54 protein-coding genes (1 of these 54 only partly in view) are annotated in these 55459 nt (G+C 69.6%); 22 read left to right on the top strand and 32 right to left on the bottom strand.

All coding sequences use genetic code 11. From position 1 onward, the window contains the following. The first annotated feature begins 490 nt into the window (after positions 1-490). Positions 491-1351, top strand: a complete 861-nt coding sequence (locus tag ACFFR3_RS49715) for a serine hydrolase (protein WP_379485480.1) — start codon at positions 491-493, stop codon at positions 1349-1351. A gap of 136 nt (positions 1352-1487) precedes the next feature. Here ACFFR3_RS49715 and ACFFR3_RS49710 read toward each other — a convergent pair whose 3' ends face one another. Genes ACFFR3_RS49710 through pstS form a run of 5 tightly spaced genes read right to left on the bottom strand, consistent with a single transcriptional unit; the run spans position 1488 to position 5977 of the window. Further along, the gene (locus ACFFR3_RS49710) at positions 1488-2213 is read right to left on the bottom strand and encodes a response regulator transcription factor (RefSeq protein WP_345389664.1); all 726 of its coding nucleotides are present in this window, start codon (positions 2211-2213) and stop codon (positions 1488-1490) included. Then, positions 2213-2989, bottom strand: coding sequence for a phosphate ABC transporter ATP-binding protein PstB (gene pstB, locus ACFFR3_RS49705; protein ID WP_364376825.1), 777 nt, complete (start codon positions 2987-2989; stop codon positions 2213-2215). The genes ACFFR3_RS49710 and pstB overlap by 1 nt, the downstream gene beginning before the upstream one ends. Positions 2990-3004: 15 nt before the next feature. Further along, positions 3005-3880: a phosphate ABC transporter permease PstA gene (pstA, locus tag ACFFR3_RS49700; RefSeq protein ID WP_345389661.1), complete on the bottom strand. Its 876-nt coding sequence runs from the start codon at positions 3878-3880 to the stop codon at positions 3005-3007. After that, positions 3877-4857 (bottom strand): phosphate ABC transporter permease subunit PstC, encoded by a 981-nt coding sequence (pstC, locus tag ACFFR3_RS49695; RefSeq protein ID WP_345389658.1) that lies wholly within the window; start codon positions 4855-4857, stop codon positions 3877-3879. The genes pstA and pstC overlap by 4 nt, the downstream gene beginning before the upstream one ends. Before the next feature lie 7 nt (positions 4858-4864). Next, a complete protein-coding gene (gene pstS, locus ACFFR3_RS49690) occupies positions 4865-5977 on the bottom strand; it encodes a phosphate ABC transporter substrate-binding protein PstS (RefSeq protein ID WP_345389655.1) in 1113 nt (370 codons plus the stop codon). A gap of 176 nt (positions 5978-6153) precedes the next feature. On the opposite strand from pstS, the gene ACFFR3_RS49685 reads away from it, so the two are divergent. Then, positions 6154-6627 carry a low molecular weight protein-tyrosine-phosphatase gene (locus ACFFR3_RS49685; RefSeq protein ID WP_345389652.1) on the top strand — a complete coding sequence of 158 codons (474 nt, stop codon included), beginning with the start codon at positions 6154-6156 and terminating at the stop codon, positions 6625-6627. Beyond that, complete coding sequence (locus ACFFR3_RS49680) at positions 6614-7399, top strand: fructosamine kinase family protein (RefSeq protein WP_379485479.1); 786 nt, start codon at positions 6614-6616, stop codon at positions 7397-7399. Before ACFFR3_RS49685 ends, ACFFR3_RS49680 begins: the two co-directional genes overlap by 14 nt. Here the strand turns inward: ACFFR3_RS49680 and ACFFR3_RS49675 are convergent. Next, positions 7396-8247 (bottom strand): TetR/AcrR family transcriptional regulator, encoded by an 852-nt coding sequence (locus ACFFR3_RS49675; protein ID WP_379485478.1) that lies wholly within the window; start codon positions 8245-8247, stop codon positions 7396-7398. The genes ACFFR3_RS49680 and ACFFR3_RS49675 overlap by 4 nt on opposite strands. Positions 8248-8305: 58 nt before the next feature. Here ACFFR3_RS49675 and ACFFR3_RS49670 point away from each other — a divergent pair, with 58 nt between their 5' ends. Continuing rightward, a complete protein-coding gene (locus ACFFR3_RS49670; protein ID WP_364376813.1) occupies positions 8306-10006 on the top strand; it encodes a right-handed parallel beta-helix repeat-containing protein in 1701 nt (566 codons plus the stop codon). Here the strand turns inward: ACFFR3_RS49670 and hisN are convergent. Further along, a complete protein-coding gene (gene hisN / locus ACFFR3_RS49665) occupies positions 9996-10793 on the bottom strand; it encodes a histidinol-phosphatase (RefSeq protein WP_364376846.1) in 798 nt (265 codons plus the stop codon). The genes ACFFR3_RS49670 and hisN overlap by 11 nt on opposite strands. Positions 10794-10882: 89 nt before the next feature. Between hisN and ACFFR3_RS49660 the strand changes: the two genes are divergently transcribed. Further along, entirely contained in the window at positions 10883-11338 is a 456-nt protein-coding gene (locus tag ACFFR3_RS49660; protein ID WP_364376810.1) for a DUF4442 domain-containing protein, read from the top strand. Positions 11339-11516: 178 nt separating this feature from the next. Here ACFFR3_RS49660 and rsgA read toward each other — a convergent pair whose 3' ends face one another. Both rsgA and aroA read right to left on the bottom strand, forming a co-directional pair. After that, complete coding sequence (gene rsgA, locus ACFFR3_RS49655) at positions 11517-12584, bottom strand: ribosome small subunit-dependent GTPase A (protein ID WP_345409387.1); 1068 nt, start codon at positions 12582-12584, stop codon at positions 11517-11519. Positions 12585-12967: 383 nt separating this feature from the next. Further along, positions 12968-14266: a 3-phosphoshikimate 1-carboxyvinyltransferase gene (gene aroA, locus ACFFR3_RS49650; RefSeq protein WP_379485477.1), complete on the bottom strand. Its 1299-nt coding sequence runs from the start codon at positions 14264-14266 to the stop codon at positions 12968-12970. Positions 14267-14375: 109 nt separating this feature from the next. Here aroA and ACFFR3_RS49645 point away from each other — a divergent pair, with 109 nt between their 5' ends. Together ACFFR3_RS49645 and ACFFR3_RS49640 are read left to right on the top strand one after the other, a co-directional pair. Next, positions 14376-15122: an SOS response-associated peptidase gene (locus ACFFR3_RS49645; RefSeq protein ID WP_345389634.1), complete on the top strand. Its 747-nt coding sequence runs from the start codon at positions 14376-14378 to the stop codon at positions 15120-15122. Between the two features lie 156 nt (positions 15123-15278). Continuing rightward, entirely contained in the window at positions 15279-15611 is a 333-nt protein-coding gene (locus ACFFR3_RS49640; protein WP_345389631.1) for a TraR/DksA family transcriptional regulator, read from the top strand. Between the two features lie 48 nt (positions 15612-15659). Here ACFFR3_RS49640 and ACFFR3_RS49635 read toward each other — a convergent pair whose 3' ends face one another. Next, on the bottom strand, positions 15660-16400 hold the full coding sequence (locus ACFFR3_RS49635; RefSeq protein ID WP_345389628.1) for a class I SAM-dependent methyltransferase: 741 nt from the start codon (positions 16398-16400) through the stop codon (positions 15660-15662). Between the two features lie 233 nt (positions 16401-16633). Between ACFFR3_RS49635 and ACFFR3_RS49630 the strand changes: the two genes are divergently transcribed. From ACFFR3_RS49630 to ACFFR3_RS49600, 7 genes are all read left to right on the top strand, one after another. After that, positions 16634-17239: a sigma-70 family RNA polymerase sigma factor gene (locus tag ACFFR3_RS49630; RefSeq protein WP_345389625.1), complete on the top strand. Its 606-nt coding sequence runs from the start codon at positions 16634-16636 to the stop codon at positions 17237-17239. Continuing rightward, positions 17236-17502, top strand: coding sequence for a mycothiol system anti-sigma-R factor (gene rsrA / locus ACFFR3_RS49625; protein ID WP_345389622.1), 267 nt, complete (start codon positions 17236-17238; stop codon positions 17500-17502). The genes ACFFR3_RS49630 and rsrA overlap by 4 nt, the downstream gene beginning before the upstream one ends. A 10-nt stretch (positions 17503-17512) precedes the next feature. Beyond that, positions 17513-18454, top strand: coding sequence for an NAD-dependent epimerase/dehydratase family protein (locus tag ACFFR3_RS49620; protein ID WP_345389619.1), 942 nt, complete (start codon positions 17513-17515; stop codon positions 18452-18454). Between the two features lie 224 nt (positions 18455-18678). Further along, a complete protein-coding gene (locus ACFFR3_RS49615; protein WP_355414767.1) occupies positions 18679-20034 on the top strand; it encodes an HD-GYP domain-containing protein in 1356 nt (451 codons plus the stop codon). Continuing rightward, positions 20031-21323 carry an HD-GYP domain-containing protein gene (locus ACFFR3_RS49610; protein ID WP_345389610.1) on the top strand — a complete coding sequence of 431 codons (1293 nt, stop codon included), beginning with the start codon at positions 20031-20033 and terminating at the stop codon, positions 21321-21323. The genes ACFFR3_RS49615 and ACFFR3_RS49610 overlap by 4 nt, the downstream gene beginning before the upstream one ends. Positions 21324-21455: 132 nt before the next feature. Next, on the top strand, positions 21456-22811 hold the full coding sequence (locus tag ACFFR3_RS49605; protein WP_345389607.1) for an acetyl-CoA carboxylase biotin carboxylase subunit: 1356 nt from the start codon (positions 21456-21458) through the stop codon (positions 22809-22811). A gap of 41 nt (positions 22812-22852) precedes the next feature. Next, positions 22853-23065 (top strand): biotin/lipoyl-binding carrier protein, encoded by a 213-nt coding sequence (locus ACFFR3_RS49600; protein ID WP_345389604.1) that lies wholly within the window; start codon positions 22853-22855, stop codon positions 23063-23065. On the opposite strand, the gene ACFFR3_RS49595 is transcribed toward ACFFR3_RS49600, so the two are convergent. Then, positions 23055-23438, bottom strand: coding sequence for a thioesterase family protein (locus tag ACFFR3_RS49595; protein WP_345389600.1), 384 nt, complete (start codon positions 23436-23438; stop codon positions 23055-23057). The genes ACFFR3_RS49600 and ACFFR3_RS49595 overlap by 11 nt on opposite strands. A gap of 244 nt (positions 23439-23682) precedes the next feature. Between ACFFR3_RS49595 and ACFFR3_RS49590 the strand changes: the two genes are divergently transcribed. Then, positions 23683-25338, top strand: a complete 1656-nt coding sequence (locus ACFFR3_RS49590) for a serine/threonine-protein kinase (protein ID WP_379485476.1) — start codon at positions 23683-23685, stop codon at positions 25336-25338. Positions 25339-25342: 4 nt separating this feature from the next. On the opposite strand, the gene ACFFR3_RS49585 is transcribed toward ACFFR3_RS49590, so the two are convergent. The 6 genes from ACFFR3_RS49585 to ACFFR3_RS49560 form a co-directional block, all read right to left on the bottom strand. Further along, complete coding sequence (locus ACFFR3_RS49585) at positions 25343-26989, bottom strand: acetolactate synthase (protein ID WP_379485475.1); 1647 nt, start codon at positions 26987-26989, stop codon at positions 25343-25345. Between the two features lie 59 nt (positions 26990-27048). Next, positions 27049-27840, bottom strand: coding sequence for a DUF4097 family beta strand repeat-containing protein (locus ACFFR3_RS49580; protein WP_379485474.1), 792 nt, complete (start codon positions 27838-27840; stop codon positions 27049-27051). Beyond that, entirely contained in the window at positions 27837-28493 is a 657-nt protein-coding gene (locus ACFFR3_RS49575; protein ID WP_345389588.1) for a response regulator, read from the bottom strand. The genes ACFFR3_RS49580 and ACFFR3_RS49575 overlap by 4 nt, the downstream gene beginning before the upstream one ends. Next, complete coding sequence (locus tag ACFFR3_RS49570) at positions 28484-29644, bottom strand: sensor histidine kinase (protein ID WP_345389585.1); 1161 nt, start codon at positions 29642-29644, stop codon at positions 28484-28486. The genes ACFFR3_RS49575 and ACFFR3_RS49570 overlap by 10 nt, the downstream gene beginning before the upstream one ends. A gap of 79 nt (positions 29645-29723) precedes the next feature. Beyond that, positions 29724-30437, bottom strand: a complete 714-nt coding sequence (gene bioD, locus ACFFR3_RS49565; protein ID WP_364376791.1) for a dethiobiotin synthase — start codon at positions 30435-30437, stop codon at positions 29724-29726. 24 nt (positions 30438-30461) lie between these two features. After that, positions 30462-31181, bottom strand: coding sequence for a GntR family transcriptional regulator (locus ACFFR3_RS49560; protein WP_364376788.1), 720 nt, complete (start codon positions 31179-31181; stop codon positions 30462-30464). Between the two features lie 450 nt (positions 31182-31631). Between ACFFR3_RS49560 and ACFFR3_RS49555 the strand changes: the two genes are divergently transcribed. Continuing rightward, a complete protein-coding gene (locus ACFFR3_RS49555) occupies positions 31632-33101 on the top strand; it encodes a histidine kinase N-terminal domain-containing protein (protein WP_355414746.1) in 1470 nt (489 codons plus the stop codon). A gap of 36 nt (positions 33102-33137) precedes the next feature. Here ACFFR3_RS49555 and ACFFR3_RS49550 read toward each other — a convergent pair whose 3' ends face one another. Together ACFFR3_RS49550 and ACFFR3_RS49545 are read right to left on the bottom strand one after the other, a co-directional pair. Next, a complete protein-coding gene (locus ACFFR3_RS49550) occupies positions 33138-33392 on the bottom strand; it encodes a WhiB family transcriptional regulator (protein WP_345389576.1) in 255 nt (84 codons plus the stop codon). A 269-nt stretch (positions 33393-33661) separates the two neighbouring features. Beyond that, entirely contained in the window at positions 33662-34627 is a 966-nt protein-coding gene (locus tag ACFFR3_RS49545; protein ID WP_364376782.1) for a diacylglycerol/lipid kinase family protein, read from the bottom strand. 90 nt (positions 34628-34717) lie between these two features. Here ACFFR3_RS49545 and ACFFR3_RS49540 point away from each other — a divergent pair, with 90 nt between their 5' ends. Continuing rightward, complete coding sequence (locus tag ACFFR3_RS49540) at positions 34718-35101, top strand: hypothetical protein (protein WP_345389566.1); 384 nt, start codon at positions 34718-34720, stop codon at positions 35099-35101. A 44-nt stretch (positions 35102-35145) separates the two neighbouring features. Here the strand turns inward: ACFFR3_RS49540 and ACFFR3_RS49535 are convergent, their stop codons facing one another. From ACFFR3_RS49535 to sodN, 3 genes are all read right to left on the bottom strand, one after another. Beyond that, complete coding sequence (locus ACFFR3_RS49535) at positions 35146-35925, bottom strand: RNA polymerase sigma factor SigF (RefSeq protein WP_186404427.1); 780 nt, start codon at positions 35923-35925, stop codon at positions 35146-35148. A gap of 17 nt (positions 35926-35942) precedes the next feature. Further along, positions 35943-36380, bottom strand: a complete 438-nt coding sequence (locus ACFFR3_RS49530) for an ATP-binding protein (protein ID WP_355414740.1) — start codon at positions 36378-36380, stop codon at positions 35943-35945. A gap of 128 nt (positions 36381-36508) precedes the next feature. Beyond that, positions 36509-36910, bottom strand: a complete 402-nt coding sequence (sodN, locus tag ACFFR3_RS49525) for a superoxide dismutase, Ni (RefSeq protein ID WP_148442130.1) — start codon at positions 36908-36910, stop codon at positions 36509-36511. Positions 36911-36976: 66 nt separating this feature from the next. Between sodN and ACFFR3_RS49520 the strand changes: the two genes are divergently transcribed. Further along, positions 36977-37330: a S24 family peptidase gene (locus ACFFR3_RS49520; RefSeq protein WP_379485482.1), complete on the top strand. Its 354-nt coding sequence runs from the start codon at positions 36977-36979 to the stop codon at positions 37328-37330. On the opposite strand, the gene ACFFR3_RS49515 is transcribed toward ACFFR3_RS49520, so the two are convergent. The 4 genes from ACFFR3_RS49515 to ACFFR3_RS49500 all read right to left on the bottom strand — a co-directional run bounded on the left by ACFFR3_RS49515 (position 37267) and on the right by ACFFR3_RS49500 (position 40224). Beyond that, positions 37267-37725, bottom strand: a complete 459-nt coding sequence (locus ACFFR3_RS49515) for a CGNR zinc finger domain-containing protein (RefSeq protein WP_345389556.1) — start codon at positions 37723-37725, stop codon at positions 37267-37269. The two genes, ACFFR3_RS49520 and ACFFR3_RS49515, sit on opposite strands and share 64 nt — an antisense overlap. 67 nt (positions 37726-37792) lie before the next feature. Beyond that, positions 37793-38536 carry an amino acid ABC transporter ATP-binding protein gene (locus tag ACFFR3_RS49510; protein WP_345389553.1) on the bottom strand — a complete coding sequence of 248 codons (744 nt, stop codon included), beginning with the start codon at positions 38534-38536 and terminating at the stop codon, positions 37793-37795. Beyond that, positions 38533-39360: an amino acid ABC transporter permease gene (locus ACFFR3_RS49505; RefSeq protein ID WP_345389550.1), complete on the bottom strand. Its 828-nt coding sequence runs from the start codon at positions 39358-39360 to the stop codon at positions 38533-38535. Before ACFFR3_RS49505 ends, ACFFR3_RS49510 begins: the two co-directional genes overlap by 4 nt. Positions 39361-39363: 3 nt before the next feature. Continuing rightward, positions 39364-40224 carry an ABC transporter substrate-binding protein gene (locus ACFFR3_RS49500; RefSeq protein ID WP_345389547.1) on the bottom strand — a complete coding sequence of 287 codons (861 nt, stop codon included), beginning with the start codon at positions 40222-40224 and terminating at the stop codon, positions 39364-39366. Between the two features lie 559 nt (positions 40225-40783). Between ACFFR3_RS49500 and ACFFR3_RS49495 the strand changes: the two genes are divergently transcribed. From ACFFR3_RS49495 to ACFFR3_RS49485, 3 genes are all read left to right on the top strand, one after another. After that, on the top strand, positions 40784-41968 hold the full coding sequence (locus ACFFR3_RS49495; protein ID WP_345389541.1) for an RNA-guided endonuclease InsQ/TnpB family protein: 1185 nt from the start codon (positions 40784-40786) through the stop codon (positions 41966-41968). A 184-nt stretch (positions 41969-42152) separates the two neighbouring features. After that, positions 42153-43340 carry an NAD(P)-dependent malic enzyme gene (locus ACFFR3_RS49490; protein ID WP_364376774.1) on the top strand — a complete coding sequence of 396 codons (1188 nt, stop codon included), beginning with the start codon at positions 42153-42155 and terminating at the stop codon, positions 43338-43340. 265 nt (positions 43341-43605) lie between these two features. Then, positions 43606-44964, top strand: coding sequence for an NsdA family TPR-like regulatory protein (locus ACFFR3_RS49485; RefSeq protein WP_379485473.1), 1359 nt, complete (start codon positions 43606-43608; stop codon positions 44962-44964). A 72-nt stretch (positions 44965-45036) separates the two neighbouring features. On the opposite strand, the gene ACFFR3_RS49480 is transcribed toward ACFFR3_RS49485, so the two are convergent. The 6 genes from ACFFR3_RS49480 to ACFFR3_RS49455 form a co-directional block, all read right to left on the bottom strand. Next, positions 45037-46521: a trypsin-like serine peptidase gene (locus ACFFR3_RS49480; RefSeq protein WP_379485472.1), complete on the bottom strand. Its 1485-nt coding sequence runs from the start codon at positions 46519-46521 to the stop codon at positions 45037-45039. 176 nt (positions 46522-46697) lie between these two features. Continuing rightward, complete coding sequence (locus ACFFR3_RS49475) at positions 46698-48200, bottom strand: trypsin-like serine peptidase (protein ID WP_345389529.1); 1503 nt, start codon at positions 48198-48200, stop codon at positions 46698-46700. Between the two features lie 435 nt (positions 48201-48635). Next, positions 48636-50168 (bottom strand): trypsin-like serine peptidase, encoded by a 1533-nt coding sequence (locus tag ACFFR3_RS49470; RefSeq protein WP_345389526.1) that lies wholly within the window; start codon positions 50166-50168, stop codon positions 48636-48638. Between the two features lie 550 nt (positions 50169-50718). Next, the gene (locus tag ACFFR3_RS49465; RefSeq protein WP_364562567.1) at positions 50719-51879 is read right to left on the bottom strand and encodes a trypsin-like serine peptidase; all 1161 of its coding nucleotides are present in this window, start codon (positions 51877-51879) and stop codon (positions 50719-50721) included. A 198-nt stretch (positions 51880-52077) separates the two neighbouring features. Then, complete coding sequence (locus ACFFR3_RS49460; protein ID WP_364376757.1) at positions 52078-53124, bottom strand: trypsin-like serine peptidase; 1047 nt, start codon at positions 53122-53124, stop codon at positions 52078-52080. A 345-nt stretch (positions 53125-53469) separates the two neighbouring features. After that, positions 53470-54618: a trypsin-like serine peptidase gene (locus ACFFR3_RS49455; protein ID WP_379485471.1), complete on the bottom strand. Its 1149-nt coding sequence runs from the start codon at positions 54616-54618 to the stop codon at positions 53470-53472. A gap of 294 nt (positions 54619-54912) precedes the next feature. Between ACFFR3_RS49455 and ACFFR3_RS49450 the strand changes: the two genes are divergently transcribed. Further along, positions 54913-55459, top strand: the start of a protein-coding gene (locus tag ACFFR3_RS49450) for a TLP1 C-terminal extension domain-containing protein (protein WP_379485470.1). The gene runs 893 nt beyond the window's last position; only the first 547 of its 1440 coding nucleotides appear in the window; the start codon lies at positions 54913-54915; the stop codon falls past the right edge of the window.

Below are 55459 nucleotides of genomic sequence, written 5' to 3'. Positions count from 1 at the left end.
CTTTCAAGGAAAGGGCTCCGACACCAGGTTCTGGTGTTGGGGCCCTTTCCGCATGTCCGGCCCCCCTTTTTTCTTCCGCATGCCCCGGGGTCTTTTGGGGGCTGGGGTCTTTCGGATGGCCGCTCATTCTCTTCGAGGGCCGAGACTTCTTCGGTGGTGCTGGGCTTGGGGCCGACCGTGCTGGAGACGGTTGGGGTGGCGGGTTGGTTGGTGATGTCGTGATAATGCTCGAATGGCCGGGGTTTGGGTGAAGGTGGTGGGGCTGCTTTTTGGGGTGGTGGGGTTGGTTGTGCCCTTAGCGGTGGCTGGTGAGGTGAGGGCGGCCAATGCTGGTGGGGAGCGGGAGCCGGTGAGTACGGGTCCAGTGGCGCCGGTGGGTGTGGGGCCGGTTCGGGGCAGTAAGGGGCCGAGTTCAGTGAGGGCTGTGCCAGGTCAGATGGGTGCTCGGGCGAATCAAGTTGGTGTAGGGGTGGGTCAGGTTGATGGCCGGGTGAGCGTGGGGGTGGAAGGCGAGGCGGTGTTGCGGGTTGGGGGTGCTTGGGTGGGGTTAGGGAAGAGGGCGGCGGCGCGGCAACTGGTGGTGGGGCGGCGGCGGGTTGTTGAGAGGCCGGAGGTGCCGGCCAGGGTTATTTCGGAGCGGCTTGATCGGTATCTCGCGGGGCGGGTCGGGCGGGTTGCGGTGATGGTCGAGGAGCTGGGGGCTGGGCGCAGTTATCGGTATCACGCGGGTGAGCGGATGATCACCGCCAGTGTGGCCAAGGTGCAGATACTTCTCGGGGTGTTGCTCAGGACCAGGTGGAAGGCGTTGCCGGCCGGGGTGCGGCGGGATGCTGAGCGGATGATCCGGTACAGCGACAACCATGCGGCCGATCGGTTGTGGGAGCGGATCGGCGGGGTGTCGGGGTTCGATGCGGTGGGCAGGAAGTTTGGGCTGCGGGACACGCGGGGGGTGGCGGGGACGTGCGTGGATCTGTACTGCTGGGGGATCACCCCGACGTCCGTCGACGATCAGGTGCTGCTCATGGGGGCGCTGGTCTCCAAGAAGGGGCCGCTTAAGGAGAAGGATCGCGCGCGGGTGCTGAGCCTTATGGGCGCCGTTGTGGACGGGCAGAACTGGGGGGTCAGTGCGGCCGCGTGCGGTGGAGAGGGGGTGGTGCTGAAGAACGGCTGGCTCAAGCGTGTGTCCAACAAGCGCTGGGCGACGGCCAGCGTCGGGCTGATCAGGAGCGACGGGCGGGACTTCGCGCTCGCGGTGCTGAGTGAGGGCAGCCCTCAGGTGGAGTACGGCATAGCGACCGTCGAAGGCGTCGCCGAGCGCGTCATGCGGGCTTTTCGGAACTGCCCGGAGTGACGGGACTGCCTGAGCCTGACGGGCTGCGCGGCCGGGTGCGCTGTGCGGGGTCCGCGGGCCTTCCCGGGGTGATGGGTATCGGGGTGCGGCGCTGTGCGGGGTTTTCGGAGGTGCCTGGGGTGCCGAGTTTTCGCTGTCAGGTGAGGGTTTTCGAGGTGGTTGGGGTGACGAGGCGGTAGCCGACGCCGCGGACCGTTTGGATGACCTGGTCGTCCTCGTCGCCCAGGCGCGCTCGCAAACGTTTGACGTGGACCGCGATGGTGTTCGTCGAGGTGTTGGCGGCGGCGTGCCAGACGTGGCGCATGATCTGCTCGCGGGTGACCGTGCGGTCGGCGTTGCGCATGAGGTACTGCAGCAGCTCGAACTCGCGTAGCGGCAGGTGGACGGCGCGGCCGGCGACGCGTACCTGGTAGGCGTGGACGTCCAGCTCGACGCCGCCGACGGTGAGCACCTTGCGCGACTCGGGGGAGCTGGCCTGGATGAACGGCAGCAGTTCCGGCACCCGGTAGGGCCGGGCCACGCAGGCGGCGGCGCCGGCCGCGAGCGCGCGTACGGCCTGCTCGGCATGCCCCTCTCCGACGCCGAGCAGGACGGGTACGGTGCGCGCGCGGCGTACGGCGCGGACGAACTCGACCGGGTCGATGACCGGCAGTGTGGCCGCGACGAGCACCACGTCCGGCTGCAGGGCTCCGGCCTGCAGCAGCCCTTGGGCGCCGTCGGGCGCCCCGGTGACGGCCACGCCCTCGCGTTCGAGGGCGGTGGCGACGTCGTCCACCACGGAGCCGTCGGGGTCGGCGATGAGCAGTACGGGCTTGGCCCTCGTGTCCCCGTTCATCGTGGGCGCCGCCTGCTGGGGGGTCATCAGCCGAAGCGCCCCGTGATGTAGTCCTCGGTGGCCTTCTCTGAGGGGTTGGTGAACATGCGGGACGTCTCGTCCATCTCGATGACCTTGCCGGGCTTGCCCTGTTCGGCGAGGTTGAAGAAGGCGGTGCGGTCGCTGACCCGGGCGGCCTGCTGCATGTTGTGGGTGACGATGACGATCGTGTACTGGTCCTTCAGCTTGGCCATGAGGTCCTCGATGGCCAGCGTGGAGATCGGGTCGAGCGCCGAGCAGGGCTCGTCCATGAGCAGGACCTCGGGCTGGACGGCGATCGCGCGGGCGATGCAGAGCCGCTGCTGCTGGCCGCCGGACAGGCCGGCGCCGGGCTTGTTGAGGCGGTCCTTGACCTCGTTCCAGAGGTTGGCGCCCTTGAGCGACTCCTCCACGATGGCGTCGGTCTCGGATTTGCTGACGCGGCGGTTGAGGCGGAGCCCGGCGGCCACGTTCTCGTAGATCGACATCGTGGGGAACGGGTTCGGGCGCTGGAAGACCATGCCGATCATGCGGCGGACGGAGACGGGCTCGACGGTGGGGGCGTAGAGGTCGTCGCCGTCGAGCAGTACCTTGCCCTCCACGCGCGCGCCGGGGATGACCTCGTGCATGCGGTTGAGCGTGCGCAGGAACGTCGACTTGCCGCAGCCGGAAGGGCCGATGAACGCGGTGATCGACCGCGGCTCGATGGTCATCGACACGTCCTCGATCGCCTTGTGCGACCCGTAGTACGCGTCGAGGCCCGATACCTGGATCTGCTTGGACATTGTGGTGGTTACCCCCTATCGGCCCTTGGCGGGCGCACGCCACCAGGCGATGAGACGCGCCACCAGGTTGAGCAGCATGACGATCAGGATCAGCGTGAGGGCTCCGGTCCACGCCCGGTCGATGGCGGTGTCGTTGGGACGGGCCGCCTGGTCGAAGACGAAGAGGGGAAGGCCCATCTGCGGCCCGTTGAACGGGTCGTTGTTGATGGAGTTGGTGAAGAACACCGTCATCAGCAGCGGCGCGGTCTCGCCGGCGACGCGGGCCACGGCCAGCATGACGCCGGTGACGATGCCGGTGAACGCGGTCGGCAGCACGACCTTGACGATGGTGCGCCACTTGGGGACGCCCAGCGCGTACGCGGCCTCGCGCAGGTCGCCGGGCACCAGGCGCAGCATCTCCTCGGCGGACCTGACGACCGTCGGCATCATCAGGATGGACAGGGCGAGCGCGCCCGCCCAGCCGGAGTAGGGGAAGCCGAGGAACAGGATCCAGAACGCGAGGACGAACAGGCCGGCGACGACCGAGGGGATGCCGGTCATGACGTCCACGAAGAAGCTGATGGCCCGGCTGAGGCGGCCGCCCTGGCCGTACTCGACGAGGTAGATGGCGGTGAACAAGCCGATCGGGACCGAGATGACGGAGGCGAGCAGGACCTGTTCGAGGGTGCCGACGATGGCGTGGTACGCGCCGCCGCCGGCGTCCCTGGCGCCGATGCCGTTCATGGAGTGGGTGAGGAACTCCAGGTCGAACCGGGCCAGGCCGTTGGAGATGACCAGCCACAGCACGGAGACGAGCGGCACGACGGCGAGCGCGAACGCCAGGTAGACCAGGCCCTGGACGACCCGGTCCTTGATGCGGCGGCCGGTGGAGATGTGTTGGATCGAGGTCATGCGCCGGCCCTCGCGTACTCCTTGCGGCGGTTGATGACCACGCGCGCGCCCATGTTGACCAGCAACGTGATGAGGAACAGCACCAGGCCGGACGCGATCAGCGCGCCTCTGCCGATCTCGGTGGCCTCGCCGAAGCCGTTGGCGATGTTGGCGGCGATGCTGTTGGCGTGCGGGGTGAGGATCTCGAAGGTGATGTCGAAGGTGGCGGGGAAGATGAGCGCGACCGCGATGGTCTCGCCCATGGCGCGGCCGAGGCCGAGCATGGCGGCGCTGATGACGCCGGGGCGGCCGAACGGCAGGACGGCCATCCTGATCATCTCCCAGCGGGTCGCGCCGAGCGCGAGCGCCGCCTCCTCGTTCATCTTGGGCGCCTGGAGGAACACCTCGCGCGAGATGGCCGCGATGATCGGCAGGATCATGATGGCCAGCACGATGCCGCCGGCGAGCATGGTCTTGCCGCCGATCACGCCTTCGCCGGCGAACAGCGGGAACCAGCCGAGGTGCTCGTTCAGCCACTGCGACGGCGTCCGCATGAGCGGCACCAGGAACGCCAGGCCCCAGAGGCCGTAGACGACGCTGGGGACCGCGGCGAGCAGGTCGATGAGGTAGCCGAGGGGTGCGGCGAGCCTGCGGGGGGCGTAGTGCGAGATGAACAGCGCCACGCCGACGGCGATCGGGGTGGCGATGACCAGGGCGAGCGCGGAGCTGAGCACGGTGCCGAAGGCCAGCGCGGCGATGCCGAACACCTGCTGGCCGTTGGGGTCCCAGGTCAGCTCCGTGAGGAAGGACGCCTTGTTCGCCTGGAGCGCCGGGATGGCCTCGCCGATGAGGAACACGGCGATGGCCGCCATGATCCCCAGCAGGACGACGCCGGCGGCGGTGGAGGCGAAGCGGAAGGGGCCTTCACCGAGGCTGCGCCGCGAGGCGGACCGGCTGGTGTCCGGTCCGCCCTCACGGGTACGTACGTCGGTCGTCATCAGCTGCCTAGGAGATGGCCTCGACGGCGGTCCTGACCTTGGTGAGCAGCTCGCCCGAGAGCGGGGCGTAGCCCAGCTCCTTCAGCGCCGCCTGACCCTCGTCGCTGGCGGTGTAGGTGAGGAAGCTCTTTACGATCTTCTGCTGGTCGGCCGGCAGGCCCTTCTCGCAGGTGATCTCGTACGTCACCAGGACGATCGGGTAGGCGCCCGGGGTCTTGGTGGCGTAGTCGATGGACAGGGCGAGGTCGTTGCCGGTGCCCTTGACCTCGGCGGTCTCGACGGTCTTGGCCGCGCTCTCCGGGGTGAGCTCGACGTACTCGCCGGCGCCGTTGGCGACCTTGGCCTTCTGCAGCGAGGAGTTCTCGGCGTAGGAGAGCTCGACGTAGCTGATCGCGCCCTCGGAGTCCTTCACGCTGGCGGCGATCTGGTCGGAGCCCTTGGCGCCCTGACCCTTGGCCTCGGCGGGCCAGGCCTTGCCCGGCTCGTACGGCCAGTCGCCGGTGGCCTTGAGGAACTTGGTGAAGTTGTCGCTGGTGCCCGACTCGTCTGAGCGGTGGACGGCCTGGATGGGCGTGGACGGGAGCTGGGCGTCCGGGTTCTCGGCCTTGATGGCCGGGTCGTCCCACTTGGTGATCTTGCTGTTGAAGATCCCGACCAGCGTCTTCGGCGACAGCTGCAGGCCGTCCACGCCGGGGAGGTTGTAGACAACGGCGACCGGGCCGGTGACCATCGGGATGTTGATGGCCTTGCCGGTCTTGCAGCGCGCGTCGGCCTGGGCGGGCTCGTCGTCCTTCAGCGCCGAGTCGGAGCCGGCGAAGGCGACCGTGCCCTGGATGAACGCCTGCACGCCCGCGCCGGAGCCGCTGGGCTGGTAGTTCAGGGTCACACCAGGGTTCGTGGCCGTGAAGTTCTTCGTCCACTCGGTGATCGCATTGGCCTGGGCAGAGGAGCCTGCGGCGTTGATCGAGCCACTCAGACCGTTGTCGTTGCCCGCGGCGGGCGCGGCGGCGGTCGCGGAGGTCGTGCCGCTGCCCGAGGGGTTGTTGTTGTCTGTGCCGCACGCAGCGAGCGAGAGCGCGCCGACGACGGCGACGGCGGCGAGCCGGCCTGCATACTTCACGGTTGGGTTCCTCCCACTTGATCCTTAGTCGCCATGAAGCTATGCAGCGAAGGTGACTCGCCTCCCGAGAGCGGATGAACGGACGGTGAACGCTGCGGGTCGGTGTGCTGCACCGATTCACCGTCAGGTGCCTCTTGGTGAACGGCTCACCACGGATCATTGGTGAGAATGGAGGCATGACGTATCGCGTGGTCGTGGTGTGCATGGGGAACATCTGCCGGTCTCCGATGGCGGAGGTGGTGCTGCGCGAGGTGCTCGCGGACCGCGGCCTCGGCGCGCAGGTCGTGGTCGACTCCGCCGGCACCGGCGGGTGGCACGTGGGCGATCCGATGGACGAGCGGGCGCTGGAGATCCTCACCCTGCGCGGCTACGACGGGTCGGCGCACCGGGCCAGGCAGTTCACCAAGGACTGGTTCGACCGGTACGACCTGGTGCTCGCCATGGATCGGGACAACCTGTCCAATCTGCGGCGGCTGGCGCCTGCTGGGGTGGAGGTGCGGTTGTTCCGGTCGTTCGATCCCGCCGCGCCTGAGGGGGCGGAGGTGCCTGATCCGTACTACGGCGGGCGTGAGGGGTTCGAGGAGGTGCTGGAGCTGGTCGAGTCGGCCGCTGAGGGCGTCGCCAAGCACATCGCCGATGAGATTCGCTGAGGAGCTCGGCACGTCGCACGGGCGGCGGCTGCGGCGGGGCGTGCTGGACGACGGGCGGGCGGTGTTCGTCAAGAGCGGGCCCGCCTCCGAGGTGCTGGTGTCGGAGGCCGCCGGGCTGCGCTGGCTGGGCGAGGTGGCCGCGGTGCCCGAGGTGATCGAGGCCGAGCCTGATCGGCTCGTGCTGGCCTGGGTCCGCGAGGAGCGGCCCGATCGGGCGGCGGCCGAGCGGTTCGGGCGCATGCTGGCGCGGATGCATCGGGCGGGGGCCGAGCGGTTCGGGGCTCCGTGGCCCGGGTTCATCGCGGAGTTGCCGATGGACAACGCGGACGCCCCTGACTGGGCGACGTTCTACGGGGAGCGGCGGGTGCTGCCGTTCCTGCGGGAGGCACGGTTGCCCGCCTCGGACGTCGCGCTGGTCGAGCGGGCCGTGGCGCGGCTGCCGGAGGTGGCGGGGCCGGCCGAGCCGCCCGCCCGGATCCATGGGGATCTGTGGAGCGGGAACGTGTTGTGGTCGTGCGGGCAGGGGGTGCTGATCGATCCGGCGGCGCACGGCGGGCACCGGGAGACGGATCTCGCGATGCTCGATCTGTTCGGGCTGCCGCGGCTCGATCGGGTGCTGGGGGCTTACCGGGAGGAGTGGCCGCTCGCCGAGGGATGGCGGGAGCGGGTGCCGGTGCATCAGCTGCATCCGCTGCTCGTCCATGTGGTGTTGTACGGGGGCGGCTATCGGGACAGCTTGATGGCGGCGGTGCGGCGGGTGCTCTCGCTCTAAGGGGTTCTTCTGCGGCGGTACGCGCGTTGCTGGCAGGCGCGGGAGCAGTAGACGCGGGGGCGGCCCGACGGGGCGGGGTCCAGCTTGTTGCCGCACTCCGCACATGTTTCGTCACGCTTTTCGTCACGTTTGTGGATGAGGGCTTCGATGCCGTCGAGGATGCGGCGCAGGCCGAACTCGAAGGAGTCCTCGGGGGCGTCCCAGCCGCCCGTCTCCCAGAGGCGGGTGATCGTGGGGTAGGCGGGGAGGCGTTCGTACAGGGAGTCTCTGGCGCCCCACCACTCCTCCTCGGACACGCCGCTGCTGCGCTCCTCGCGCAGGGTCTCGACGAGGGTCAGCGCCTCGGCGTCCATGAAGCGGCCGACCAGGTTGACGGCGGCGATCACCTCGCGGGGGTGGAGCGGGGTGCCGGTGAGGGTGCTCAGCATGCGGTCGAAGAGCGCCACCGCGTTCGGGCCCGGGACGTTGCGGGTGCCTCTGACCTCGGCGAGCCACGGGTGGCGGCGGCGGCAGCGCCAGCCCTGCCTGATCATGGCCTCGAGTCTCGGGCGCCAGCCCGCGCCGGACGGCTCTTCGGCGGGCTCTTCGGCGGGCTCTTCATTCAGGTGCTCGCCGATGGCGGCGTCGCGCATCAGGGCGACGAGCTGGTCGCGGCCTGGCACGTGGCGGTAGAGGGACATCGTGGTGAAGCCGAGCCGGTCGGCGACCTTGCGCATCGACAGGCCGTCGAGCCCCTCGGCGTCGGCCAGCTCGATGCCCGCCCGCACGATCCGGTCGAGGCTGAGCCCGGCGCGCGGTGCGCTCTCGTCGTCCCTGTCGCGCCACAACAATTCGACACCGTCGTCCATGGGTCTAGTTTATGGTGTACAAATTCGTGTACGGCATAAACGACAGCAGAGGTGACTCATGGAACAGATCCACGTCTCGCCCGCCGGCGACGACTCCTGGCCCGGCTCGCAGGACCGGCCGTTCGCCACGCTCGAACGCGCCCGCGCGGCGGCTCGCGCGGCGGGTGGGAAGGCGGTCGTGCACCTGCGGGGCGGCGTCCACGTGCTGACCCGCCCGTTCGAGCTGGGGGCCGACGACTCGGGGACGGTCTATCAGGCGGCCGGTTACGGCACCCTGGAGCAGGAGGAGCCCGTCGTCAGCGGCGGGCGGGAGATCACCGGCTGGCGGGTGCGCGGCGACGGGGTCTGGCTGGCCGAGGTCGGCGACCTCGACACCCGGCAGCTCTACGTGAACGGCCGGCGGGCCCCGCGCGCCGCCGTCCCCGGCCTGCCCGGCACGGTCACGGCGACCGAGACCGGCTACGTCACCGACAGCCCTGAGCCGCTGAGCTGGCAGAACGTCGAGTTCGTGCACCGCGGCGTCTACCCGTGGACCGAGGCCAGGCTCCAGGTGGCCGGCATCGCGCGTGCGGGCGGCTCCACCGTGATCACCATGGCGCGGCCCGGGTACGCGTGGGCGTACGCGCTCTACCGGTCCGTCTATGAGGGCAACGCCTCCGTCGGCCCCGGCCTGCCCACGTCCGTCGAGAACGACCCGAGCTTCCTGCGCGAGCCGGGCACCTTCGTGCTCGACCGGTCGCGGCCGGGCGCGCACGTGCTGATGTACCTGCCGCTGCCGGGGGAGGAGCCGGCGTCCGCGCGGGTGGTCGCGCCGGTGCTGGAGACGCTGGTACGGCTGGCGGGTGCGCGCGAGGTGGCCCTGCGCGGGCTGGTGTTCGCCGAGGCCACGTGGCTGCGGCCGGAGCGGCCCGAGGGGTTCGTGCACTATCACGGCAGCGGGTTCTACGAGGGCGGGCCGGTCGAGCGGGCCGAACTGGGCGAGGGGTCGTACGTGACGTATCCCTTGAGTTCCGTCACGGTTCCGGCGTGCGTGCAGATCGAGGACGCCGACGGCGTCGAGGTCACGGGGTGCCGGTTCACCCGGCTCGGGGCCACCGGGCTCGGCGTCAGCGGGGGCGGCGGTGTCACCGTACGGCGGTGCGCCTTCGACACGCTGGCCGGCGGCGGCGTCACCGTGACCGGCACCCGGGGCGCCGCGATCGAGGACAACCGGGTGCGCGGGACCGGGCTGGAGCTCAGCGGGTCGCCCGGCATCGCCATCTCCGGCACCCGGGGCTGCGTCGTCGCGCACAACGAGGTCACCGACGTGCCCCACTGCGGCATCGTGGCAGGCCCCGGCGAGGGCACCAGGATCCTGCACAACCTGACCGCCCGCACCCTGCAGGTGCTGGCCGACGGGGGTGGCGTCTACCTGTCGGGGCCGCAGGGCGACTCGGCGGACACCGGCGCCGTCATCCGGGGCAACGTCATCAAGGACACCGTGACGCCGTACAACTTCGGGCTCTACACCGACTACGGCGCCAGCTGGGTGCTCGTCGAGGAGAACGTCGTCATGCGGGCAGACAACACGGCCGTGCTGCACGTCGGGCCGCCGCTGGAGAACGTCACCTACCGGGGCAACTTCTGGGACGCCGACCCGGTGGGGCACGACGATCCGCCGAGCGGGGTGACGTACGAGGGGAACGTCACGATCGCCGACGAAGGCGCGCTGACCGCCGCGACCCAGACCATCCAGGACAGGGCGGGCGTCAGGTCCTGACCGTGGTGCCGTTGAGGCGGTCGATGACCTCGGCGTGCAGGTGACCGTTCGTGCAGACGAGGCTGCCGCCCTCGAGGCCCTTGACGCCGGCGACGTCGGTCCAGACGCCGCCGGCCTCCTCGACGATCACGGTGAGCGCCGCCATGTCCCACGGCGACAGCTCCGGCTCGGCCGACACATCGACCGAGCCCTCCGCGACCATCATGTGCGACCAGAAGTCACCGTACGCGCGGGTCCGCCAGCAGGCGCGGCTCAGGTCGAGGAAGTTGTCCAGCTTGCCGGTCTTCTCCCAGCCGCCGAAGCTCGAGTACGAGAACGACGCGTCCTCCAGGGAGGAGATCGAGGACACCCGCATGCGGGACGCCTTGGTCAGGCTCCTGCCCGTCCACGCCCCGCCCTCGGTCGCGGCCCACCAGCGGCGGCCCAGCGCGGGGGCCGACACCAGGCCGACGACGACCCTGCCGTACTCCATGAGCGCGATCAGGGTCGCCCAGACGGGCACGCCGCGTACGTAGTTCTTGGTGCCGTCGATGGGGTCGATGATCCACGAGCGGGCGCCCCAGCCGGTCTTCCCGAACTCCTCGCCGACCACCGCGTCACGCGGCCTGGCACGGCGCAGCGTACCCCTGATGGCCTCCTCCACCGCGCGGTCGGCGTCGCTGACCGGCGTCAGATCGGGCTTGGTCTCGACCTTGAGGTCGACCGCCTTGAACCGCCGCATGGTCAGGTCATCGGCGGCGTCCGCCATGACATGCGCGAGGCGAAGATCATCGTTATAACCCTGCACGGTCGCCCACGCTACCGCGTCGGCCATACGGACATCAGTTACCAACGCCCCTTTTCTGGTAACTCTGCTTCCAGTTACTGACCAGTAGCATGTCTCGCATGTCGCAAGATGTCGGTGAGCTTCTGCTGGGGTCGGTCCCGTTCGCCCGGACGCTGGGCATCGTCTTCGAGTCGGTGGGGGACGGGCGGGCGGTCTGCCGCGTCCCTGAGCGGGCCGACCTGGCCAATCACGTCGGCGGGCCGCACGCGGGGGTGCTCTTCACGCTCGCCGAGTCGGCGTCGGGGGCCGCCGTACTGTCCGTCTTCGGTGACCAGCTCGTACGCGCGGTGCCGCTGCCCACCACGGCGACCATCGCCTTTCGCAAGGTCGCTCTGGGCGAGATCAGGGCCGAGGCCCGGCTGACGGTCTCCCGCGCGGACGTCCTGGCGCGGCTGGACGCGGGGGAACGGCCGGAGTTCGACGTGACGGTGGACCTGACGAACCCGGACGGCACCGTCGTCTCCACCTTCACCGTGACCTGGACCCTCCGCCCCAGCCGCGTGTGACGGTCCGCGGACCAGCGGGCGCCGTTGGGGGAAGGCGGGGACCGGCGGGCGCGGTCGCGCTGGCGCCGTCAGGGAGTGTCGCTGCGTCCTTGCGGACGTGTCCGGGGTGCACGGCGGTGGTCGTGGTCAGGGGGCGGGGCAGACCCTGGCGGGGAAGCGCTCCCCTCCATCATCACGGTCAGGGGGTGTCGGCGGGTTCTTCCGCGGGGCGGGGGTCGTCGGCGGTGCCTTCGCGGCTCCACAGGAGGCGGCGCAACGACTCCAGGCGGGCGGGGTCGGCGTTGCCGGCCGCCACCCAGGCGTCGAGGGCGCAGCCTTCGCCCAGGTGGGTGCAGCCCTTCGGGCAGTCGACCGTGCCCTCGACCAGGTCGGGGAAGGCCGCGAGCACCGTCTCCACGGACACGTGGGCCAGGCCGAAGCTGCGTACGCCGGGCGTGTCGATGATCCAGCCGCCCTCGGGCAGCTCAAGGGCGACGGCCGAGGTGGAGGTGTGGCGGCCGCGGCCGGTGACGGCGTTGACCTGGGAGACGGCCCGGTTGGCGTCGGGCACCAGAGCGTTGACCAGGGTGGACTTGCCCACCCCCGAGTGCCCGACCAGGACGCTGATGCGCCCGGCCAGGTGGTCGCGCAACGCGTCGAGCGAGCCGCCCTTGTGCACGACGACGTGCGGCACGCCCAGCGGCTCGTAGAGGGCCACCAGCTCGTCGGGCGGGGCGAGGTCGGACTTGGTGAGGCAGAGCAGGGTGTCGATCTCGGCGTCGAACGCCGCCACCAGGATGCGGTCGATCATGCGCGGCCTGGGCGGCGGGTCGGCCAGGGCGGTCACGATGACGAGCTGGTCGGCGTTGGCCACCACCGGGCGCTCGATGCCGTCGGTGTCCTCGACGTCGTCGGCCGAGCGGCGCAGCATCGACGTGCGGGGCTCGACCCGGACCACGCGGGCCAGCGTGTCGGGTCTGCCGGACACGTCGCCCACCAGCGCGACCCTGTCGCCCACGACGATGCCCTTGCGGCCCAGCTCGCGGGCCTTCATGGCGACCACGAGCCGGCGCTGCGGCGGCTTGCGCTTCTGTGCCGAGCCCTTGGGGCGCTCCGGCTCGACCAGCGTGGTGTAGCGGCCACGGTCGACGGCCACCACGAATCCTTCGACGGCGTCTTCGTGCGCAGGACGGATCCGGGTCCGCGGCCTGGAGCCCTTGCCCGGCCGGACCCTGACGTCGTCCTCGTCGTACTCCCGCTTCCTCAGCGGTCCGCTCCCATACGCTCGCTCCTCGTTGCTGCTGCTGACAGTGGGCAGACGTCCCACGCCCTGACGGGTGCCGTGTGCCGGCCGGCCATTTCCGAGGTCATCGGTGTGCCGTGGGTCCGCGCTCGGACGGCCGCAGCACGGATCCGCCGGGCGGCAGGGTCATATGCAGGGTCATATGGGGAGCCAAGCCAGTGGCGGGACCGTGCTCCGGTCGTGATTCGCCGCCCGTGATCGGGCGGGTGGTGTCGTGCTGTTGGATCTCATGGTCGTGCGCATGGTCGAGCGGGGGGCGGCGCGTTATCACGTGTCACCCTTTTCCGACGTGCCCGGCGCTTCACCGGTGAAACCCGTCATACCGCCGAGGCGAAGGTCTGCCCAGCTCATCGCGATTCCAGCAGCGCCGTCCACATCTGGACGAACTCCGGCAGGGTCTTGGCGGTGGTCGCGATGTTCTCCACCTCGACGCCCGGCACCGCGAGGCCGATCACCGCGCCGGCCGTGGCCATGCGGTGGTCGTCGTAGCTGTGGAAGACGCCGCCGTGGAGCTGCCGGGGCCGGATGAGCAGGCCGTCGTCGGTCTCCTCGGCGTCGCCGCCCAGGCGGTTGATCTCGGTGGCCAGCGCGGCGAGGCGGTCGGTCTCGTGGCCGCGCAGGTGGCTCACGCCCCTGATGCGGCTCGGAGTGCCGGCCAGCGCAGCCAGGGCGGCGATCGTGGGGGTCAGCTCGCCCACCTCGTGGAGGTCGGCGTCGAGGCCGGTGACCTGGCCAGTGCCGGTGACCACGAGGTCGGCGCCCGAGCGGGTGACCGTGGCGCCCATGGCGGTGAGCAGGCCGCGCAGCGCGTCGCCCGGCTGCGTGGTGCGCTCAGGCCAGCAAGGGATCGTCACCTTGCCGCCCGTGACCAGGGCCGCCGCCAGGAACGGGGCCGCGTTGGACAGGTCGGGCTCGACCGTCACGTCTCTAGCGGCGATGGGCCCGGGCTCGACCCGCCACACGTCGCGCTCGTGGTCATCGACCGTGACGCCCGCCGCCCTGAGCATCTCGACCGTCATCTCGATGTGCGGCTGCGACGGCACCGGCGGGCCGACGTGACGGATCGTCACGCCCTTCTCGTAGCGCGCGGCGGTCAGCAGCAGCCCCGAGACGAACTGCGATGAACCGGACGCGTCGAGCGTCACCTCGCCGCCCGCCGGCGGCCCGCTGATGGTGAACGGCAGCGCGTCGTTGTCGATGCGGGCCCCGAGCGAGCGCAGCGCGTCGAGGATGGGCCCCATCGGGCGCTTGCGCGCATGGGGGTCGCCGTCGAACGAGACGGGCCCGTCGGCCAGCGCCGCCATCGGCGGCACGAACCGCATCACCGTGCCGGCCAGGCCGGCGTCGATGCGCGCGCCGCCGCGGATCGGGCCCGGCGTCACCGCCCAGTCGACCCCCGCCGAGGTCTCGCTCACGGCCTCCAGCGTGGTGCCCAGCGCGCGCAGGGCCGCCACCATGAGGTCGGCGTCGCGGCTGCGCAGGGCCTGCCGGACAGCTCCTGGACCGTCGGCGAGCGCGGCCAGCAGGAGCGCGCGGTTGGTCACCGACTTGGAGCCGGGCAGCGGGACGGTGGCGGCGACGGGAGCCGTCGCCGTCGGTGCGGGCCAGTGCGGAGCGGGCGTGGCGGCGGGCGTGGTGGCGGGCATGGTCAAAGAGTACTGGCCGTCGGCGGCGGGGGTCACAGCCTGTGGATGACGGCTGCCGTGCGGTCGCTCCCTGTGGATGGACGTACCGAAGAGATGGCAGTGTGGGGGCATGTGCGGTAGATACGCCTCGGCGCGCAAGAAGCACGAGCTCCTCGAGGAGTTCCAGGTCGAGCAGGACGGCGACCCCGACAAGGAGCTCGGCGCCGACTACAACGTCGCGCCCACCAAGAACGTCTACGCCGTGCTGAGCCGGGTGCCCAAGGAGGCCGCGCGGGCGGTACGGCAGCTCAGGATCGTCAAGTGGGGCCTGGTGCCGGCCTGGGCCAAGGACCCGTCGATCGGCTCCCGGCTGATCAACGCCAGGGCCGAGACGCTGGCCGAGAAGCCGTCCTACCGGCAGGCGTTCGCCAAGCGCAGGTGCCTGCTGCCGGCCGACGGCTACTTCGAGTGGATGCCGGTCGAGGGAGAAAAGAAGAAGAAGCAGCCGTACTTCATCCATCCGGCCGACGGCGGGGTGCTGGCCATGGCGGGCCTGTACGAGTTCTGGAAGGACCCGTCCAGAGATGACGACGACCCGCTCAAGTGGCTGGTGACCTGCACCGTCATCACCACGGACGCCGAGGACCAGCTCGGCCGCATCCACGACAGGATGCCCATGATGATCGATAGAGACCACTGGGCGGAGTGGCTCGACCCCAAGCTCACCGACACCACGCAGGCGGGGCGGCTGCTGGTGCCCGCCGAGCCGGGACGGCTCACCGCGTACGCGGTCTCCACGGACGTCAACAACGTCCGGAACAACGGCCCCGACCTCATCAAACCTCTCCCGGAGGAGGAGGAAACCGCGCTTTTCTAAAGGTGTAAAAAGCTCGGCAAGTGGGCATCCGGTGAGGAAAGCGATGCAACCGTTCACTCGGTGTCACCGCCAACATTGCCCCTTGATCCACCGGGCGGGACATCCGGGGAGTCCTGGCCGCGGGTTTGCCCCCTTCTTACCCGGAGGTGCGGATTCGTGGACGTCACGACCGCTCGTGAGCGGCTGGAAGAAATGCTCGCCGACCTCGATCGCTCGATCGGGGTCCTGCGCGGCGAGCCCGTCGGAGTGCGCGACCGCTCGGCCGCCGACGCCGGCTCCGACCTGACCGACGCGGACCGGGCCCAGGCCATGCTGACCGTGGCCAACAGCCAGCGGCAGGCGATCGTCGAGGCGATCAGGCGCATCGACGAGGGCGCGTACGGCCGGTGCGTCGACTGCGCCAAGCCGGTGCCTGAGGGGAGGCTGGAGGCCCGCCCCGAGGCCGCGCGCTGCGTGCCCTGCCAGGGCAAGCGCGAACGCCGCCGCTGACCGGTGCGGAGGGCGCACTCGCCGGACACGAAGAACGGCGAGGTGGGCTCACTTCTTACGGGCGCTGGCCACCAGGTGGATGCCGACGGTGTCGTCGTCGTCGGGGTGGGCTTCGAGCTCGGTGCGCACGAGGTAGTTGAGCGCCCGCGCGTCGGAGCCGAGCACGTGGTCGACCGTGGAAGGCGACAGCACCGTACGGGGCCGCATCCACTCGATCTCCAGGCCGGCGCCCTGGAGCAGCTCGCGCAGCTGCGTGCTGCTGAAGCAGCGGGTGATGCTGCCGTCGGGCCACGGCACGAGCATGACCTCGCCGGTCTGCCGCAGGTGCTGCCACTGCCCCTGCTCGGCCAGGATCGCCATGCCGAGCACCAGGGAGTCGACGCACACCAGGGCGCGCCCGCCGGGCTTGAGCACCCGGGCGACGTCGTTCATGGCGGACTCGGCCATGAGCTCGATCGACATCACGCGCTCTTCCGCGAGCACGGCGTCGACGCTCTCGTCGGGCAGGAAGGCCAGATCGTCGGCGCGCACGTGGCGTACGCGGTCGGCGTCGCGCAGCCGCGACTGCCCGTCGACGGTACGGCGGAAGTCGAGCACCTCGATCACCCGGTGTCCGGCTCTGGCGGCCTGGCCTGACCATCGCCCGCGCCCGCCCGACAGGTCGAGGATGACGGAGGGCTGGGCGGGGAGCCATCGGTTGAGTTGTTCGGCGGCGACGGCGCGGTAGAAGGTCCAGTACGGCCCGAGCGTCCCTGAGCCGTTCAGTTCCTCGGCCGGAATGGGCAGCACACGCGACTCCTGGGTTCCGGAAAAAGGGCTACCAGCCGGTACGTATGACGTTCCCCGCACCGGGTCCTTCGTACCTTCTATCTTGCGGGAACAGACAAGGGCGCGGGCGTGTTGCGACGAGCATGCTCACATTGGCACACCCCCAGCCCGCTGACCGGGTGGTCGCGAGCCAGCGGGTATCCTCCCCTGAGTACGGTGTACCGCCACAGCCGGCCACCGGTGATCTTAGGGGGGTGGGTCCGGTGCCCGCGACAGGCGCGGAGACGCTGGAGCAGCGAAGCGAGCGATTCGAGCGCGACGTCATGCCGTATCTCGAGCAGCTCTACTCCGCCGCGCTCCGGATGACCCGAAATCCCGCGGACGCGGAGGACCTGCTGCAGGAGACCTTCGCCAAGGCGTTCGCGTCGTTCCACCAGTTCCAGCAGGGCACGAACCTGAAGGCGTGGCTCTACCGGATCCTCACCAACACCTTCATCAACAGCTATCGCAAGAAGCAGCGGGAGCCGAGGCAGTCCGGCACCGAGGAGATCGAGGACTGGCAGCTGGCGCGGGCCGAGTCCCACACCTCAAGTGGCCTGAAGTCCGCCGAGGTCGAGGCGCTGGAGCACCTGCCCGACGGTGACATCAAGCAGGCGCTGGCGGCTCTGCCGGAGGAGTTCAGGATCGCGGTCTACCTGGCCGACGTCGAAGGCTTCCCCTACAAGGAGATCGCCGACATCATGGGCACTCCCATCGGCACCGTGATGTCGAGGCTGCACAGAGGACGCAGGCAGCTGCGGGGCCTCCTTGAGGACTACGCCCGCGAGCGTGGCCTGGTCCCGTCGGAGGGATCGAAATGAGCTGTGGCAAGCCGCACGACACCGACTGTCGTGAAGTGCTCGACAAGGTCTACGCCTACCTCGACGGCGAGCTGACGGAGGGGGACGTCGCCGACATCAAGGTGCACCTTGACGAGTGCAGCCCGTGCCTCAAGGAATACGACCTGGACAAGGCAATCAAGGCGCTGGTCCACAAGCACTGCGGCTGCGACCCGGTCCCGGCCGACCTGCGCTCCAAGGTGCTCGATCGCATCGCGCAAGTGAGGTCGGAGCTGGCCGACTAAGATTCACTTCATGCGCGTGTTGGTCACCGGGGGTGCCGGGTTCATCGGATCGAATCTCGTCGATCGCCTGCTGGCCGACGGCCATGAGGTCGATGTGGTCGACGACCTGTCGTCCGGCAGTCGCGACAACCTGGCCGGAGCCGTGACCAGTGACCGGTTCCGGCTGCACGAGATGGACATCCGCGACCGCGCGCTCGTGGAGCTGATGACCGAGCTGCAGCCGGAGGTGGTCTGCCACCTGGCCGCGCAGATCAGCGTGCGCAAGAGCGTGGCCGACCCGGCGCACGACGCCAGGCTCAACGTCGAGGGCACGGCCGCGGTGCTGGCCGCGGCCCACGAGGGGCGCACGCGCAAGGTGGTGTTCGCCTCGTCGGTGGCCGTCTACGGGCGTCCTGCCACGATCCCGGTGCCGGGTGACGCGGCCACCGATCCGCGCTCGCCGTACGCGGCCTCGAAGCTGAGCGGCGAGATCTACCTCGCCACGTTCAAGGCTCTTTACGGCCTCGAATACACCACGCTGGTGCTGTCCAACGTCTATGGCCCCCGCCAGGCGCCCGAGGGCGAGGCGGGCGTGGTCTCCATCTTCACCGACGCGCTGCTCACCGGCCGGCCCACGGTCGTCTTCGGCGACGGCACCCAGACCCGCGACTACGTCTACGTCGAAGACGTGGTCGACGGCTTCGTGCGGGCGTGCGGGCCCGAGGGCAACGGCCGCCGCTTCAACCTCGGCACCGGCATCCAGACCACCGACCGCCGCCTGCACTCGCTCATCGCCGACGCCGCGGGCGCCCAGGACAAGCCAGGCTTCGCGCCGCCGCGCCCCGGCGACCTGCCCGCGATGGCGGTCGACCCGGTGCCGGCCCACGAGGGGCTCGGCTGGCAGCCCAGGGTCGACCTGGCGACCGGGGTGAAGAAGACCGTCGAGTGGGCCGCCACGCGTCGCGGCAAGTAGTGACTTGATTACGCTTTGCTTGCGATTTCCGACTCTCCCCATGCGGCCACCCCGTCTTCTGTAGCGTGAATCCCACAAGTCGACGTGGAGGCATGTGGATGTCGAAGGTTACGGTCGCCCGGCTGCTCACCGCCCTCGTGCTGATCGCCCCTGTGGTCGTGCTCATGAGCGGTGGCGTGGTGCCACCTGGGGTGTCCTGGACCTGATAACTATGGGGGGCCGCCATGCGTGATCTGCCGTGGCCCGCAAGGGTCTATCTGGTCGCCGTGATCGGTGCGGCGGCCGCTCTCATCGTTCGCGGCGTGATCGTGTCCGGCGCGCCCGTGGCCACGGAGGACCTTGACATCCTCCTGGTGCTCGCCCTGCTGTTCCTGGTCTGCGAGTCGATGCCGACGCTGCTCAACATGGAGCAGACCGCCGTGTCCGTCAGCTTCTCCGCCTCGCTGGCGGCCGTGGTGCTGATCGGGCCGGAGGGGGCGGCGCTGGTCGGGCTGACCGCGATGGTCAGCGTCCGGCCCGGCCTGCCGCTGGTCAAGCGGCTGTTCAACGGCGCGCAGTTCGCCATCTGCGGCTACACCGCGGGGCGGGTCTACGAGGCGCTCGACGGCCGGGTCGGCGTGCCCGACGTCAACGCCTTCGACGACCTCATCGGCCCGTACGTCGCCGCCACCGCCGTCTTCGTGCCGCTCAACATCGCGCTCACGCTCACCATGATCGGGCTGGCCACGCACGTGCGGGCCACCGAGATGCCGCGCCGCGGCATGGCCCAGTTCCTGCTTTCCTACCTGGGTTACGGCACGTTCGGGCTGCTCGTGGCCGGGCTGTGGGCCACGGTGGCGTCGATCTCGGCGGTGCTGGTGCTGGTGCCGCTGTTCGTGGCGCGGTGGGCGTTCGGGCAGTATCACGCGCAGCAGCGCTCGTACGACGCCACGATCGCCGCGCTCTGCCAGGCGGTCGAGACGAAGGACTACTACACCCGCGGCCACTGCACGCGCGTCTCGCACGCCTCGTCCATGATCGCGCAGGAGATCGGCATGGGCCACGAGCGGGTGCGGGCCATCCGCTATGCCGGCATGCTGCACGACGTCGGCAAGCTCGGCGTGCCCACCAAGGTGCTGCAGAAGGACGGGCCGCTGACCGAGGAGGAGTTCGCGGCGATCCAGCTCCACCCGATGCGGGGGCTGGAGATCGTGCGCGGCATCGGTTTCCTCGACGAGGCGTACGCCGGGATCATGCACCACCACGAGCGCCACGACGGCACCGGCTACCCGATGGGCCTGGCGGGCGATGAGATCCCCGAGTTCGCCAAGGTCATCGCGGTGGCCGACGCGTTCGACTCGATGACGTCCGACCGCTCCTACCGGGGGGCGCGGCCGGTGCCGGTGGCGCTCGACGAGCTGCGCAGGAGCGCCGGCACGCACTTCGACCCCGTCATGGTGGCGGCGTTCATCCGCGCGCTCGAGCGTGAGCCGTGGCAGCCGCCGCGCCGGGTCGACCCGCCGCCTCCCGAGGTCGCCGAGACGCAGATCAAGGACCACGACGACCCGACCATGCCCATCCAGGTCGTGACCGGGCCATGATCACCACCGAACGCGTCAGGCCGCGGGACCGCTCGCTGCACAAGGTCCTGCGCAGGCTCGACTCGGGGCAGCTGCTGCTCATCTGCGCGGCCGGGCTGGTCGCGCTGACCGGAGTGGCGTACACCGCGGCCCAAGGGCTGGACAAGCCGGAGATCGCGGTCGGGTTCGGCGCGCTGATCGCGGTCGGCGAGCTGGCCAGGCTGACCATGCCGGGCAACAGGGAGGTGGCGCCCATCGGGGCCGCCGCCGCGCTGGGCTACACGCTGCTGCTCGACCTCAGCCAGAACCAGCTGCGCCACTCGGCGCTGCAGGTAGTCGCGGTGATCGCGGTCGGCATGCTGGCAGGGGCGCTGCCGCACCTCGCCGTGGGCCGGCCGCCGCGCCTCGACGCGATGGCGCGCCGGCTGCTCACCAGCGCGCTGCTGGCCTTCGCCTTCCGGCCGCTCGCCGACCCGCTCTACCACCTCACCAAGCCGCCCACCAGCACCTGGTGGCCGGCGCTGGCCGTGATGGTGACGCTCATCACGATCACGCTGCTCATCGACGTGCTGATCGCCGCGCTGCTCCGGGCCGAGCAGGTGCGCACCGCGTTCAGGGTGGCCGTGCGCGACGAGCTCAACATGGCCTTCCCGCTGGGCGCCGCCGTGGGCTCGTCGGGCGTGCTGCTCGCGCTCGCCACGCACAGCATGGACCTCGTGGCGCTGCTGGTGTTCGCCGCGCCGCTGCTGGTCACGCAGGTGGCCTTCCGCAAGTACGCCGGCATCCGCGCCACCTACCTGCAGACCGTACGCGCCCTGTCCAGGGTCACCGAGGTCGGCGGCTACGTCGAGCCGGGCCACTCGCGCCGGGTCAGCCGTCTGGCCGTCGCCGTCGGCAGGGAGCTGGGCATGGCCGAGCCGGAGCTGCTGGAGCTGGAGTACGCCGCGCTCATGCACGACATCGGCCAGCTCTCGCTGCGCGACCCCATCCCGGGAGGAGCGACCGTGCTGACCGAGCCCGAGCAGGCCCGCCGCATCGCCGAGCTGGGCGCCGAGGTGATCAGGCAGACCGGCGTGCTCGACCGGGTGGCCGAGGTGGTCAGCAGGCAGTGCGACGCGATCGCCGACGACCCGCCGCTGTCGAGCCGCATCATCAAGGTCGCCAACGCCTACGACGACCTGGTGGGGCCCTCGACCGACCGCGACAGGAGCGGGGCGGCGCTGGAGCGCATCCGCCTGTCGGCGGGGAGCGCGTACGATGCCCATGCGGTGGAGGCGCTGGCCCGCGTGATCGACCGCGGCCGGATCTAGCAGCTACAGCCGGGCGTACGCCGCGGGGGTTTCCGGGCGTGCACTTTTGTGGGGTTCCTACAGATCGCGCTGGCCGGATCGGTGGTTTCGGGGGAAAGGGGTCAGGGCGTCGGCGGTCGTAGGGTGGTCGGCGTGCTTACTGAGACGCTCGGACCCGTTCTGATCGCCAACCGAGGGGAGATCGCGCGGCGGATCATCCGCACGGTCAAGCAGCTCGGCCTGCGCGCCATCGCGGTTCACTCCGAGGCCGACGCCGACCTGCCCTTCGTCCGCGAGGCCGACGAGGCCGTGCTGCTCGGACCGGCCAACCCGGCGCAGAGCTACCTCGACATCGTCAAGGTGCTGGAGGCGGCGCGGGCGACCGGCGCGAAGGCGGTCCACCCCGGCTACGGCTTCCTCGCCGAGAACGCCGCGTTCGCCAGGGCCGTGATCGAGGCCGGCATGGTGTGGATCGGGCCGTCGCCCGAGGCCATCGACAAGATGGGCGACAAGATCAACGCCCGTAACCTCATGGAGGCCGCCGGGGTGCCGGTCGCGGCGGGCACCCGCGAGCCGGTGACCGACCTGTCGCTGGCGCTGAGGGCCGCCGAGTCCATCGGTTACCCGGTCATGGTCAAGACCGCGGGCGGCGGCGGTGGCATCGGAATGAGCGTGGCCTACGACGACGAGGGGCTGGCCAAGGCGTACGAGCAGGCCGCGCGGGCGGCGGCGAGGTTCTCCGGCGACGCGCTCGACGGGCCCGCCGTGCTGCTCGAGCGCTACATCGCGCGGGCCCGCCACGTCGAGGTGCAGATCCTCGGCCTGCCCGACGGCAGGGTGGTGGCGCTGGGCGAGCGCGACTGCTCGGTGCAGCGCCGCCACCAGAAGGTCGTCGAGGAGTCTCCTTCGCCCGGCATCAGCCCCGAGCTGCGCGAGCGCATGCTGGCGGCGGCGGTGCGGGCCGGCGAGACGGTCGGCTACGTCGGCGCGGGCACGGTCGAGTGCCTGGTCGACGCCGACGCCCAGGACTTCGTGTTCCTGGAGATGAACACCAGGCTCCAGGTGGAGCACCCGGTCACCGAGCTGGTCACCGGCCTCGACCTGGTCGAGCTGCAGCTGCGGGTGGCGGCGGGCGAGAGCCCCGAGGTGCGGCCCGAGCCGCGCGGCCACGCGATCGAGTTCCGCGTCTACGCCGAGGACCCCAAGCGGTTCTTCCCCGGCCCCGGCACGATCACGGCCTGGGACGAGCCCGCGGGCGACGGCGTCCGCGTCGACTCGGGTTACACGGCGGGCAACACCGTCACGCCGTTCTACGACCCGCTGATGGCCAAGCTGTGCGTATACGGCTCGGACCGGGCAGAGGCGCTGGAGAAGGGCCGCAAGGCGGTGGCGGAGTTCGTCGTGGAGGGCCCGAAGAACAACCTGCCGTTCTGTGCGGAGCTGCTGGAGAACGCGGAGTTCGCCACCGGCGACTACGACACCGGCCTGGTCGCGCGGATGCGCGCCTGAGGCCCATGAGATTGTTGGTTCAGTGAAAGAGGGGAGTCCCGGTGGCTGAGGTACGCGCTGAGATGGTGGCGAACGTGTGGAAGGTGGTCGTCAAAGAAGGCGACACCGTCTCCGACGGCGACACGCTCGTCATCCTCGAGTCCATGAAGATGGAGATCCCGGTGATCGCCGAGGACGACGGCGTGGTGGCGCAGCTCAAGGTCGCCGAGGGAGACGTGATCCAGGAAGGCGACCTGATCGCGGTCATCGAGTAGTGCGGGCGAGGAACCTGGCACGGTCGACCACGACGCGCTCGATCGTGCCCTTGCCCACCACGGAGCCGCGCTCGTCGTGCGCCTCGAAGGCGAAGACCAGCCGCCGCCCGTCGACCTCGGTCAGCTCGACGCCGACCTGCACGCGGGCGCCGAGCGGGCTGGCGGCCAGGTGGTCGAGGGCGACCCGGGTGCCGACGGAGGTCTCGCCCGGTGCGAGGTGCCTGGCGACGGCGCGTACGGTGGCCGCCTCCGCGAGGGCGAGCAACCTGGGCGTGGCCAGCACCGGCACGTCACCGCTGCCGATCTCCTTGGCGGTGTCGGCCATCTCGACCACGGTCGGGAGCTGGGCGCGCAGGCCTGGTGCGAGCGTCATGGGGTCAGCCTACGGGTGGTGGAATGGGCCTGTTGACTTCCCGGGAAACGCGGACAAGTGCGGTTGCAAGGCCTCAGGATAGGCTTTGTACGGCTTGAGGCATTTGAGTGGCATGTGGGACAGGTGAGTCGTACACTCTCTGAGTTCCGTGACCACTGTGTTACCTCACCGCGACAAAACTTCGCTTTGTTGGAGATCCGCGGGGTGGGAGAGGTTTCGGACGTAGGGGGGTAGCGGGGGAATCATGGTGGCCCAAGGGACGACGCTGGCGGGGCGGTATCGACTGGATACCCGCATCGGCGCCGGTGGCATGGGCGAGGTGTGGCGAGGTGAGGACACCGTCCTCGCCCGCACCGTCGCCGTCAAAGTGCTGCTCCCAGGCCGCATGCAGGACCCCGGCTTCGTCGCCCGCTTCCAGGGGGAGGCGCGGGCGATGGCCACCATCAACCACTCAGGAGTCGTGGACGTCTACGACTACGGCGTCAGCGGCGACACCGTCTACCTGGTGATGAAGTTCGTCGACGGCGAGCCGCTCGACCGGCTGCTCGCCCGGCTGGGCCGTATCCCGCCGCAGGCGGCCATGGAGCTCATCGCGCAGGCCGCATCGGCTCTGCAGGCCGTCCACGACCAGGGCATCGTGCACCGCGACGTCAAGCCGGGCAACCTGCTCGTGCAGCGTGACGGCACGCTCGTCCTGACCGACTTCGGCATCGCGCGCTCCGACATCGCGAGCCGGCTCACCGACGCCGGCATGGTGCTCGGCACCGCCGCCTACTGCGCCCCCGAGCAGGCCGAAGGCGCTCCCGTCACGCCCGCCGTGGACATCTACGCGCTGGGCGTCGTGGCGTACGAGTGCCTGGTCGGCCAGCGGCCCTTCGACGGTGACAGCGCGGTCACGATCGCGCTCAAGCACATCCGCGAGGCGCCGCCGCCGTTGCCCCAGGACATCCCGCAGTCGGTACGCACGCTCGTCGACATCGCCCTGTCGAAGGACCCGGCGCGGCGCTACCCCAACGCGCGCGCGATGAGCGAGGCCGCCAGGGCGATCGCCAGCGGGCATACCCCGGCCGCCCTGCCGGAGCCGCCCTCCGCCGCGCCCGCCACGGGGGCCACGATGGCGCCGCCGCCGGAGGCGTACCAGCAATCCGGCCAGTCCTACCAGCAGCGCGACACCGACCCCTACCAGACCGGCGCCCGGATGGCCCACGAGGACACCGCGCTGTCCGAGCGGCGCGGCGGGAGCAGGCGCGCCGCGAAGGCGCCGCGCAGGACCGGGCTGGTCGCCGGCATCGCGGCGGCCGTCGTGCTCGGCGCCGGCGCCGGCGCGGTCGCGCTGAGCGGCATCGCCACCACCCCGGCCGAGCCGACGCAGTCCATCAGCGCCGCCGCCAACGCGGGCGACGGCAAGGAGGGCAAGCCCAAGACCAGCAAGCCTCCCAAGCCGACGACCAAGGAACCCGAGGTCACCGAGGAGCCTGAGCCCGTGCCGACCCGGGAGCAGACGGTCAACCGGCCGCACACCCCCAGGCCCTCGGTCACGAAGACCACCCCGGAGCCCACGAAGACGCCCACCACCACGCCGTCCAGCAGCCCCACGCCGTCGAAGACGCCCACCAGCACCCCGACGGACAAGAAGGTGCCGGTGCCCAACGTGGTCGGCAAGCGTTTCCTCGAAGGTCAGGGCATCATCGAGGCGGCCGGGCTCCTGCCGCGCACCGACGACCGCACCACCACCACCGACGGGCGGCGCTGCGGGCGGATCAAGCAGACCACCCCGGGCCCGGGCAAGAGGGTCGAGAAGGGCACGGAGGTCGTGCTCGTCATCGTCGACAGCGCCTGCCCCGAGGACGAGCCGCCGCCCAGCCCCACGCCGACCCCCACACCCTCCAAGAACCAGTGACGGCTCAGACCCCCGTCGTGTTGCGGGGGTAGGCGACCTGCGGGTCCGTCGCGATGTTCACCATGTACGGCAGCCCCGAGTCGAACGCCCTGCGCAGCGCCGGACCGATCTCCGACGGCTTGGTCACCAGCTCGCCGCCGCCGCCCAGCGCGGTCACCACCTGGTCGTAGCGGCACTGCGGCTGCAGCTCGGCGGCCACGTCGTAGCCGTACAGCAACTGCATGGGGTGCTTCTCCAGGCCCCACATGCCGTTGTTGCCGCAGATCATGACGACGGGCAGTCTGTGGCGGACGAGGGTGTCGACGTCCATCAGCGAGAAGCCCGCGGCGCCGTCGCCGAGCAGCAGCACGACCTGGGAGGACGGCCTGGCCAGGCGGGCGGCGATGGAGTAGCCGAGGCCGGTGCCGAGACAGCCGTACGGGCCCGGGTCGAGCCAGTTGCCCGGCTGCTTCGGCTCGACGTACTTGCCCGCGTACGAGACGAAGTCGCCGCCGTCGCCGATCACCACGGCGTCGTCGTCGAGGACCTTGGCCAGCTCGCCGTAGATGCGCATGGGGTGGATCGGGTCGGAGCCGGCGGCCAGCAGCTCGGCGTCGCTCGCGGTGGCGGCCGCGGCCGTGCCGGACAGCTTCGTCACCCACGACGCGTACGCGTCGGGCTTGACCCCCGCCTCCCCGCATGCCGTGCCGAGGCTCCAGAACACCACCGACAGGTCACCGGCGGCGGACGCGGCCGGCTGCATGTGGGTGGCGAGCTGCGAGGGCGCGTCGGCGATGTGCACCACCCTGGCGAGCGGCGCGCCGTCCTTGCCGCCGAACCAGCCGTAGCCGAGCCGGAAGTCGAGCGGCGTGCCCACCACGATCACCAGGTCCGCCTGCCCGAACGCCATGCCCCTCGCCCTGGTCGCCAGCAGTTCGTGGCCCGCGGGCAGGATGCCGCGGCCCTGGCCGTTGGGGATGACCGGCAGCCGCCAGGTCTCCGCGAAGTCGCGGGCCGCCTCCTCGGCGCGGTCCATCCACACGTCGGAGCCGTAGACCAGGACCGGGCGCTCGGCCTCGGCCAGCAGGCGCGCGATGCTCGCCAGGTCGTCGGGGTCGGGCTCCAGCGGGGACGGCGTCTGCGTGTGCACCTCGTGCACCGGGGAGGGCGAGAACAGGTGGTCCATGTAGACGTCGAGGAAGACCGGCCCGCGACGCGGCGCCACCGCCGTACGGAAGGCGACCTCGACGTCCTGCCCGACCGAGTCGGCGGCGCTCGCCGTGAACGCCAGCTTCGTGATCGGGTCGAGCAGCGGCGGATGGTCCATCTCCTGGAGCGCGCCGCTGCCCCAGCGCGACTGGGGCGCCCGCCCGCCGAGCACCACCACCGGTGAGCCGTTGAAGTGGGCCGTCGCCACGCCGCTCACCCCGTTGGTGATGCCGGGGCCCGCCGTCAGCACGGCCAGGCCGGGGCTCCTGGTCAGCCGGGCGGTCGCCTCCGCGGCGAAGACCGCGCTCTGCTCGTGGCGTACGTCGAGGATGCGCATGCCCTCGTGCACCGCGCCGTCGTAGAGGGGGAAGACGTGCCCTCCCGACAGGGTGAACATCGTCTCGACGCCATAGGCCTTGGACACGGCGACGGCGGCGTCACCGGCGTGCTTCGCAGACTCCATGCCGGGAACTTACCAACCAGTCACCCGAGTAAACAGGTCTCGACCGACGCGTTGATCGGTCATTGGCAACAGATCGTGACCAAGCCGTCCTCGGTGGTCGCGACGATCGTCTTGGGGGAGCCGGTGGTCTGCCGGACGTCGACCGTGGTGTTGGTGCCGGTCGCGGTGACGTCGTACGCGCTGTCGCGGCCCGCCTGCGGCGGCAGGTTCACCATCACGTCGCCGGTGGTGCGGACGACGGCCTTGACCTGCGACGGCGCTCCCGCGAAGCGCAGGTCGAGGTCGCCGGTGCCGACCTCGACGTCGGCCCGCTGGCCGCCGAGGTCGTCGGCGTCGACGCTGCCCGTGCCCGTGCGCGCCCACAGGTCGCCCGCGACCGCGTGCACGTCGAGGTCACCCGACACCGAGGTCAGGCGTACGTCGCCGAACAGCTCGGAAACCGCCAGACCGCCGCCCCTGGTGCTCGCGTCGAGGTTCGTCTCCGGCGGCACGAACAACGTGTAGTCGGCGTGGCAGAACGGCCCGTCGGGCTGGTCGCCTCCGGGACAGACCGCGTCGAGCAGGAGCGTGCGGGAGCCGGCGTCCCACTCCTCCGTCACCGTCGGGCGGTCCCTGGTCCAGCGCAGTGAGCGCTCGAGCAGCAGCTCGCCCGCCTTGCCCGGCAGCACGTACAGGCCGACCCTGCCCTTGCCGGTCTTCACCCGCAGGCTCTCGCCCTCGAACGGGATCGAGCGCATCGTGACCTCCGTCGGCGTGCGCGCCCGCGCGAACCCCCGCCAGAGCACGGCCGTCGAGATCGTCAGCGCGATCACCGTGGCCGCCGCGCCCGCCATCAGCCAGACCGCTCTCACGGCAGGCTCCTGATCTTCAGGAACTGCAGCACCGCCAGCACCCGCCGGTGGTCGCCCTCGGCCGGCGACAGGTCGAGCTTGGTGAAGATGTTGCCGATGTGCTTGCCCACCGCGCCCTCGCTGAGCACCAGAGCCTGCCCGATGCCGGCGTTGGAGCGGCCCTCCGCCATCAGCTGGAGCACCTCGTGCTCGCGCGGCGTCAGGCGCTCAAGCGGGTCGTTGTTGCCGCGCAGCAGCAGCTGGGAGACCACCTCGGGGTCGAGCGCGGTGCCGCCCTGCCCCACCCGGCGCAGCGCGTCGATGAACTCCGTCACGTCGGCCACCCGGTCCTTCAGCAGGTAGCCGACCCCGCCGGTCGCGGCCGAGGCCAGCAGCTGGGCGGCGTAGCGCTCCTCGACGTACTGCGAGAGCACCAGCACCGCCAGCTTCGGCTGCTGGCGGCGCAGCACCAGCGCGGCGCGCAGGCCCTCGTCGGTGTGCGTGGGCGGCATGCGCACGTCGGTGATGACCAGCTCGGGCTGATGCTCCTCGACCGCGCGCAGTAACCCCTCGGCCTCGTCAACGGCCGCCACCACCTGCATGCCGGCCGCGTCGAGCAGCCGGATCAGCCCCTCGCGCAGCAGCACGGAATCCTCTGCGAGCACTACTCGCACGGCAGCTCCACCTCGATCGTCGTCGGTCCCCCGAGAGGGCTGGACAGCCGCAGGGCGCCGTCCACGGAGTCGACCCGCTGGGCCAGGCCGCGCAGCCCGGTGCCGCCGTCCATCCTCGCACCACCGCAGCCGTCGTCCCACACGAGCAGATGCAGGCGGTCTCGTTCCCGCCGCACGCTCACCTCGGCCTTGGTGGCCGCCGCGTGCTTGGCGATGTTCGTCAGCGCCTCCGACACGATGAAGAACGCCACCGCCTCGATCGTCGGCGTGGTCCGCCGCTCGATGTCCACGCGCAGCTTCACCGGGAACGGCGCGCGGGCCGCCACGCCCGACAGCGCCGCGTCCAGGCCCTGGTCGTTGAGCACCGCCGGGTGCAGGCCGCGGACGAAGTCGCGCAGCTCCTTGAGCGCCTGCTTGGCCTCCTCGTGGGCCTGCTCGATGGCCTCGCGCGCCGGGTCAGGCAGGTCGGTCAGCGTCGCCCTGGCCAGGCCCAGGTTCATCGCCAGCGACACCAGCCGCTGCTGGGCGCCGTCGTGCAGGTCGCGCTCGATCCTGCGGCGCTCGGCGTCGGCCGCGTCGATCACGCCGGCCCGGCTCTCGGTCAGCGTCTCGATGCGCTGGCCCAGCTCGCTGCGGCTCGGGCCGAGCAGCGCACGCGCCACCGACAGGTCCAGCACCGCCATGCCGCGCGCCAGCAGCGGCGCGAGCAGCGCCAGGCTCAGGCCCACGAGCATGTAGACGAACACGACCTTGCCGTCCCTGAGGTCGAACTCGAACTCCAGCGGCGGCGGCTGCAGCTTGGGCGGCAGAAACGCCAGCAGCCCCACGACGGCGCCACCCCACGCCAGCGCCACCAGGAACACGCCCACCAGGCTCACCCAGGGGGAGAGCAGGTGGTAGCAGATCTGCCGCCACGTCGCGGTGGCGCGCAGGTTCGCAGGAGAGCGTACGGGCGGGATGCGGGAGCCCAGGAACGCCTCGAACCTCGACCGCTGCACCCCCGTGAACCTCGGGACCGCCCGCACCAGCAGCGGCGGCGCCACGGCCAGGGCCAGCGTGAGCGCGCCGAGCAGCATGGCCAGGGGCAGGCCCACCATCACGTGCGCCGTGTCCAGCCAGGCACGGGCCGACCAGGGACGGGGGACTTTCATGTCGTCAACGGTAATGATCGGCGGCGGGGCCGTGAAATGGGCCTGGTGTGCCGGTGGATGGTAGGGCTAACCCCACCCATCAGGCGGTCTGGCGGAAGCGGGCCGGGTCGAAGGCGCCGCCCAGCGCGGCACCGAGGCCCCGCCTGGCCACGTCCAGGAACGTCTCAGGCCCGGGCAGCGCACCGGCCCCGTCGGGCAGCGCGCCGGCCAGGGGCCGCGCCGCCAGCATCTCCAGGTCGGCGACGGCGGAGCGCTCCGCGAGCCCGGGCGCGGCGGGCCACCGCCCGATGACGACCCCCGCGAGGTCGAGCCCCCGATGCGCGAGCGCCTCCAGGGTGAGCGCGGTGTCGTTCACCGTGCCGGCGCCGGGGCTCACCACCACGAGCACCTGGGCACGCAGCGTACGCGCGAGGTCGGCCACGGTGGCGCCGTCCTCGTCGTAGCGATCGAGCAGCCCGCCCGTCCCCTCCACGAGCACCAGCCGGTTGCTCTCCGACAGCTCCCGCACGAGGGTGACCGCCGCCGACATGGACACGGGCGGCAGCCCGGCGGCCCGAGCGGCCGCGGCGGGCGGCAACGCGTCGGGGAACCGCCCCAGCTCGAACGTCGTCCTGACCCCGGAGAGCCGCATCACCCGATCGACGTCACCGTCGTCCCCGGCGCCGACTCCGGTCTGCGCCGCCTTGACCACGGCCACCTCGGCTTTCCGAGCGACCGCCAGCGCCGCCACCGCCGCGGTCACCACGCTCTTCCCCACACCGCTGCCGGTACCCGCGACGACGAGAACGCTCATGACTCAAGCGTAGGGAAAGGGCGGTCAGGGGCGGCGGAGGCGGGTGACGAACTTGTAGCGGTCGCCGCGGTAGAGGCTCTGGGCCCACTCCACCGGGTTGCCGTCGGCGTCGAAGGCGTGCCGGGTGAGCAGGAGCATGGGGAGGCCGACGTCCACGCCCAGGGCCTTGGCATCGTAGGGGGTGGCGAGGACGGTCTCGATGATCTCCTCGGCGTCCGTCAGGCGCACGTTGTAGGCGTTGTGCAGCGTCTCGTACAGGGAGGCGTGCACTTCGAGCTCGCGGCGCAGGCGGGGGAAGCGGCGGGCGGACAGGTGGGTGGTGTCGATGGAGACGGGCTCGCCGTTGGCCAGGCGGAGGCGGTGGATGCGCAGGACGCGGCCGCCGGGGTTGATGGCCAGGCGGCGGGCGAGTGCCTCGTCGGCGGTGATGTAGCCGATCTCGAGGATCTTGGTGTCGGGTTCGAGGCCGGCGGTGCGCAGGTCCCCGATGTACGAGGTGAGCTGCAGCACCTGGGCCACCTTGGGCTGCGCGACGAAGGTGCCCTTGCCCTGGATGCGCAGCAGCCGCCCCTCGACGACCAGCTCGGTCAGGGCTTGGCGGACGGTGGTGCGCGAGGTCTCGAACCGGACGGCGAGCGTGCGTTCCGGCGGGAGCGCGGTGCCGGGGGAGAGGGTCTTGGTGAGTTCGAGCAGGGCCCGTTTCACGTCGTAGTACTTCGGCACGCGGGGGCTGTCGTCGCTCACGCTCTCACCTTCACTTCTGCCACGGCGGTGAGGGCGTGTCTGGTCACCGCGAGATCATCGGAACTCACTTCGGCCCGAGTGGTCAACCGCGGGCCGCGGCGGCCGACCGGCGCCGGGCGCGTGCGGGTGTGGGCACGCGCGGATCCGGGCAGCTCAGGTTGATGGTGAAGGATATCCACAGCAGCGTGCGCGATCGCAACCGAGACGGGCTCGCGCGCCGTGTCGCGCCGGTGCCGGGAGGACGTCGCGCTCGTGTGGATCACCTCCGGCTCGCCGCGGAGCGGCTCGTTCTCGGTGGCTCGCGGCTTCGGCGGTATGACGCTTCTCACAGTATGAGATTTCGTGACAAGTCCAGCTATGTGGGCGATGTCGTCACCCTTGTCGTCAAACATGCCCGCCTGCCCGGGGGTCGGTTTGGTTGTTGCGGGGGAAAGCACGCATGATGCACTCGTGCCGACTCTCAGCGACCTCGTAGCCCGCCACACCGCGCTCGACGAAGCGGATCTCGACTGGCTGCACTCGCTGGTCTCCGACTGGCAGCTGCTGGCCGACCTGTCGTTCGCCGACCTCGTGCTGTGGGCGCCGCTGCTGGGAGAGAACGGCTGGATCGCCATCGCCCAGATGCGCCCCACGACGGGCCCGACGGTCTACCACGACGACATCGTCGGCACGGTCGCGGCCAAGGGCGAGCGCCAGCTCATCGACACCGCATGGAACGAGCGGCGCATCTGCCGCGAGGGCGACCCCGACTGGTCCACGGGCGTGCCGGTCAGGGAGGAGACCATCCCCGTACGCCGGGCGGTCGAGGACGGCGAGGCCCGCTTCCTCGCGGTCATCCAGCGCTCGACGAACCTCTCCTCGGCCCGCACCCCCTCCCGCCTGGAGCTGACCTACCTGCAGAGCGCCTCCGACCTGGCGCAGATGGTGGCGGAGGGGCGCTTCCCCTTCTCGGGCGATGAGCCGATCCTGGTCCGCTCGCCGCGCGTGGGCGACGGCCTGCTCAGGCTCGACAGGGCCGGACGCGTCACGTACGCCTCCCCCAACGCGCTGTCGGCCTACCGCAGGCTCGGCCTGCACGCCGACCTCGTGGGGGCCGAGCTGGGCCGGGTCACCGCCCAGCTGTGCTACTCCGACGAGCCGATCAACGAAGACCTCATGATCGTGGCCAGCGGGCGCGCGGCCAAGGAGACCGAGGTCGAGTCGGGCGGCACGATCGTGCAGCTGCGCGCGATCCCGCTGATCGTCGGCGGCGGCCGCATCGGCGCGCTCGTCCTCATCAGGGACGTCACCGAGCTGCGCAGGCGCGAGCGCGAGCTGATGACGAAGGATGCCACCATCCGCGAGATCCACCACCGGGTCAAGAACAACCTGCAGACCGTGGCCGCGCTGCTGCGCCTGCAGGCCAGGCGGCTTCAGGTGCCGGAGGGCCGCGAGGCGCTGGAGGAGGCCGTACGCCGGGTCGGCTCGATCGCGATCGTGCACGAGACGCTCTCGCACGCGCCGGAGGAGTTCGTCGACTTCGACGAGATCGCCGACAGGGTGATCGCCATGGCGGGCGAGGTCTCGTCCCCCGAGGTGGCGGTCACGCCGCGGCGGGTGGGGGAGTTCGGCGTGCTGCCGTCGCTGATCGCCACCCCGCTGGCGATGGCGCTGACCGAGCTGTTGCAGAACGCGTTGCAGCATGGGCGGCCCAAGCGGCTGGAGGTGATGGTCGAGTCCGCGCACGAGCGGCTCAACGTGACCGTCTGGGACGACGGCCGCGGGCTGCCCGACGGCTTCGATCTCGACAGTTCCACCAGCCTGGGGTTGCAGATCGTGCGCACGCTGGTGGAAGGGGAGCTGTCCGGGCGGCTCACCGTCGAGCCGCGCCTGGAAGGCGGCACGGAGGTCGTTCTGTCGATCCCGCTTCCGCCCTGCTGACAGCGCCGTCGTAGGGTGGGGAGACTATGAAGGTCTTCAGGCGGTGGCGCGGGCACGGGCGCGGGCGGTGCGGCGCTTGAGCGCGCGACGCTCGTCCTCGCTCAGGCCGCCCCAGACGCCGGCGTCCTGGCCGGACTCGAGGGCCCACTTCAGGCAGGCGTCGACGGCCGGGCAGGAACGACAGACCTGCTTGGCCTCTTCAATCTGCATGAGTGCCGGGCCGGTGTTGCCGATCGGGAAGAACAGCTCGGGGTCCACGTCACGGCAGGCAGCTCGGTGGCGCCAGTCCATGCGTCCACTCCTTAGTAGATGGAGCCTTCGGTCGGGCTCCGTGCGGCTACTTTGTGAAGAGTTTCACTAACTCGCGCGAACAATGACCCGCATCCTGTGAGGACCGGGGTTGCCCGCCGCCCGTCGAGGACCCTGGGGTTGTTAAAGGTCCTACGTTCGGACGTCATGGTTGAGCCTGTCAGCCACGCAGAGTGCACGCAAGGGGGTTGGCGGTAAGTTTTGGCGGTTATGGATGTCGGATGCGTCACACAATGACCGAATGTAACCGGCTAGACCAGAACTTGTAACGCGTTCGGTGTAGACCGGAACGTCACCCGCTCGCGTTCGCCCAGGTAGTCACCGTCCAGCTGGAAGGCCACGGGACGGTCGGCGGTGAGCGTGAACTCGGCCTCGTCGTGGAGCTGGACGAGGTTCCGGCCGGACGGAAGGGCGTCGCTCTCCGTGAGGATGTGCCTGATCACCGGTGCGAGTGTGATAGGGCTCATCCTGCGCAGGCCGAGGAGGTCCAGGCCGGTCTCGAAGCTCGCCCACGGGGTGGGGCGCACGGGGCGGCTGCCGACGTACGTCCAGGGCGAGGTGTTGGAGATGATCGCCATGAACACCCCGCCGGCCGCCGGGATGCCAGGACCGGTCACCGTCATCGCGGGACGCCGCTTGTCCGTGGCCAGATAGTGCCTCAGAGCCGTGTTCACATACCGTGTGGGGGTTGCTTTACGGCCGGTGCCCCTCAGGCCCTCCACGGCCCGTACAACCTCGGCGTCGTACCCCATGCCCGAGCAGAACGTGAAGTAGCGGCTCTGGCCCTCCCACAGGGCCTGCCCCAAACCCACGGTCCTGCGCCGGCCCTCCCTGAGCGCCTCCAGCACCTGGCCCGTCGACTCCACCGGGTCGTTGGGCAGGCCGAGCGCGCGGGCGAAGACGTTGGCGCTGCCGCCGGGGATGACGATCACCCCAGGGCGTCCGGTGCTGGGGTCGTCGAGCGGCGGAGCCTCGCCGCCGTTGACGGGATTGAGCAGGCCGTTGACGGTCTCGTTGATGGTGCCGTCGCCGCCCAGCACGGCCACCACGTCGTAGCCCTTGGCGCGGGCGGTGGCCGCCAGTGACGCCGCGTGACCCCGGTAGCGGGTCTCTTCGACGGCAAGCTCCACGGCCGCCCCGAGTGCGCGGATGAGCACGTCGCGCGTACGGGCGTTCGTGGTCGTGGCCTTGGGGTTGACCAGCAGCATGGCGCGCATGCCGCCAGCGTATCCGGTGGAGCTTGTCCGGCTTATCGGCCGAACGTCCTGTTTCCCGCGCCGCGCGTCCCGGGAGGTAGGGTACGGACCGTGAACGGTCGCCCGCTTACCCTCCTCATCGCCGCCGCGGTCGTCGCCGTCGAGGGCCTCGTGGCGCTCGGGCTCGGCGTCTTCGTCGCCGTGGAGACCCTGACCGGCACGCCGGACGACATGACCACCGCCGTGGCGGAGGCGGTCTTCGGGCTGCTGGTGGGCGCCGGGCTGCTCTGGGTGGCCTGGGGCGGGCTGTTCAGGATGGAGCGGTGGGGGAGGTCGCCCGCGGTGCTGACCCAGATCTTCATGCTGCCGGTCTCCGTCACGCTGATCCAGTCGGACCAGCTGCAGCTCGGCATCCCGCTGATCGTGGTGGCCCTGGCCGGGCTGGTGACGCTGCTCGCTCCTCCCACCACCCACGCGCTCTACGGCGACGGTTAGCCGCGTTTTCCGCACGTCGCGCCGGGCGGGTGCGGAAAACCCGGTCAGTCGTCGGCCGTCAGGCCCTCGCGCAGCTGGGCCAGGGTGCGGGCCAGCAGGCGCGAGACGTGCATCTGGGAGATGCCCAGCTCGGTGGCGATCTGCGACTGCGTCATGTTGCCGAAGAAGCGCAGCAGCAGGATGCGCTTCTCGCGCGGCGGGAGCCGCTCCAGCAACGGCTTGAGCGACTCGCGATATTCGACGCCCTCGAGCGACTCGTCCACGATGCCGAGCGAGTCGGAGACCGCGGGCGCGTCGTCGTCGCCCGAGTCGGGCGCGTCGAGCGAGACCGTGGAGTAGGCGTTGGCCGACTCGAGCCCCTCCAGCACCTCCTCCTCGGTCATCTTGAGGTAGGTGGCCAGCTCGGCCACCGTCGGGGCGCGCCCCTCGCGCTGCGACAGGTCGCTGATCGCCTTGGTCAGCGAGAGCTTGAGCTCCTGCAGCCTGCGCGGCACGCGGACCGCCCAGCCCTTGTCACGGAAGTGCCGCTTGATCTCGCCGACGATGGTGGGCGTGGCGTAGGTGGAGAACTCCACGCCGCGGTTGAGGTCGAACCGGTCGATGGACTTGATCAGACCGATGGTGGCGACCTGGGTGAGGTCGTCGAGCCACTCGCCCCTGTTGCGGAAGCGGCGCGCCAGGTATTCGACCAGGGGAAGGTGAAGCTCGACCAGCTCGTCCCTGATGCGCTGGCGGCGCGGCTCCTCGGGGCCCAGCTCGGCCAGCTCGGCGAAGAGCATGCGGGCACGCACCCGGTCGGGCACGGCGTGTTCGCTGGTGGCCATGGCTCCAGTCCTTTCCGTCACGCCGGCCCCGCCGCATTCTGGGCAGCGCCTCGGCGCTTACGCAGGACGATCGCCATACGGTCGGGGGAGCCGGTCACCGCGTCGACGTCGTCGGCCAGGGCGGTCAGGACCATCCAGGCGAAGTCATCGCGTTTGGGCGCGGAGCTGCCGACGGTGGTCACCTCCACTCTGACCTGCATCTCCTGCCCCGTCAGCTCGAACTCGGCGGTCAGGTCGGTGCCCGGCACCGCCTCGCTGAGCAGCATGGCGCAGGCCTCGTCGACCGCGATGCGCAGGTCCTCGATCTCGTCCAGGGTGAAGTCAAGCCGCGCGGCCAGGCCGGCGGTAGCCGTACGCAGCACAGACAGGTAGGCACTCGCCGCGGGGAGCCTGATGCTCACCACGTCGCGGATGCCGGCCACGCCTTCCGCGCGCGTCTCGGTTTCCTCGGTCACGTTCCTCCTCGCGAATCCGCCGCTGACTGCAACTTACCGCCCCTGAGCGGTGCTTGGACGATTCAGACTCGCCATCAACGGAAAAGGCTCTGTGCGGCCGGGGACCGCACAGAGCCTTATGTGCCGTTTTAGGCGGCCTTGGTCTCCCAGAAGATCTTGGAGATTTCGTCGATCTTGCCCAGCAGGTCCTCGGCCTTGGCCACCTCGACGGTGCCCTTGGCGCCGGCCGCGCCGGCCAGCTTCGTGGCGTCCCAGAAGAGCTGGTGCAGCTGCGGGTACTGCTCCAGGTGCGGCGGCTTGAAGTAGTCGGTCCAGAGCACCCAGAGGTGGTGCTTGACCAGCTCGGCGCGCTCTTCCTTGATCTTGATGGCGCGGGCGCGGAAGACCGGGTCCTCGTTGGCCGCGTACTTCTCCATGATCGCCTTGACCGACTCGGCCTCGATGCGGGCCTGAGCGGGGTCGTAGACCCCACAGGGCAGGTCGCAGTGTGCGGAAGCGACATGCTTGGGTCGTAGCAGTCGTGCGAGCATCAGAAAGTCCTTCCTGGATGCTGAATCAGCTTGGTCCACTAACCGACCTTACTCGGGTCCCGACGCCTGCGGAGTAGGGGGTCACAGCCGATGAGAGTGCGTGTCGAAGGGGATTCGATGCGGCCCGCGCTGCAGCCGGGCGACTGGCTGCTGGTCCGGCGGGGCGCCGCCGTACGTCCTGGCGACCTCGTCGTCGCCCGCCTGCCCGGCGACCCCGACCGGCTGATCGTCAAACGCGCCCAATGGCACGGCGCCGACGGCTGGTGGCTGGAGAGCGACAACCAGCGGGCCAGCGGCCGCCGCGACAGCTGGGACTTCGGGCCGGTCCAGGACGTCGTGGGCCGCGTCGTGCTGCGCTACTGGCCGCTGATCCGCCGCCCGCCGGCCGGCCGGGCGGCGTCGCGGCGGCGGGCGCGGTAGGCGGCCACGTTGGCGCGGCTGGCGCAGCGGGCCGAGCAGTAGCGGCGCGAGCGGTTGGACGAGGTGTCGAGGAAGGCATGGCGGCAGCGCGGCTCGTGGCAGCGCCCCAGCCGGTCGACGCCCAGCTCCGCCACGACGGCGGCCAGGCCCATCACGGCCGTCGCCGCCGGGTCGTCGGCCAGGTGCAGGTGCCAGCCGTGGCCGTCGTGGTCGGACAGCTGCGGGCGTACGGGATAGCGCTCCAGCAGGGCGTTGAGCCGCGACGCCACCGCGCGCTCGTCACCGGCGGCGTCGAACACGGCGGCCAGCTCGTCGCGCAGCCCGCGCAGCTCGGCCGGCGGCGCGGGGTCGTTGGCCAGCCGGACCGCCCACTCCGCGTAAGAGGTCAGGTCCATGCCGGTGTATTACACCAGAAGGGCGGGCGCGCCGCGCGCGTCCCGCCCTCCGGCCCTGACAAAGACGTCAGTCCTCCGGGTGCAGGACGCGGTGCAGGAACGTCCGCGTGCGCTCCTGCTGCGGATCGCCGATCACCTGGGACGACGGCCCGTCCTCGACGACCACGCCGCCGTCCATGAACACCACCCGGTCGGCCACCTGGCGGGCGAAGCCCATCTCGTGGGTGACGACCAGCATCGTCATGCCCTCCTCCGCCAGCTTGCGCATGACGGTGAGCACGTCGCCGACCAGCTCGGGGTCGAGCGCCGAGGTGGGCTCGTCGAAGAGCATCAGGTCGGGGCTCATGGCCAGCGCCCTGGCGATGGCGACCCGCTGCTGCTGGCCGCCGGAGAGCTGGGTCGGCAGGGCGTCGCACTTCGCGCCGACGCCCACCTTGTCCAGGTTCTCCCGGGCGATGACCTCGGCCTCCTTCCTGCCCCGCTTGAGCACCCGCCGCTGGGCGATCATCACGTTCTCCAGCGCGGTCATGTGCGGGAACAGGTTGAACTGCTGGAAGACCATGCCGATGCGGCGGCGTACGGCGTCGATGTCCACGTCGGGGTCGGTCACCTCGACGCCCTCCACGAACACCTTGCCCCTGGTCGGCGTCTCCAGCAGGTTCACGCAGCGCAGCAGCGTGGACTTGCCGGAGCCGGAGGGCCCGATCACGCAGACCACCTGGCCGGTGTCCACGGTCATGTCGATGCCCTTGAGCACCTCGTTCTGGCCGAAGTACTTGTGCAGGTCGCGCACTTCGATGGCGTGCGTCATCGCGTCCTCCCCTTACGTCCCTCCAGCCGGGACGCGAGGTAGCCCAGCGGGATGGTGACGATCAGGTACGTCACGCCGGCGACCATGATGGGCGTGGCGTTGGCGAACTGGGAGGCCAGGTCGTTGCCGAACTTGGCCAGCTCGACGTACTCGCCGGAGACGCCGAGGAACAGCACCAGCGACGAGTCCTTCAGCAGGGCCACGAACTGGTTGGTCGTCGGCGGGATGACCATCCTGATCGCCTGCGGGATCACCACCGTGACCTGCGCCCTGGTGGCGGACATGCCGAGCGAGCGCGCGGCCTCCGTCTGCCCCTTGGGCACGGCCTGCAGGCCCGCGCGGAACACCTCCGCCTGGTAGGCCGCGCCCACCAGGCCGAGGCCCAGGATGCCCTGTCCGTACGTGCCGCCGGGGACGGCGAAGCCGGGCAGCGCCAGCGGCAGGAACGTGATCATCAGGAAGATCAGCAGCGCGGGCAGGCCGCGGAAGATCTCGATGTAGACGATCGCGATCCACCGGTACGGCAGCACCTGCGACAGCCGCATCAGCGCCAGCACCAGACCCAGCAGGAACGAGAACAGGAACCCGCCGACCGCGTAGATGATCGTGTTGCGCAGCGCGACCGTGAACAGGTCGGGCAGGGCCTCGCGCGCCACGTCGCCCTTCGCGAAGTTCTGGGCGAGGCTGCCCCAGTCGGCGTAGAGGACGACGCCGACCAGCGCTAGAACCAGGACGGCGTACTGGATGCCCCGGCTGATCCGCTGCTTCTTGCGCGGGCTGAGCCTGGCGCGAGCAGGCTCAGCCGTCTTGGGCTGCTCGGCCATGGATCAGCTGCCCAGCTCGCCGGGCTTCTTGCCGAACCACTTCACGTAGATCTTCTCGTAGGTGCCGTCCTGCTTGGCCTTGGCGATCTCCTCGTTGATCGTCTTGAGCAGGGTCGGGTCGGCGTTCTTCTTCAGGCCGATGCCGTACTGCTCGCCGGTGTCGAGGCTGGCGATCAGCTCGAACTTCTCGGCGATGTCGGACTTCTTCAGCCAGGTGAGCACGACCGGCAGGTCCTGGACGACGACGTCGGCCTGGCCCGCCTGCAGGGCGAGCAGCTCCTTGGCGGAGTCGGCGTACTCGGTGGGGTCGAAGCCCTGCTTCTTGACGTAGTCGAGGCCGGTGGTGCTGGCCTGCGCGCCCAGCTTGAGACCCTTGGCCTTGACGTCCTCGAGCGACTTGGCGCCGGTGCCCTTCTTGGCCAGCAGCGCCTGCGTGGCGTCGAAGTAGGGCTCGGAGAAGTCGATGTTCTGCTGCCGCTCGGGGGTGATGGTCATGCCGGCGGCGGCGACGTCGCACTTGCCCGCGGCCATCGCGGCGCCGCTCTTGATGACGGCGAAGTCGATGTCGACGATGTTCTGCTCGACGCCGAGCTTCTTCGCGGCCAGGTCGACGATGTCCACGTCGAAGCCGACGACCTTGCCGCTGTCGTCCTTGAACTGGAACGGCTCGTACGGGATGTTCGTGCAGACGGTGAGCTTGCCGGGCTGCACCAGCTTGACGCCGGCGGCCGCGCCGGTGGCGCTCGCGCTGGTGGTGCCGGAGCTCGAGCCGCTCTCGCCGCCGCACGCGGACAGCGCGAGGGCGGCGGTCAGGGCGAGCGCGCCGGCGGCGTAGCCGCGGCGGCCCTTGGGGCTGAGGGCCATGTACGGCCTCCTCGAGAAGTGAAATGCCTTGACGTGCGTTTTGTGCAGTTTAAATGGGGTTTTGTGCGTATCTGTCATCGGACGTTTAACGATGCGTCAACGGAACGGCGTCAGAGCCGACACCAGGCCGTGTTCCAATGCCGAAGGCCCGGCGCGACCGGCCAACCGGCCCCGGCGTACCCGCCAACGATATCGATCACCATCAGGTTCTCCCAGAGGGCCATCGCCTTCGGGCGACGGGGGAATCGGGACTGGGTGGGTCGCCGAAATCCTGAGCGTGCAGTGACCTGTCTGGTCTGCACATGAGAGATCTCCGTTCGTCGGGCATGAGAGGGAGGGCGCTGTTATAACGATCGTGTGACTCGGCAGGTGCGCACTTCTCCCGGTGCGGCGTATGACCTCGGGCACCACGTGGTGCGGGCCCGAGTACCGCCGCCCGGTCCCTGGCGGTCGGGTGAACGACCGCCTTCCAGGAGTTGCACGGCCGGCGCGGTGCCGGCCGAGAAGGTGCAGCGCTACTTCGAGACGCGGGACGAGCGGCCGTCCAAGGGTGGTGGCCGTGCGTAGGTCGTACAGGTTCCTGCTGCGCCCCACCAGCAAGCAGGCCGCCGCGCTGGCGGCGTGCCTGGAGAACCACCGCATGTTGTACAACGCCGCGCTGGAGCACCGCCGTACGGCCTACGCCAAGGCCGGGGTGAGCGTCCGGTACGGTGACCAGTCGGCCGAGTTGAAGCACATCCGCGCCGATGACCCCGGTGGGCAGGGCCGGTGGTCGTTCTCCTCCCAGCAGGCCACGCTGCGCCGCCTGGACAAGGCGTTCCGCGCGTTCTTCGACCGCGTCAAGGCCAGGCGTACCCCAGGCTATCCGCGTTTCAAGGGGCGGGGCTGGTTCGACAGCGTGGAGTGGCCGAAGGACGGCGATGGCTGCCGGTGGGACTCCCAGCCCGAGCACCCCTCGGCCACGTTCGTGCGGCTTCAAGGCATCGGGCACGTCCGCGTCCATCAGCACCGCCCGGTGCTCGGCCGGGTGAAGACGATCAGCGTGAAGCGGGAGGGAAAGCGCTGGTATGTGGTCCTGTCGTGCGATGAGGTGCCCGCCGGGCCGCTGCCCGCCACGGGCGCGGTGGCCGGGATCGACCTGGGCGTCGCCTCGCTGGTCACCACCTCCGGCGGTGTGCATCTGGCGAACCCGCGCCACCTGGCCGCGACCGCTGATCGTCTCGCGGAAGCTCAGCGCGACCTGGCCCGCAAGAAACGCGGGTCCAAGCGCCGCCGCAAGGCCGTCGCACGGGTAGCCGCCCTGCACGGCAAGGTCCGCCGCCAGCGCCTCGACCACGCACACAAGGCTGCGCTCGTGCTGGTCCGCGATTACGACGTGATCGTGCACGAGGACCTGCGGATCGCGAACATGACCCGCTCGGCCGCGGGCACCGTCGGCCAGCCCGGCCGCAACGTCGCTGCCAAGGCCGGTCTCAACCGTTCGATTCTCGACGCGGGCTGGGGGGTGTTCCTGCGGATCCTCGCGTACAAGGCTGAAAGCGCCGGTCGAGAGCTGATCGCGGTGAACCCCGCCGGCACCTCCCGCACGTGCGCCTGCTGCGGGCACGGCGCGAAGGAGAACCGCGTCAGCCAGGCCGCGTTCGCGTGTACGGCGTGCGGGCATGCCGCGCACGCCGACGTGAACGCGGCGGTCAACATCCTCAGGGCAGGGCTTGCCCTTCGCCGGGCTGCGGAAGCGGCTTAGCGAGAAGCCGCTCCCTTCAGGGAGCGGGGGAGTCACCTCACCATGTGGCACTATGGGGACACGGGTGACCCCCGAACCCCCTCAACGAGACGATCGGCGAGGGGACTCTGGCAGCTACCGAAGCCAGCCCGCTCGCGCTCGTACGCCGAAGGTTTCTCCGCTACCAATCACTACAGGGGTCGCTGTGGCTGCCACGCCCGCTTCTGATTCCACCGCACTCGACGCCGATCCTGCCTTCGCGCTGCATCGCGGCGGCAAGATCGAGATCCGCTCCACCGTGCCCGTCCGCGACGCGGACGACCTGTCGCTCGCCTACACGCCGGGCGTCGCCCGGGTCTGCTCAGGCATCGCCGACGATCCCGCGCTCGCCGCCGACTACACGTGGGTCTCCCGCGTGGTCGCGGTGGTCTCCGACGGCACCGCCGTGCTCGGGCTCGGCGACATCGGCCCGTCGGCCGCCATGCCGGTCATGGAGGGCAAGGCGCTGCTGTTCAAGGAGTTCGCGAACGTCGACGCCGTCCCGCTCTGCCTCGACTGCACCGACGTCGACGCGCTGGTCGAGACCGTCACCAGGCTCGCGCCCTCGTTCGGCGGCATCAACCTCGAGGACATCAGCGCCCCCCGCTGCTTCGAGGTCGAGCAGCGGCTGCGCGACGCGCTCGACATCCCCGTCTTCCACGACGACCAGCACGGCACCGCCATCGTCGTGCTGGCCGCGCTGAAGAACGCGGCCCGCCTCACCGGCCGCACGCTGGGCGACCTGCGTGCCGTCGTGGCGGGAGCCGGCGCGTCCGGCGTCGCCGTCACCCGCATCCTGCTGGAGGCGGGCATCGGCGACATCGCGGTCTCCGACTCCAAGGGCCTCATCTACGACGGCCGCGACGGGCTCAACCCGGTCAAGCAGGCGCTCGCCCGCGACACCAACAAGGCGGGGCACACCGGCTCGACGGAGGAGGCGCTGGCGGGCGCCGACGTGTTCGTGGGGCTGTCGGGCTCGACGGTCTCCGAGGAGGCCATCGCGTCCATGGCGCCGGGCTCCATCGTCTTCGCGCTGTCCAACCCGACGCCCGAGGTGCACCCCGACGTGGCCGCCAGGCACGCCACGGTGGTGGCCACCGGCCGCTCCGACTTCCCCAATCAGATCAACAACGTGCTCGCCTTCCCCGGCGTCTTCCGCGGCGCGCTCGACGTGCGGGCCGGATCGATCACCGAGAACATGAAGGTGGCCGCCGCCGACGCGCTGGCCGGCGTCGTGGGCGACGACCTGTCGGCGACGTACGTCATCCCGAGCCCCTTCGACGAGCGGGTGGCGCCGGCCGTCATCGCCGCGGTGGCCGCACAGGCCAGGGCGGACGGCGTCGCACGCCTCTGACCTCCGCTAGGGGCGGGTGCGGGCCTTTCGGCCCGCGCCCGCCCCTTTTCGCGCTCGTCGGCGCGCTGATTACCCGACCGTTTCGCGGGTAGGTGAAGTCGCCGTCCAGGAGCAGGGCCACCGGTACGACCAGGCGCGACACCGGCGGTGGGGTGGGATGGAGTTGGGGTGACCTTCGGGAACCGTCAAAAATCCTTTACTCAAGGTGCTATAACAGTAGCTCTCTGTAAGGATGTGGGCGCCGACTCCTGTGACGAGGAGAGCGATGGAACGCGAGCCGAACCGACTGCTGCAGCAGCTCATCGCAGAGGCGGGCTTCTCCCACAAGGGACTGGCCAGGCGCCTCAATGATCTCGGAGCCGCCCGTGGCACCCCGGGCCTCAAGTACGACCACAGCTCCGTGCTGCGCTGGATCGGCGGTCAACGGCCGCGCGACCCGGTTCCCAGCCTGCTCAGCGAGATCTTCGCGCTGCGGCTGGGCAGGCCGGTCACCCCTGAGGACCTCGGCATGCCGGCCACCATCACGCCCCTCGATCTCGGGCAGGAGTTCACGCACACGTGGCAGGAGGGGGTCGCGACCGTGACGGCACTGTGGCGGGCCGATGTAGAGAGACGGAGGTTCCTGATCGACTCGACGTTCGCGATAGGAGCCGGCTCCGTTGGAGCCGTACGCTGGCTGACGTCCCCGCAGGAGGGACGCATGAGCGGCATGGGGACGCGGCGGATAGGCCGCGCCGACATCGCCGCGATCCACGAGGTCACCCGTTCGTTCAGTGAGCTCGACAACCGGTTCGGCAGCGGCAGGGTCCGCTCGTCCGTGATCAAATACCTCGACACCGCCGTCTCCCCGTTGCTCAAGGACGGCGCCTACGACGAGGCCACCGGCCGCAAGCTGGCCTCCGCAGCCGCGGAGCTGACCAGGCTGGCCGGCTGGATGGCCTACGACATGGAGCAGCACGGTCTCGCCCAGCGCTACCTCATCCAGGCCCTGCGCCTGGCCAGGGGCGCCGACGACCAGACCCTGGGCGGCGAGATCCTGGCCGGGATGGCTCACCAGGCCATCTACATGGGCCAGCCGGCACACGCGCTCGACCTCGCCAGGGCCTCCCAGCTGGCGGCGCGCAAGGCCGGCGTGCAGACGCTCCTCGCCTCCGCCCACGTCCTCGAGGCGCACGCGCACGCCGGGCTGGGCGACTCCCGGTCCTGCGGCGCCTCGCTCAACGAGGCGGAGCGGGCCTTCGAGACCCGCAGGCCCGCCGACGAGCCCACCTGGCTCGGCTACTTCGACGAGGCCTATCTGTCCGCCAAGTTCGCCCACTGCTTCCGTGACCTCGGTGAGGGCGAGCGGGTCGTCCGCCAGGCGCGGCGGTCCCTCGACATGGACGGCCGTTACGTACGGGGGCGGATGTTCAACCTGTCGCTGCTGGCGGCGGGGCTGCTCCAGTGCGGCGAGCTGGAGGAGGCGTGCTCGGCCGCCGGCAGCGCGCTGTCGCTGGCGGGTGAGCTGCAGTCGGCGCGGTCCCGGTCGTACGCGGCCGACCTGCGGCGGCGGCTCGAACCGTACAAGAACGAGCGGCCGGTGATGGTGCTGCGGGAGCGCACCCGCGAGCTCACCGCCGTATGACCTGCCGTACGAACGCGCGAACGGCCCGCACTCCGGCGAAACGCCGGGGTGCGGGCCGTCGGTGGCGGGTGCTTACGTCAGCAGCTCGCCCTTGGGGGTCACGATGGCCCCGGTGTCCTTGAAGCTGGCCTTGTTGTAGACGTCGGCGACCTCGCCGTCGAAGATGGCCGAGCTGATGTGGTCGATCCGGTTGTTGCCGTCGTTGTCGGCGAACACGCTGGTCACGCCGTTGACGTAGCCGGTGCGCTTGCTGTTGTTGTACTTGATGAGCCAGGGGCCGCCGTCGGCGCCGCCGGTCATCGAGCACTTCAGCATCTGGTGCGTCTCGACCTTGAACGTGTTGACCTGCACGGACTTGGTGTAGGTCTTGCCGGAGCACCACTTCGGCGTCACACCGGAGTACGGCTTGTTGCCGTCGGGGTGCGGGGCGCTCGGGTAGCCGAAGGCCGTCACGCTCTGACCCAGCGGCTGGTTCCAGGCCACGCCCTGACCGCCGACCACGTCGCCGAGCGCGCCGAGGTCCTTGGCGATGCCGACCATCCACTGCGCCTGGTAGTACTTACGGCCGCTGTCGGGCTTGACCCACTTCTGCGTGTAGTAGTGGGTGATGGTGTAGTTGCCCAGCCTGTCCTTGCCCTTGGTCCCCAGCCCCTTGTACGCCTGGTACTGGTTGGCCGTGACCTGCTCCACGATCGGCTCGCCGAACTTGTAGCCCTGGCCCTTGCCCACGCCGGCACGGTCGTAGGTCGCCTTGCTGACCTCGACCCGCTCGAGCGCGGCGTCCGGGTGGTCAGGACCGACCAGCGACGGCGTGCCGTGGCCCTGCGACCAGCACTCGCCCAGGTTGAGCTTGCACTTGACGAACTCCTGCGCGGTGATCTCGCGCGGCTTCATCCACTTGTCGCCGAGCCACTCGTTGAACTCCTTGCGGGAGACCGCCCGCTCGGGAGCCAGGGAGAAGCCGTTGTGGACCGCGACGAACGCGAAGTCGCCGTCGTAGTCGTCGTAGGTGTCGAGGTCGTAGGCGGTGAAGGCGTACGCGCCGACGTACACGCCCCAGGGGGCCTTGCCCTGGTAGTAGCCGGGGACGAAGACCCACTTGTCGAAGGTGTCGTCCTTGCCGTGCTCGAACACGCAGTGGCCGGCGGTGGCGACGAGGTTGCGGTTCCTCGACTGGATGGAGGTGGCGGAGCACCACCGGTACCGGCCCTGCTCGTCAAGGAAGAAGACCTTGCCGATCGTCTTGGGCAGGTTGACGTTCTTGCTGGTGGTGGCCTTGCTGGTGGTCGTCGGGCCGGTCATGCCCGGCTTGCCGTCCGGCACGGTCTTGCTCTGCGCGGAGACGAGCTTCGGGACGTCCTTGGTGTCCAGGGTGTACTGCGTCGCCTTGCGGAGCGCGGCTCCGTTGGCGTCCAGCCAGAAGAAGGCGTCTCCGTACGCGTCGGCCGGCTTCGGCGTGAGGTTCTCGGAAGCCCAGCTCGGCTGGGCTGAGGCGGGTGCGGCGAGTACTGCAGCGCTGAGGCCGGCGCTTACAAGGGGGATGAGCAGGCGCTTCAACGGGGGCTCCACTGTTGTCAAAAAGGGTGTAAAGACCCTATCGACCCACCAGTCACTCTGGTAAGGGATATTCCCAAATTGGGCCGAAAAAGGCCGAAGGGCCCGGCTGGCTGCCGAGCCCTTCGGTTCCTAGCTGCTGGACAGGAACAAGTCGCTGTCCACGAAGCCGCGTCTTACTACGGGACGAGCTTGCCGGACCACGAGGCCGAAGCGGCCTTGTAGACGACGTTGGTCTCACCGTCGAAGTAAGGCGTGGTGATCGTGTCGTAGCGGTTGTTCTTGTCGGTGTCGGCGATGAGGCTGGTGACACCGTTGACGTAGCCGAGACGCTTGGCGTTGCTGTACTTGTACAGCCAGGGGCCACCGTCGTAGCCGGCGGTCACCGCGCACTTGAAGGACTGCTGCTCCTCGACCTTGCGGGACGGGATCTGCAGGGCCTTGTGCGCGGTCTTGCCGTAGCACCACTTCGGCGTGACACCGGAGTAGGGCTTGTTGCCGTCGGGGTGCGGGCCCTGCGGGTAACCGAAGGTCCGGACGTACTTGCCGGACGGCTGGTTCCACGCGAAGCCCTGGCCACCAACGTTGTCGCCGAGGCGGCCAACGCTCTTGAGCTCGTGCGCGACAGTGTAGAAGTCGGTACGGATGAAGGCGTGCTTCGTACCGGGCTTGTACCACTGCTGCGTGAAGTACTCGGTGATGGTGTAGTTGCCCCGAGCGTCGACCTTCTTGTCGCCCTTGCCCTTGTACGCGTAGTACTCGGACTTGGTCACGATGCTGGTGACGGGCTCACCGAACTTGTTGCCGTTGCCCTGGCCAACGCCGGCACGGAAGTACTCCCACTTGCTGGCGGGAACCTTCTCGACGACGGCGCCGGGGTAGTCAGGGCCGGTCTTCTCAGCGCGGGTGCCACGCTTGAGCGAGTAGTAGTCGGCCGTCTTCGGGTCGAGGCGCCCCTTCTTGTACTCGTCGAAGGAGACCTCAACCTCCTTCGTGAACTTCTCGCCCTGGTGGGCCCTGAAGGTGGCGATGTCCACCTTGGTGGGCTTGTTGAGCGAGCCGCCGATGCCGTCGTAGACGGTCACGAAGGCGTAGTCGCGGTCGAAGTCCTCGTAGACCTCGAAGTCGTAGTGGGTGAAGGCCTGCTTACCCACGTACAGACCCCACGGAGCCTTGCCCTGGTAGTAGCCGGGGACGAAGACCCAGCGGCTCACGACCTCCTGGTTGGACACCACGTCGTAGACGCAGTGACCGGCGGTCGCAACCAGGTTCCGGTACTGCGACTGGATCGAGGTGCCGGAGCACCAGTACAGCTTGCCGTCGCGGCCCTCGAAGAACACCTTGCCGATGGTCTTCGGCAGGTTGACGTTCTGCACCTTGGCGGCGGACTTCTTCTCCTCGCCGATGGGCTGCGTGGAGCCCGGCTTGGTGTCAGAGGTATACCCGCCACCGGAGACCGTCTTCTTGACCTCGAGCGAGTCGGGGTTGAAGGCGACGGCGCCCTTGAGCGCCGCGTTGTTGGACTTGGTCCAGAACTCGACGACCTCGGCCGCCTGAGCGGCGGTCTTGGCCAGCTCGGCGTTCGCGACGGTGTTGTCGGCCTGAGCGGTGCCGGCCAGGCCGGCAGCCAGGAGACCAGTGGCCAGAACGGCGCCACTGGCGGGGAGGAGGATGCGCTTCACGGTAACTCCTTGCGCTGTCGTGGAACGCCTCTTGCGTCCCATGCGTCAGTAAAGGGATGGCAGGAACATACAGTGTCGATCTTGAGGTCCGGTAGCCGCTTTGGAAGGAAAAGAGGCGACTCGTCGGGCGTGATCGATCTGTGATGTTTAAGAGGCGTTGGCGCAGAAGCTCAGAAGAAGGCGATCTCTCTCCCATTTGCCCTGATCAACATAAAGAAGTTGTCAGCGGCGGGTCCGGGGAGCGAGGCGTTCGGCCGTTCCGGTCGGCGTGGATGATGTGACGCACATCACATTGGGTTGATGGCACCGTATCGGGCTCCCGTGCGTCCAAAGGGCTTCACATCCGGGGGCGGAACGCAGAAGGGCCCGGCAGATGCCGGGCCCTTCGCGTGTAACAGGTCTACGAACGGTTCAGAACCGGTCGCTGGCCGTTACTTAGACAACCTTGCCGGACCACGAGGCCGCAGCGGCCTTGTAGACGGTGTTGGTCTCGCCGTCGAAGTACGGCGACGAGATGTAGTCCACACGGCCGTTGCCGTCCTGGTCGTTGAAGGTGCTGGTGACACCGTTCACGTAGCCGAGACGCTTGGCGTTGCTGTAGTTGTACAGCCACGGACCACCGTCGGCGCCCTCGGTCATGGCGCACTTGAGGGCGACGTGCTCCTCGATCTTCTTGGCAGCCGAACCGACCAGCTTCTTGGTGGTCTTGCCGTAGCACCACTTCGGAGTAATGCCGGTGTAGTTCTTGTTGCCGTCGGGGTGAGCAGCGGCCGGGTAGCCGAACACGCGGATGGCCTTGCCCGTGGGCTGGTTCCACGCGAAGCCCTGACCACCGACGTTGTCACCGAGCCGACCCGCGTCCAGGGACTTGTGGTCGATGATGTAGAAGACGGTCTTGAAGAACTTGGTGTCCGAGCCCGGCTTGTACCACTGCTGCACGAAGTAGTGCGTGATGGTCCAGTTGCCGCGACGGTCGCGCTCGACCTTGGCCGGGTACTTGAAGGAGTTCCGGCGCTGCTTGGCCTTGTAGGCAGCGGCGTCGTTGGCGGTCACGTTCTCGGTGACGGGCTCACCGAACTTGCGACCGTTGCCCTTGCCGATGCCGGCGCGGTTGTAACGACCCTCGGAGACCTCGACCTTGCCGACGGTGGCACCCGGGAAGTCGGGGCCCGTCGCCTCGGGGGCGGAGCCACGCTTGACCCAGTAGGACTCGGTCGACGTGGGGTCAACCGAACCCTTCAGGTACTCTTCCTTGCTGATCTCGACGTCCTTGGAGTCCTTCAGGCCCGTGTACTTGTCCCACTCGGCCTTGGAGACGTTCTTGCTGGACTCGGAACCGTCGACCTTGACACCGTTGTAAACGGTGACGAACGCGTAGTCGCGGTCGTAGTCCTCGTAGACGTCGAAGTCGTAGTGGGTGAAGGCCTGCTTACCCACGTAGATGCCCCAAGGAGCCTTGCCCTGGTAGTAACCGGGGACGAAGACCCACTTGTCCATCACGTCAGCGTTGGCGCCGGTGTCGTAGACGCAGTGCCCGGCCGTGGCGACCAGGTTGCGGTACTGCGACTGGATCGAGGTGGCGGAGCACCACTTCTTCTCGCCCTTGCCGTTGACGAAGAACACCTTGCCGATGGTCTTCGGCATGTTGACGTTCTGCACCTTGGCGGCGGTCTTCTTCTCCTCGCCGATCGGCGAGGTGGAGCCCGGCTTGGTGTCCGTGGTGGAGCCGCCCTTGCTCTGCAGCTTGGCGACGTCGCTCTTCTCCCAGACGTTGGACTCGGTGGCGGCCTTGAGGGCGGCACCGTTGTTCTCGGCCCAGAAAGAGGCGATCGCGTTCGCGTTGGCCGCAGAGGTCGCCAGGTTGTCCTTGGCGACGTCAGACGCGGCGGAGGCCGTACCGGCGAGGCCGGCGGCCAGCAGACCGGTGGCGGCGATAACGCCACCGGCGGGGATGAGGATGCGCTTCAAGGGAACTGCTCCTTGCTCTGTCGTGGGTCGCAATTTGCGTCCCATGCGTCAGTAAAGGGATAGCAAGGAACATAGCGTGGTGATCTCCGCAGGTGAAACCCGCTTGAGAAGATCCGGTAGCCACCCTTACCGCCGTGACCTTTCCGTTACCAGTCAGAGATCTTCGCGCGGCGTGACGGGGAGATCACGTTTTTGCAGGATACGCGTGGGGTGATGCTCTTGGTACGGAAGTTTCGTTAGTGCCCCGATACTCTCTGTGACCGGTTGATCGTGACTCAGATCACAGGAACCGAATTGGAGCCTCAGCCCGTCTAAGCTCACCCTCGCTCCCAGGTGATCTTCAGCTTCGGCCTATTGACCTCTCAGGAAGCCCGTCCGCACGGGGGTTCTGGACGCGTTCCCGGCATGTGCCCGACAGGTTCCCGACATGCGAAGACCTCCGTGCCGTTGGCCGGCCGGAGGTCTTCTGAGGGCGCCAGGGGCCTTTCTGGGCCCGTGAAAACAAGACGAGGGCCTCGGAGACCGAGGCCCTCGCTTCCCCTGGTAGGGCTTACTTGTACAGCTCGCCGTTCGGGCCGACGATCTTGCCCGACCACACGTTCTTGGCCGCGTTGTAGACCGAGGCCGTCTCGCCGTCGAAGTACGGCGAGGTGATGTAGTCGATGCGGTCGTTGCCGTCCTGGTCGGCGAAGGTGCTGGTGACGCCGTTGACGTAACCGGTGCGCTTGCCGTTGCTGTAGTTCAGCAGCCACGGGCCGCCGTCGTAGCCCGGGGTCACCGCGCACTTGAGGCCGACGTGCTCCTCGATCTTCAGCCAGGAGGCGCCGAGCTTCTTGCCGGTGGTCTTGCCGTAGCAGTGCTTCGGCGTCACGCCGCTGTACGGCCGGTCGCCGTCGGGGTGCGGCGCGGCCGGGTAGCCGAACGTGCGGACCGGCTTGCCCGTGGGCTGGTTCCACGCGAAGCCCTGACCGCCGACGTTGTCACCGAGCCGGCCCGCGTCCTTGACCACCAGGAGGTGGTAGCGGCCGCCCCAGGAGCGCTTGGGGCCGGTGAAGCGCTGGTAGTCGCGCTTGCTCACCGGCTTGACGCGCTGGAGGGTGATGCCGTTGTAGACGGTGACGAACGCGTAGTCGCGGTCGTAGTCCTCGTAGACGTCGAAGTCGTAGTGGGTGAAGGCCTGCTTGCCCACGTAGATGCCCCAAGGAGCCTTGCCCTGGTAGTAACCGGGGACGAAGACCCACTTGTCGAGGGTGTCCTTGTTGCTGTCGGTGTCGTACACGCAGTGGCCGGCCGTGGCGACCAGGTTGCGGTAGTTCGACTGGATCGAGGTGGCCGAGCACCAGCGGAACTTGCCGTGCGCGTCGACGAAGAAGACCTTGCCGACGGTCTTGGGCAGGTTCACGTTCTGGCCGCCGGCCGCCTTCGTGCCTCCGGTGGGCGCGGTCGTGCCGGGCCGGCCGTCAGGGGTGTAGCCGCCCTTGGAGACGACCTTCCTGACTTCCTTCGAGTCCCACGTGTACTGGGTCGCCGACCGGAGCGCGGCACCGTTGGAGGCGAGCCAGAAGGAGGCGATGGAGACCGCGGCCGAGGAGTTGCGGGCCATCGGGTCGTGGGCGACACGCGCGGCGGCCTGCGATGTCCCGGTCAGGCCGGTGGCGAGCAGACCGGTGGCCAGGACGGCGCCGCCGGCGGGCAGGAGGATTCGCTTCAACGTAACTCCAGGTTGCGCTGGCGAGGAGGCGCCTCGTGGCCCTCCTGAACTCAGCAAATGGACAGCCCGGAACCTACAGCTTTGATCCTCTTCCTGGGAATTTGCTGTAGATCATCCCCATGGTCTCCAAGCGTGCCGTGATCGTCTCGTGACAGAGAAGTTGCTGGACGTCTGAGGGTGCCGATCGGTTTCTATGATCTACGTCACATTTGCCGGCGTGGTCAGCCCGGCCGCGTGCCGGTAGACCTCCCCGGTGGTGGTGTCGAAGTAAGGGGACGACACCGCGTCATAGCCGCCCTTGGCGTCCCTGTTCCAGGTCAGGCTGTTGACGCCGTTGAGGCTGCCGAGCCGGCGCGTGTCGTCGTAGCCGATCACCCACGGGCCGCCGCTGGCGCCCGGGCTGAAGTCGCACGGCGCCAGCTCCACGCCCTTCTGCAGGTCGCGGCTGGGCGCGACGGTGAAGCGCGTCGTGCGCTCCCTGCACTTCATCAGCTTCTTGCCGTTGAACGGGGTCGAGCCGTCGGGCTGCACGCCCGCCGGGTAGCCGAAGGCGGCCGAGGTGTACGTGCCCGGCTTCTTGTTCAGGGCCATGCCGAGCCCGCCCACGTTGTCCTGGAGCCGGCCGACGTCCTGCATGACGTAGCCGCCGTCCTTGGCCGTCCAGGTGAAGCCCCGGTGCACGGTGACGAACGCGTAGTCGTAGTCGTAGTCGGCCCGGCCCGACCAGTCCTCGTGCAGGCTGATCGATGAGCCCACGTAGATGCCGTACGGCGTCTCGCCGTTGGGGCCGGGGTTGGGGACGAAGATCCAGTAGTCGGCGGGCTTGGCCTGGCGGGAGTCGTACGCGCAGTGTCCCGCCGTGGCGACGACGCTGCGGTTCCTGGCCGCGACCGAGCTGGCCGAGCACCAGTACTCCTTGTCGCCGAACCGGAAGAAGACCTTGCCCATGGTGGCGGCGGCCCCGCCCTTGCGCGGCGGCACGGCGTTGACGCTCTGCGCGGCGAGCGAGCGCCTGACCGCCGCCACGGGGGCGGCGGAGGCGGTGGTGGTCGCGGCGACGTTCTCCGAGGTGCCCGGCGTCGCCGGGTTGAAGCTGTCGGCCTTCTTCAGGCGGTCGGGCTTCCAGTACTCGGCGACCCGCTGGACGTCGGCGGCGGTCTTGGCCAGCGGGGCGGCGTAGACCTTGCTCGCCGGGGCGGCATGGGCGATCCCCGTGAATGTGGACAGGGTCAGCGCAGGCAGCATCAGCAGCGCGCTGCTGAGGGCAGCGGCCGCTAGGTGCCTGGCTCGGGGGATCATCAAATGCCTTTCTCGGGTCGTAAGGGTGGATTTTTCCAGAAGTGTTGACTGTATTGCAGCTCGGATAGAGATTCGTTACCTGATCAAGAGTGTGCCGTGAGGTATAAGGACTCCGTCAGGCATACGCGTAAATGATCATTAACTTGCCGTGTTTCCGCAGGTCGGGGGCGGGTTTGGCGTACCTGGAATTGTGTGTGGCGCGGCCCGGGGCGCCGGTGCTCGGCGCGATCGCATTTGGGCATGGCTGGAGGCCCCGGAACCAGGGGAACCGGGGCCCGGGGCGCCGTTCGATCACCGCGGCATGTTGCCGGTCCAGCGGTTGGCCGCGGCCTTGTAGACCTTGTAGGTGTCGCCGTTGAAGTACGGCGAGGAGATGTGGTCGTAGCGGTCGTTGCCGTCGGTGTCCCACGCGACACTGTTGACGCCGACGAGGTAACCCGTGCGTGACGCGCTCTTGTAGTTGTAGAGGAGCGGGCCGCCGCTCGCGCCGGCCGTGAACGAGCACTTGACGCCGATGTGCTCCTGGAGGTTGTACTTCTTGGCCTCCGGCATCGCCTTGGTCTTGCCGTAGCACCACTTCATCGTGCGCCCGGTGAACGGCTTGTCGCCGTCGGGGTGCTCACCCGCGGGGTAGCCGAACGAGAACACGTTCAGCTTGGTGCTCCTGTTCCAGGTGAAGCCCTGACCGCCGACGTTGTCGCCGAGCCTGCCGACGTTCTTGACCGTCCACCGCCACCGGTTGCCGGACTTCTCCCAGTTGACCTTGATGCCGTTGTAGACGTTGACGAACGCGTAGTCGTAGTCGTAGTCCTCCTTCACCACGAAGTCGTCGTGCGCGTTGAAGGTCTTGGCGGCGTAGATGCCGTAGGGGGCCTTGCCGGTCCAGGCGGTGTCGCCGTCCCAGTACGACGGGATGAAGACCCAGTTGTCGTAGAAGGTGTTCTTCTTCGTGTCGTACACGCAGTGGGCCGAGGTCGCCACGAGGTTGCGGTACTTGCCCTGCACGGAGCTGGCCGAGCAGTAGCGCCAGTTCTTCGGGTTGCGGGGGTCGGTCTTCGGCAGGGTGAAGAACACCCGGCCGACGGTGTTGGGCAGGTTGACCTGCTTGCTCTTCTTGGTCTTGCCGCTCTTCTCCCCGCCGATCGGCGGGACGGAGCCGGGCGGGCCGTCGGGGGTGTCGTTGCTGCCCTTGACGCCCCTGGTGGAGACGTCGACGCCGTCGTCGTGGTCGGTGGCTCGCTTGACGCGGTCGGGGGTCCAGAACTGGACGGCCTGCTCCGCGGGGGTGGCCGCGTTCCTGGAGATGACGTCGGAGCGTGCCGTCGTGCTCGTCGTGCCTGTCGCGGTGCTGGCCGCGGCGCTGCTGACCGTCCCTGCCGTGAGCCCTAAGGCCATCAGGCCGGCCAGGGGGATCGCGATGCGCCTTGCTCGGGAAAACATGGAGCTCCTCTCGGCTTTCGGCGGCCCAGAGCGGGGTATTGCGCCCCGGTGGGCCAGGAAAACGTTCGAAACGCTAATGAATGGCGCTCCTGGGTCGCCATAAAGCGACGAGAAAAAGCATGGGACGGTTCCGTTCCGTTATCCGAATAGCTAAGTCGCTGGTCTCGTCTGTAGGTATCTTCGCTGGTCAGAGCCGTGTTTTATGGTCCTGAACATCAGTGGTAACCGTTATTATCACGCGCCACTCGACGTACGGTGCTTATCAACAGAGCGATGTTCTGGTTAGCTGTGGTCATGGATCCACGCACCCCCTGTCTCATCGGCATCGCGCAACGCACCATTCGCGAACAACCCGGCCCCGAACCGCTCGATCTGTGGGAGTCGGTCGCGCGCGAGGCCGCCGACGACGCGCGGCTGCCTCTTTCGCGGCTCGGCTCGCTCCAGGTCGTCTGGACCGACTCCTGGCAGTACGACTCGCCCGTCGGCCGGCTCGCGGAGCGGCTCGGGGCCGCGCCACGCCATCGCGCGTACTCGGCCGTCGGCGGCACCGCGCCGCAGCTCCTCATCGGGGCGGCGGCGGCCGGGATCGCGGCGGGCGAGTTCGACAGCGCGCTCGTGGCCGGAGCCGAGGCGCTGGCGACGCGGCGGGCGTACAGGAAGGCGGGGGAGCACGTGCCGTGGAGCCATCCGGCCGACCCCAAACCGCCGTACGGGTGGGAGCGCCCGCCGCACCCGTCCGCGCTGGCGCACGGGCTGTTCCTGCCCGTGCACACCTACCCGATCATGGAGACCGCCCGGCGGGCCCGTCTCGGGGTGACGATCGAGGAGGAGGTGCGCGAAC

The organism is Nonomuraea salmonea (genome assembly GCF_042428605.1).
Taxonomy (GTDB): Bacteria; Actinomycetota; Actinomycetes; order Streptosporangiales; family Streptosporangiaceae; genus Nonomuraea; species Nonomuraea salmonea.
The sequence above is the reverse complement of the archived record's forward strand: the minus strand, read 5'-3'. Positions and strand labels throughout refer to the sequence as shown.

Coding starts and splice junctions, on each gene's coding strand:
- ACFFR3_RS49710 (WP_345389664.1), bottom strand. CDS start 2,213: ATGACCCCCCAGCAGGCGGCGCCCACGATGAACGGGGACACGAGGGCC.
- pstB (WP_364376825.1), bottom strand. CDS start 2,989: ATGTCCAAGCAGATCCAGGTATCGGGCCTCGACGCGTACTACGGGTCG.
- pstA (WP_345389661.1), bottom strand. CDS start 3,880: ATGACCTCGATCCAACACATCTCCACCGGCCGCCGCATCAAGGACCGG.
- pstC (WP_345389658.1), bottom strand. CDS start 4,857: ATGACGACCGACGTACGTACCCGTGAGGGCGGACCGGACACCAGCCGG.
- ACFFR3_RS49685 (WP_345389652.1), top strand. CDS start 6,154: ATGACGTATCGCGTGGTCGTGGTGTGCATGGGGAACATCTGCCGGTCT.
- ACFFR3_RS49680 (WP_379485479.1), top strand. CDS start 6,614: ATGAGATTCGCTGAGGAGCTCGGCACGTCGCACGGGCGGCGGCTGCGG.
- ACFFR3_RS49675 (WP_379485478.1), bottom strand. CDS start 8,247: ATGGACGACGGTGTCGAATTGTTGTGGCGCGACAGGGACGACGAGAGC.
- ACFFR3_RS49670 (WP_364376813.1), top strand. CDS start 8,306: ATGGAACAGATCCACGTCTCGCCCGCCGGCGACGACTCCTGGCCCGGC.
- ACFFR3_RS49660 (WP_364376810.1), top strand. CDS start 10,883: ATGTCTCGCATGTCGCAAGATGTCGGTGAGCTTCTGCTGGGGTCGGTC.
- aroA (WP_379485477.1), bottom strand. CDS start 14,266: ATGCCCGCCACCACGCCCGCCGCCACGCCCGCTCCGCACTGGCCCGCA.
- ACFFR3_RS49645 (WP_345389634.1), top strand. CDS start 14,376: ATGTGCGGTAGATACGCCTCGGCGCGCAAGAAGCACGAGCTCCTCGAG.
- rsrA (WP_345389622.1), top strand. CDS start 17,236: ATGAGCTGTGGCAAGCCGCACGACACCGACTGTCGTGAAGTGCTCGAC.
- ACFFR3_RS49620 (WP_345389619.1), top strand. CDS start 17,513: ATGCGCGTGTTGGTCACCGGGGGTGCCGGGTTCATCGGATCGAATCTC.
- ACFFR3_RS49615 (WP_355414767.1), top strand. CDS start 18,679: ATGCGTGATCTGCCGTGGCCCGCAAGGGTCTATCTGGTCGCCGTGATC.
- ACFFR3_RS49610 (WP_345389610.1), top strand. CDS start 20,031: ATGATCACCACCGAACGCGTCAGGCCGCGGGACCGCTCGCTGCACAAG.
- ACFFR3_RS49595 (WP_345389600.1), bottom strand. CDS start 23,438: ATGACGCTCGCACCAGGCCTGCGCGCCCAGCTCCCGACCGTGGTCGAG.
- ACFFR3_RS49590 (WP_379485476.1), top strand. CDS start 23,683: ATGGTGGCCCAAGGGACGACGCTGGCGGGGCGGTATCGACTGGATACC.
- ACFFR3_RS49585 (WP_379485475.1), bottom strand. CDS start 26,989: ATGGAGTCTGCGAAGCACGCCGGTGACGCCGCCGTCGCCGTGTCCAAG.
- ACFFR3_RS49570 (WP_345389585.1), bottom strand. CDS start 29,644: ATGAAAGTCCCCCGTCCCTGGTCGGCCCGTGCCTGGCTGGACACGGCG.
- bioD (WP_364376791.1), bottom strand. CDS start 30,437: ATGAGCGTTCTCGTCGTCGCGGGTACCGGCAGCGGTGTGGGGAAGAGC.
- ACFFR3_RS49550 (WP_345389576.1), bottom strand. CDS start 33,392: ATGGACTGGCGCCACCGAGCTGCCTGCCGTGACGTGGACCCCGAGCTG.
- ACFFR3_RS49545 (WP_364376782.1), bottom strand. CDS start 34,627: ATGCGCGCCATGCTGCTGGTCAACCCCAAGGCCACGACCACGAACGCC.
- ACFFR3_RS49535 (WP_186404427.1), bottom strand. CDS start 35,925: ATGGCCACCAGCGAACACGCCGTGCCCGACCGGGTGCGTGCCCGCATG.
- sodN (WP_148442130.1), bottom strand. CDS start 36,910: ATGCTCGCACGACTGCTACGACCCAAGCATGTCGCTTCCGCACACTGC.
- ACFFR3_RS49515 (WP_345389556.1), bottom strand. CDS start 37,725: ATGGACCTGACCTCTTACGCGGAGTGGGCGGTCCGGCTGGCCAACGAC.
- ACFFR3_RS49510 (WP_345389553.1), bottom strand. CDS start 38,536: ATGACGCACGCCATCGAAGTGCGCGACCTGCACAAGTACTTCGGCCAG.
- ACFFR3_RS49505 (WP_345389550.1), bottom strand. CDS start 39,360: ATGGCCGAGCAGCCCAAGACGGCTGAGCCTGCTCGCGCCAGGCTCAGC.
- ACFFR3_RS49500 (WP_345389547.1), bottom strand. CDS start 40,224: ATGGCCCTCAGCCCCAAGGGCCGCCGCGGCTACGCCGCCGGCGCGCTC.
- ACFFR3_RS49485 (WP_379485473.1), top strand. CDS start 43,606: ATGGAACGCGAGCCGAACCGACTGCTGCAGCAGCTCATCGCAGAGGCG.
- ACFFR3_RS49460 (WP_364376757.1), bottom strand. CDS start 53,124: ATGCTGCCTGCGCTGACCCTGTCCACATTCACGGGGATCGCCCATGCC.
- ACFFR3_RS49455 (WP_379485471.1), bottom strand. CDS start 54,618: ATGTTTTCCCGAGCAAGGCGCATCGCGATCCCCCTGGCCGGCCTGATG.